Origin of the sequence: Luteibacter sp. UNCMF366Tsu5.1 (assembly GCF_900119235.1) — a bacterium.
GTDB classification, from domain to species: Bacteria; Pseudomonadota; Gammaproteobacteria; order Xanthomonadales; family Rhodanobacteraceae; genus Luteibacter; species Luteibacter flocculans.
Genome location: NZ_FPIS01000004.1, coordinates 284,053 through 341,723 on the forward strand (window position 1 = coordinate 284,053; position 57,671 = coordinate 341,723).

45 protein-coding genes, 1 tRNA gene, 2 pseudogenes and 1 riboswitch (2 of these 49 only partly in view) are annotated in these 57,671 nt (G+C 64.9%); of the genes and pseudogenes, 30 read left to right on the plus strand and 18 right to left on the minus strand.

What is annotated here, in order from left to right; all coding sequences use genetic code 11:
- The 3 genes from BT115_RS17575 to BT115_RS17585 form a co-directional block, all read right to left on the minus strand.
- Nucleotides 1–1,395: the 5' portion of a glucose/quinate/shikimate family membrane-bound PQQ-dependent dehydrogenase gene (locus BT115_RS17575; RefSeq protein WP_218184780.1), read on the minus strand. The gene continues 1,056 nt to the left of window position 1, outside the view; only the first 1,395 of its 2,451 coding nucleotides appear in the window; the start codon lies at nt 1,393–1,395; the stop codon falls past the left edge of the window.
- A 145-nt stretch (nt 1,396–1,540) separates the two neighbouring features.
- Nucleotides 1,541–3,226 (minus strand): methyl-accepting chemotaxis protein, encoded by a 1,686-nt coding sequence (locus tag BT115_RS17580; protein WP_072323935.1) that lies wholly within the window; start codon nt 3,224–3,226, stop codon nt 1,541–1,543.
- Between the two features lie 97 nt (nt 3,227–3,323).
- Nucleotides 3,324–5,930: an alpha-L-rhamnosidase gene (locus tag BT115_RS17585; protein WP_177257444.1), complete on the minus strand. Its 2,607-nt coding sequence runs from the start codon at nt 5,928–5,930 to the stop codon at nt 3,324–3,326.
- Nucleotides 5,931–6,042: 112 nt separating this feature from the next.
- On the opposite strand from BT115_RS17585, the gene BT115_RS17590 reads away from it, so the two are divergent.
- Entirely contained in the window at nt 6,043–6,951 is a 909-nt protein-coding gene (locus tag BT115_RS17590) for an SDR family oxidoreductase (protein WP_072323937.1), read from the plus strand.
- Nucleotides 6,952–6,969: 18 nt separating this feature from the next.
- Here the strand turns inward: BT115_RS17590 and BT115_RS17595 are convergent, their stop codons facing one another.
- Nucleotides 6,970–8,898, minus strand: coding sequence for a response regulator (locus BT115_RS17595; RefSeq protein ID WP_072323938.1), 1,929 nt, complete (start codon nt 8,896–8,898; stop codon nt 6,970–6,972).
- Nucleotides 8,899–9,059: 161 nt separating this feature from the next.
- Nucleotides 9,060–9,271: riboswitch (cobalamin riboswitch) on the plus strand.
- A gap of 158 nt (nt 9,272–9,429) precedes the next feature.
- Here BT115_RS17595 and BT115_RS17600 point away from each other — a divergent pair.
- From BT115_RS17600 to BT115_RS17630, 7 genes are all read left to right on the plus strand, one after another.
- Nucleotides 9,430–11,937: a ribonucleoside-diphosphate reductase subunit alpha gene (locus tag BT115_RS17600; RefSeq protein ID WP_083527556.1), complete on the plus strand. Its 2,508-nt coding sequence runs from the start codon at nt 9,430–9,432 to the stop codon at nt 11,935–11,937.
- An 88-nt stretch (nt 11,938–12,025) separates the two neighbouring features.
- Nucleotides 12,026–13,054, plus strand: coding sequence for a ribonucleotide-diphosphate reductase subunit beta (locus BT115_RS17605; RefSeq protein ID WP_072323939.1), 1,029 nt, complete (start codon nt 12,026–12,028; stop codon nt 13,052–13,054).
- A 74-nt stretch (nt 13,055–13,128) separates the two neighbouring features.
- Nucleotides 13,129–13,533 carry an acyl-CoA thioesterase gene (locus BT115_RS17610; protein ID WP_072323940.1) on the plus strand — a complete coding sequence of 135 codons (405 nt, stop codon included), beginning with the start codon at nt 13,129–13,131 and terminating at the stop codon, nt 13,531–13,533.
- 71 nt (nt 13,534–13,604) lie between these two features.
- On the plus strand, nt 13,605–14,048 hold the full coding sequence (locus BT115_RS17615) for a MerR family transcriptional regulator (protein ID WP_072323941.1): 444 nt from the start codon (nt 13,605–13,607) through the stop codon (nt 14,046–14,048).
- Complete coding sequence (locus BT115_RS17620) at nt 14,045–15,037, plus strand: aldo/keto reductase (RefSeq protein WP_072323942.1); 993 nt, start codon at nt 14,045–14,047, stop codon at nt 15,035–15,037. Before BT115_RS17615 ends, BT115_RS17620 begins: the two co-directional genes overlap by 4 nt.
- Before the next feature lie 75 nt (nt 15,038–15,112).
- Complete coding sequence (gene queF / locus BT115_RS17625; protein WP_072323943.1) at nt 15,113–15,940, plus strand: NADPH-dependent 7-cyano-7-deazaguanine reductase QueF; 828 nt, start codon at nt 15,113–15,115, stop codon at nt 15,938–15,940.
- A 129-nt stretch (nt 15,941–16,069) separates the two neighbouring features.
- Nucleotides 16,070–16,660 (plus strand): hypothetical protein, encoded by a 591-nt coding sequence (locus tag BT115_RS17630; RefSeq protein WP_072323944.1) that lies wholly within the window; start codon nt 16,070–16,072, stop codon nt 16,658–16,660.
- A 91-nt stretch (nt 16,661–16,751) separates the two neighbouring features.
- Here the strand turns inward: BT115_RS17630 and BT115_RS19080 are convergent.
- The 3 genes and pseudogenes from BT115_RS19080 to BT115_RS17645 all read right to left on the minus strand — a co-directional run.
- Nucleotides 16,752–16,889, minus strand: a pseudogene (locus tag BT115_RS19080) (relaxation protein); the annotation flags it as partial.
- A 328-nt stretch (nt 16,890–17,217) separates the two neighbouring features.
- Nucleotides 17,218–19,503, minus strand: a complete 2,286-nt coding sequence (locus BT115_RS17640) for an XVIPCD domain-containing protein (protein ID WP_072323945.1) — start codon at nt 19,501–19,503, stop codon at nt 17,218–17,220.
- A complete protein-coding gene (locus BT115_RS17645) occupies nt 19,503–19,934 on the minus strand; it encodes a hypothetical protein (RefSeq protein WP_072323946.1) in 432 nt (143 codons plus the stop codon). Before BT115_RS17645 ends, BT115_RS17640 begins: the two co-directional genes overlap by 1 nt.
- 470 nt (nt 19,935–20,404) lie before the next feature.
- On the opposite strand from BT115_RS17645, the gene BT115_RS17650 reads away from it, so the two are divergent.
- Nucleotides 20,405–20,614, plus strand: a complete 210-nt coding sequence (locus BT115_RS17650; RefSeq protein WP_072323947.1) for a CsbD family protein — start codon at nt 20,405–20,407, stop codon at nt 20,612–20,614.
- A gap of 32 nt (nt 20,615–20,646) precedes the next feature.
- The gene (locus tag BT115_RS17655) at nt 20,647–20,820 is read left to right on the plus strand and encodes a DUF1328 domain-containing protein (RefSeq protein WP_072323948.1); all 174 of its coding nucleotides are present in this window, start codon (nt 20,647–20,649) and stop codon (nt 20,818–20,820) included.
- Nucleotides 20,821–20,894: 74 nt separating this feature from the next.
- Here the strand turns inward: BT115_RS17655 and BT115_RS17660 are convergent, their stop codons facing one another.
- From BT115_RS17660 to BT115_RS18715, 3 genes are all read right to left on the minus strand, one after another.
- Entirely contained in the window at nt 20,895–22,214 is a 1,320-nt protein-coding gene (locus BT115_RS17660) for a sensor histidine kinase (protein WP_255369467.1), read from the minus strand.
- Entirely contained in the window at nt 22,211–22,951 is a 741-nt protein-coding gene (locus BT115_RS17665; RefSeq protein ID WP_072323949.1) for a response regulator, read from the minus strand. The genes BT115_RS17660 and BT115_RS17665 overlap by 4 nt, the downstream gene beginning before the upstream one ends.
- A 65-nt stretch (nt 22,952–23,016) precedes the next feature.
- Nucleotides 23,017–23,187 (minus strand): hypothetical protein, encoded by a 171-nt coding sequence (locus BT115_RS18715; protein WP_177257445.1) that lies wholly within the window; start codon nt 23,185–23,187, stop codon nt 23,017–23,019.
- 287 nt (nt 23,188–23,474) lie between these two features.
- Here BT115_RS18715 and BT115_RS17670 point away from each other — a divergent pair, with 287 nt between their 5' ends.
- From BT115_RS17670 to BT115_RS17695, 6 genes are read left to right on the plus strand one after another with little or no spacing between them, the layout of a single operon-like run.
- Nucleotides 23,475–23,750 carry a BufA1 family periplasmic bufferin-type metallophore gene (locus BT115_RS17670; protein WP_072323950.1) on the plus strand — a complete coding sequence of 92 codons (276 nt, stop codon included), beginning with the start codon at nt 23,475–23,477 and terminating at the stop codon, nt 23,748–23,750.
- On the plus strand, nt 23,747–24,196 hold the full coding sequence (locus tag BT115_RS17675; protein WP_083527557.1) for a DoxX family protein: 450 nt from the start codon (nt 23,747–23,749) through the stop codon (nt 24,194–24,196). The genes BT115_RS17670 and BT115_RS17675 overlap by 4 nt, the downstream gene beginning before the upstream one ends.
- Before the next feature lie 32 nt (nt 24,197–24,228).
- Nucleotides 24,229–24,987, plus strand: a complete 759-nt coding sequence (locus tag BT115_RS17680) for an alpha/beta fold hydrolase (RefSeq protein WP_072323951.1) — start codon at nt 24,229–24,231, stop codon at nt 24,985–24,987.
- A gap of 50 nt (nt 24,988–25,037) precedes the next feature.
- Complete coding sequence (locus BT115_RS17685) at nt 25,038–25,322, plus strand: BufA2 family periplasmic bufferin-type metallophore (protein WP_072323952.1); 285 nt, start codon at nt 25,038–25,040, stop codon at nt 25,320–25,322.
- 52 nt (nt 25,323–25,374) lie between these two features.
- The gene (locus BT115_RS17690) at nt 25,375–26,220 is read left to right on the plus strand and encodes an MNIO family bufferin maturase (protein WP_072323953.1); all 846 of its coding nucleotides are present in this window, start codon (nt 25,375–25,377) and stop codon (nt 26,218–26,220) included.
- Nucleotides 26,217–26,987 carry an HvfC/BufC N-terminal domain-containing protein gene (locus tag BT115_RS17695; protein WP_072323954.1) on the plus strand — a complete coding sequence of 257 codons (771 nt, stop codon included), beginning with the start codon at nt 26,217–26,219 and terminating at the stop codon, nt 26,985–26,987. Before BT115_RS17690 ends, BT115_RS17695 begins: the two co-directional genes overlap by 4 nt.
- Nucleotides 26,988–27,087: 100 nt before the next feature.
- Here BT115_RS17695 and BT115_RS17700 read toward each other — a convergent pair whose 3' ends face one another.
- The 3 genes from BT115_RS17700 to BT115_RS17710 form a co-directional block, all read right to left on the minus strand.
- Nucleotides 27,088–28,662 carry a hypothetical protein gene (locus tag BT115_RS17700; RefSeq protein WP_143144622.1) on the minus strand — a complete coding sequence of 525 codons (1,575 nt, stop codon included), beginning with the start codon at nt 28,660–28,662 and terminating at the stop codon, nt 27,088–27,090.
- Nucleotides 28,663–29,801: 1,139 nt separating this feature from the next.
- Nucleotides 29,802–29,878: transfer RNA gene (locus tag BT115_RS17705), tRNA-Arg, on the minus strand.
- A gap of 165 nt (nt 29,879–30,043) precedes the next feature.
- Nucleotides 30,044–31,912 carry a M61 family metallopeptidase gene (locus tag BT115_RS17710; protein ID WP_255369474.1) on the minus strand — a complete coding sequence of 623 codons (1,869 nt, stop codon included), beginning with the start codon at nt 31,910–31,912 and terminating at the stop codon, nt 30,044–30,046.
- A 350-nt stretch (nt 31,913–32,262) separates the two neighbouring features.
- On the opposite strand from BT115_RS17710, the gene BT115_RS17715 reads away from it, so the two are divergent.
- A complete protein-coding gene (locus tag BT115_RS17715) occupies nt 32,263–32,937 on the plus strand; it encodes an outer membrane beta-barrel protein (RefSeq protein ID WP_072323957.1) in 675 nt (224 codons plus the stop codon).
- A 42-nt stretch (nt 32,938–32,979) separates the two neighbouring features.
- On the opposite strand, the gene BT115_RS17720 is transcribed toward BT115_RS17715, so the two are convergent.
- From BT115_RS17720 to BT115_RS17740, 5 genes are all read right to left on the minus strand, one after another.
- Nucleotides 32,980–33,684, minus strand: a complete 705-nt coding sequence (locus BT115_RS17720; protein ID WP_072323958.1) for a glutathione S-transferase N-terminal domain-containing protein — start codon at nt 33,682–33,684, stop codon at nt 32,980–32,982.
- A 115-nt stretch (nt 33,685–33,799) separates the two neighbouring features.
- The gene (locus BT115_RS17725) at nt 33,800–34,306 is read right to left on the minus strand and encodes a hypothetical protein (protein WP_143144623.1); all 507 of its coding nucleotides are present in this window, start codon (nt 34,304–34,306) and stop codon (nt 33,800–33,802) included.
- Between the two features lie 91 nt (nt 34,307–34,397).
- Nucleotides 34,398–35,912 (minus strand): amino acid permease, encoded by a 1,515-nt coding sequence (locus BT115_RS17730; protein WP_072323960.1) that lies wholly within the window; start codon nt 35,910–35,912, stop codon nt 34,398–34,400.
- A 92-nt stretch (nt 35,913–36,004) separates the two neighbouring features.
- The gene (locus tag BT115_RS17735; RefSeq protein WP_072323961.1) at nt 36,005–37,057 is read right to left on the minus strand and encodes a glycerophosphodiester phosphodiesterase; all 1,053 of its coding nucleotides are present in this window, start codon (nt 37,055–37,057) and stop codon (nt 36,005–36,007) included.
- A gap of 56 nt (nt 37,058–37,113) precedes the next feature.
- On the minus strand, nt 37,114–39,405 hold the full coding sequence (locus BT115_RS17740) for a TonB-dependent receptor (protein WP_072324044.1): 2,292 nt from the start codon (nt 39,403–39,405) through the stop codon (nt 37,114–37,116).
- 169 nt (nt 39,406–39,574) lie between these two features.
- Here BT115_RS17740 and BT115_RS17745 point away from each other — a divergent pair, with 169 nt between their 5' ends.
- The 13 genes and pseudogenes from BT115_RS17745 to ilvC all read left to right on the plus strand — a co-directional run.
- Nucleotides 39,575–41,494, plus strand: a complete 1,920-nt coding sequence (locus BT115_RS17745; protein ID WP_177257446.1) for an alkaline phosphatase family protein — start codon at nt 39,575–39,577, stop codon at nt 41,492–41,494.
- 64 nt (nt 41,495–41,558) lie between these two features.
- A complete protein-coding gene (locus tag BT115_RS17750) occupies nt 41,559–43,550 on the plus strand; it encodes a bifunctional 2',3'-cyclic-nucleotide 2'-phosphodiesterase/3'-nucleotidase (RefSeq protein ID WP_072323962.1) in 1,992 nt (663 codons plus the stop codon).
- Between the two features lie 391 nt (nt 43,551–43,941).
- Nucleotides 43,942–45,033: a homoserine dehydrogenase gene (locus BT115_RS17755; protein ID WP_255369475.1), complete on the plus strand. Its 1,092-nt coding sequence runs from the start codon at nt 43,942–43,944 to the stop codon at nt 45,031–45,033.
- Nucleotides 45,027–45,977, plus strand: a complete 951-nt coding sequence (locus tag BT115_RS17760) for a homoserine kinase (protein WP_072324048.1) — start codon at nt 45,027–45,029, stop codon at nt 45,975–45,977. Before BT115_RS17755 ends, BT115_RS17760 begins: the two co-directional genes overlap by 7 nt.
- Before the next feature lies 1 nt (nt 45,978).
- On the plus strand, nt 45,979–47,256 hold the full coding sequence (gene thrC / locus BT115_RS17765; RefSeq protein ID WP_072323963.1) for a threonine synthase: 1,278 nt from the start codon (nt 45,979–45,981) through the stop codon (nt 47,254–47,256).
- A 402-nt stretch (nt 47,257–47,658) separates the two neighbouring features.
- Complete coding sequence (locus BT115_RS17770; RefSeq protein WP_143144625.1) at nt 47,659–48,717, plus strand: hypothetical protein; 1,059 nt, start codon at nt 47,659–47,661, stop codon at nt 48,715–48,717.
- Between the two features lie 984 nt (nt 48,718–49,701).
- Nucleotides 49,702–50,877 (plus strand): annotated as a pseudogene (locus tag BT115_RS17780) (2-isopropylmalate synthase); the annotation flags it as partial.
- Nucleotides 50,878–50,941: 64 nt separating this feature from the next.
- Nucleotides 50,942–51,889: a branched-chain amino acid transaminase gene (locus tag BT115_RS17785; protein WP_072323966.1), complete on the plus strand. Its 948-nt coding sequence runs from the start codon at nt 50,942–50,944 to the stop codon at nt 51,887–51,889.
- Entirely contained in the window at nt 51,886–53,301 is a 1,416-nt protein-coding gene (leuC, locus tag BT115_RS17790; protein WP_072323967.1) for a 3-isopropylmalate dehydratase large subunit, read from the plus strand. The genes BT115_RS17785 and leuC overlap by 4 nt, the downstream gene beginning before the upstream one ends.
- The gene (gene leuD / locus BT115_RS17795) at nt 53,298–53,894 is read left to right on the plus strand and encodes a 3-isopropylmalate dehydratase small subunit (protein WP_072323968.1); all 597 of its coding nucleotides are present in this window, start codon (nt 53,298–53,300) and stop codon (nt 53,892–53,894) included. Before leuC ends, leuD begins: the two co-directional genes overlap by 4 nt.
- Nucleotides 53,891–54,955, plus strand: coding sequence for a 3-isopropylmalate dehydrogenase (gene leuB / locus BT115_RS17800; protein ID WP_072323969.1), 1,065 nt, complete (start codon nt 53,891–53,893; stop codon nt 54,953–54,955). Before leuD ends, leuB begins: the two co-directional genes overlap by 4 nt.
- Before the next feature lie 26 nt (nt 54,956–54,981).
- Entirely contained in the window at nt 54,982–56,712 is a 1,731-nt protein-coding gene (ilvD, locus tag BT115_RS17805) for a dihydroxy-acid dehydratase (protein WP_072324050.1), read from the plus strand.
- A gap of 59 nt (nt 56,713–56,771) precedes the next feature.
- Nucleotides 56,772–57,671, plus strand: partial view of a ketol-acid reductoisomerase gene (gene ilvC, locus BT115_RS17810; protein ID WP_083527561.1) — the 5' portion only. Its footprint extends 120 nt past the window's final position; the window shows 900 of its 1,020 coding nt (coding positions 1–900); the start codon lies at nt 56,772–56,774; the stop codon falls past the right edge of the window.

The following is a 57,671-nucleotide window of genomic DNA, read 5'->3' on the forward strand; positions in this document are numbered from 1 at the left end:
GGGTGTGCGTCCGCCACCGAACTGATCGGGCGTCTGGTTGCCCATCGGCAGGTAGAGGATGCCGAGGTTCTCGTCCACGCTGAAGACCGACCACACGTTCGGCGAGTTGCGCGTGTATACGCCGTCCGGCCCGATCGGTGCGGTGTCATCCGGCTTGCCGGGATCCCAGTTCCACACGAGGTGACCATCGTGCACGTCATAGGCGCGGATGACGCCCGACGGCTCGTTCGTCGATTCGTTGTCGGTCACGTGACCGCCGATGATGACGAGATCCTTCGTCACCGCCGGAGGCGAGGTGGAGTAGTAGCCACCCGGCGTGAACGGACCGATGTTCGTCCGCAGATTGACCGTGCCGTGATCGCCGAAGTCATCGCATGGCTTGCCCGTATCGGCGTCGAGGGCGATCAGGCGCGCATCTGCCGTGGGCAGGAACAGGCGCCGCGGGCACGTCGAGGCGGCGATCGCGGTGGGCGCCGACGCTACGGTGGCCGATGTCGCGGGCAAGGCGGTCGTCGAGGCAGGCGCAGGCACCGCGGCAGCGTATTTCGCGTCGTCGTGATACGACACGCCGCGGCAGGTCATGTGTTCCCAATGCTTGAAGCCGACCGGGCTCTGCAGCTTCGGATCGAACTCCCAGCGCTTCTGCCCGGTCGCCGCATCCACGGCGATCACACGGCTGTGCGGCGTGCACAGATACACGGTGTCGCCGATCTTGATCGGCGTGTTCTCGTCGGTCGTCTCGGTCGGATCGTCCGGTCCGGGCAGGTCGCCTGTCTGAATCTTCCACGCGACCTTCAACTGGCCCACGTTGTCGGGCGTGATCTGCTTGAGCGGCGAGTACCGCTGCCCGTAGGGCGAACTGCCGTAGCCCGTCCAGTCGGCATCGGGGCGAAGCGCGCGATCGCCCTGCGGGCCCGCCACTTCGTCCATCGGCAGATCGCCTCGGACGTCATGGTCCTTGTGCAAGGCGCCGGCGACACCGACCGCAGCGACGATCAACAACGCCACGAACAGGAAGCCGCCGCCCGTACCGCGCGCGGTCTCGTGGAGGTAACGGCGGTTCAAGCCGCGACGCGGCCACGGCAGCAACAGCCAAAGACCGAGGGCGAACCAGATGTCGAGGCGTGGTAGCAGTTGCCACCAGTCGAGATGCACTTCCCACACCGACCACGCCGCCGTGCCGATCAGCAGCAAGGCGTAGAGCGGTACCGCGGCGCGCGAATGGAACAGCAGCAAAAACGCCACCAGCAGCGTGATCACACCAGCGGAGAGGTAATAGGGAGAGCCGCCCAAATGGACCAGCCATATGCCTCCCAGCAAGGTAGCGCCGCCGAACAGCGCGAAGACGATCGCTGTTATCAGCGTCGCTGGGTGGAATCTCCTGACTCGTTTCACTGCGGCCACTCTCCTGACATGAGGCCTCCCCCGTACCTCCTAGGGTGACCGTTCCGGCGTGAATCGCAGGTGGAGGGGCGCCACTCAGGCGACGTGCGCGGCGCAAGAAAATGCGCCTCGCACGTTTTGAGCCGGGGACGACGCCTTAGGCGAACTCGGCCCAGGCGTCGGCATCCGCGGTGCTACCGGTGCGCTGGCCAAAGCGAAGATCATGCGCGGCACGGTCCGGCGACGGCGCGCGTTCGGGCGCGTGACGCTTACCACTGTCAACGGTGAAGAACGCCACCTGCTCGTGCAACGCCTTCGCCTGGTCCTGCATGGACTTGGCGGCCGCGGCGGCCTCTTCCACCAGCGCGGCGTTTTCCTGGGTCACCTGGTCGATCTGCGCAATCGCGAGGTTCACCTGATCCACGCCCGAGGACTGTTCGGCGCTCGCCGCAGCGATCTCGGCGACGATGTCCGTCACCTTCTTTACGCTGTCGACGATACCGCGCAGGGCGGCCGACGACTGTTCGACCAGTGTCGTACCGGCGTCCACCCGCTCGCTGCTTTCCGCGATGAGGTGCTTGATGTCGCGCGACGCAGCCGCGCTGGACTGCGCCAGGCGACGCACTTCCGCTGCCACGACCGCGAAGCCACGGCCCTGTTCGCCGGCCCGCGCCGCTTCCACCGCGGCGTTGAGTGCGAGAAGGTTGGTCTGGAAGGCTATGTCGTCGATCAGGCCGACGATGTCGCCAATGCGACGGCTGGAATCGCCGATCTGTTGCATGGCGCTCATGGCCTCGTTCACCACGGCGCCTCCCTTCTCCGCTTCGCCACGCGCATGTCGCGAGAGACGATCGGCGGCTACGGCGTTCTCCGCGTTCTGTTTGACCGTGGCGGTCATTTCTTCCATCGACGCCGCGGTTTCTTCGAGGCTCGATGCCTGCTCCTGCGTGCGCTGCGACAGGTCGTCGTTGCCACGCGCGATCTGTCCCGATGTGGTGGACACGACGTGCGCGCTGTCCTGCACCTGCGTGACGATGGACGCGAGCGTGCCGCGCATGCGCTCCAATGCACCCAGCAGGCTGGCCGGTGCATAGTCCGCGGCCGAGGACGTGCGCAAATCGCCGCCTGCGATGCGGCCAGCGATGTCTACCGCGTCACGCGGTTCGCCGCCCACGCTGGCGCGGATGCTGCTCATCGAAAACCACACGATCGTCAGCGCCAGCAACGCGATCAGGCCCGACTTGATGAGGCCGCTCGTGAGCTGCGCCGTAAAGGCGGCATCGATGTCGTTGAAATAGGCACCCGTGATGAAATGCAGATCCCAGGGCTTGTACCAGGACGAATAGCTGATCTTGTCCCGCAGCTCCTTCGTCTTGGGCATGACCTGCGTGTAACGCGTCAGGCCGTGGCCATCCTTCGTATCCGCATTGAGCATCGCTTCGTAGTGCCGGAAGCCCTTGCCATCGGTATCGTCGCGAATGACCTTGCCGATCTCGCCATGACGCAGCGGATGCATGCGCATCGTCAGCGACGAATCGAAGGCGAAGATATAGCCGGAGTTATCCGACCAGCGCATGGCGTCGATCATCTTCAGCGCTTCGAGCCGCGCTTCCAGATCGCTCATTTCGCCCTTCTCTGCCCGAACTCGATAGGCATCGGCGATCGAGATGGCGCTCGTCACGTGCTGTTCGAGCGTGTCCTGCAGTTCGCGCATCTGCACCTTACGGCTGTCGACGGCCGACATGATCGTCTGCGACAGAAGCCCCAGCACGACGACCGCCATGACCATCCACACCCGCGTATTCAGCCGCGTGCGCCCGAACCAGTTTTCTATCGCCGACATTGCCGCTACCCCGTGAGTACCCCGTAGGCGTTGTAACGGCCGTGACACGCAGGACTTTACGAAAGCCTTGTGAACCGCGGACTTACCTTGATCTTTCTTAGTGAAGGCTTAGGTGATGGCGACCGGAGCCCATCACGGTGTCCGGACCGCCAGGCAGCCCGACCACCGCTTCCGCACCCACCGGCACGACGACGTCCGCCTCGATCCTGCCGGCCACTTTGCGCCAGGCCACGGATGCCTCGCCGTAGGGCGTCATGACCGACGCCGACGCGCGCCCCAGAAAGGCAGTGAGCTTCGGCCGCACTTCGAAGCGCTGCCAGCCCGGTGCCAGCGGGCGCAATCCGGCCACGTCGGCATAAAGCCAGTCGTCGATCGTGCCGAGGAAGTAGTGCCCTCGCGAGCGCGAGGCAAGCTTCCAGTGCTCCCAAAGGCTGGTGGCGCCGTTCGCACGCCAGAATCCCCAACTGGGAAACGTAGTCTGCGTGGCGATGGCCCAGGCTTCGTCGGCGTGGCCTGTCGCCGTGAGGATGGGCAGGATCACCTTGGTCGCCAGCGCGCCGGTGTCCAGGTGATTGCCGCGCCCCCTCGCATCTGCCGCAACGCCTGCCGCTACACGCGTGATGAGATCATCCGGCACCAGACCGAATGACAGCGCCAGCAGGTTGTGCGCCTGGCGATACCCTCGGTCGTCTTCGCCCCGGTAGGCGGCCTGGCTTCGATCGAGAAAGCGTGCATTGAAAGCCTTCTTGACGACCTCCGCGCGTGCATCGAACGTCTTCGCCCTGGCGTCGTCGCCGAGCACGCGCAGCATGTCCGCGGTGCGCCGCTGCATGCCATAGAGATACGTGGTCGCCGCCACGCGCTTGTCCTCGGGCGCGTTCTCGCCAGCCGGGTCGGCGTCCGGGCTCACCCAATCGCCAAGCTCGGTGTCTGCGATACCGGCGGGCGAACGCGCGTCTTCCATCGCGACGTAACGAGCGATCCCTTCGATATGTTCTTCCATGGGACGTCGATCGCCCTCATACAACCACAACCACCATGGAATGAAGACGTAAGCGGCATGCCAGGTGGGTGCGCGTACACGACCCCAGCCAGGATTCGGCGCAATGAGTAGCGGTGCACCGTCGGGGCCACGCGTATCGGCGATGTCGCGCAGCCATTCCGCGAGCAGGCGATCCGCGTCCAGATTGCGCAGGAACATTTCCGTGCCCAGCATGCCATCGCCCGTCCAACCGTTCTTCTCGTACATCGGTGTATCGGTGGGAATGCTGTGCAGATTGTTGAGGATGGTGTCGACCGTGGCGTGGTGAATCCAGTTGAGCAAGGGCTGGTCGCTGTCGAACTGGCCGGTGATGGCGATGTCCGTATGCACCACTTGCGCGGTCACTGCATCGAGGCGGGGCTTGCCTCCCGGCCACCCATCCACCTGCACGTAGCGAAAGCCCTTGTACGAGAAGCGCGGATGCCAGCGAATGCGCTCCCCCGCGAGGGTCATTCGATCGGTTTGGAAGCCGTTCTTGAAGTAATGGTGTTCATCGCGCGCATCGACCGTACCGTCGGCAAGCAGCTTTTCGCCATAGCGTGCAACGACGGTCGCTCCCGACGGCCCACTCACGTCGAACGTGGCCCAGCCGGCGATCACGCGTGGGAAGGCGAACACATAGGTGCCCGGTACGGGCTCGGTCACTTCCGTGGCCGCGAGCGTATCGATAACGCGGATTGGCTGTTCCGTCTGCGCGACGAGTTTGCCGCGCGGCGCGGGCAGTTCACTGGCCGGTGCCCACGCATCCGGACGCACAAAGCGTGCGTCGTAGATTTCGCCACGATAGAGGTCATCGAGTCGCGTCGGCCCGTCGCCCACCTGCCAGCTCGCATCGCTGACCATGTCGGACACACGGCCATCGGCGTAGCGGATGCGCAGCAACGCACGCAGGCGCGGCTTGCCGTGCCACGGTGCACGTTCCCAATGCCAGACGTTCGGATTGGTCAGGCCGTAAAAGCCGCGCCCGAGTTCCGCGTCGAGCACGTGCGAGCCGGGAGACAACGCGATGTCCGTCGCCACGACCTCGACACGTTTGTCGTAGTCGGTGAAACCCGGCGAGAGCACGGCGTCGTTCACCGGGCGCCCATCGATCGCGATGTCCGCGTAGCCGCCCGCGGCGACGTAGAGCGTCGCGCGTTTCACGGGCCCGTCGACCCGGAACGTCTTGCGCAACAGCGGCGCAGGAAGCGTGTCGTCACGCTTGCCGATCCAGCGGGCGTCGTGCCACCCGGCCTCATCGAGCGCAGTATCGAAGTGCGAGGAGACCTCGGCGGTTCCGTCCGAGGTGCGAACGTCGACGCGCCAGTCGTAACGTTCGCCAGGCGACAGGGGTGCCCCGGCGTAGGCGATGTCGAATGGACGCGGGTCGTTCACCTCGCCACTATCCCACACCGTGCTTCCGTTGCGTGACACGACCAGGCGGTAACCGATCTGCACGGTACCCGGCGCATCGCTCCGAACCACCCAGGAAAATCTCGGCTGTTTAACGTCCACATACGTGGGCGATTCGGTGCGCTCCACCCGTGGCGTGGCGAGCGTTATCGCGGCGTTCGCAACAGGGACGAAGGCGAGCCACGCGCAGGCGGCAAAGAAACGCAGGAGCAACGTGACGACCTCGGTGCGAGCCAGATAGCCGAGCATAGCGCGCAAGAACGCCGGCATGACACGCATGAAATCTGACTGTCATGCGTACGGGGCATGACATCGCGTGGACGGGACATGGACGTTTCGCTGCGTAAACAGGAGAGACCCTTCCCCACGAGAGACCGCCCCCATGGATCACGCCGCCAACCACGATCCGTACGCCATGCAAGATCCCCGCACGCAGTATCCGCAACCGGACTTCTCCAAGCAGCCGCAGCCGGCACCCGGCCTGGCGAAGGAGATGGTGCCAAGGCCAGATCACGGCGAGACCAGCTATCACGGCAACGGCCGCCTGCATGGCCGCAAGGCGCTGGTCACCGGCGGGGACTCCGGCATCGGACGTGCTGCCGCGATCGCGTTCGCGCGCGAAGGTGCCGACGTGGTCATCAACTATCTGCCCTCGGAGCAGAAGGACGCCGACGAAGTCATCGCGCTCCTCCGCGCCGAAGGCAGCAAGATCGTCGGCATACCGGGCGATCTCCAGGACGAGGCGTTCTGCAACGAGCTGGTCGCCAAGACCGTGAAGGAATTGGGCGGCCTCGACATCCTCGCCAATGTCGCGGGACGCCAGCAGTACTCGAAGTCGATCGACGAACTGGACAGCGAATCGTTCCAGGCCACGTTCCGTACCAACGTCTTCGCGTTGTTCTGGCTGACCAAGGCCGCCATGCCGCACATGCCGCCGGGCGCCGCCATCGTCAACACGGCGTCGATCCAGGCCTATCAGCCGTCGGACATCCTGCTCGACTATGCGCCGACCAAGGCGGCTATCGTCGCCTTCACCAAGGCGTTGGCGAAGCAGGCCGCCGACAAGGGCATTCGTGTGAACGCCGTGGCACCGGGTCCGGTATGGACACCACTGCAGCCGAGCGGCGGCCAGCCGCAGGAGAAGGTGGTGGAGTTCGGCAAGAACGTACCGCTCGGCCGGCCGGGCCAGCCGGTGGAGTGCGCACCGCTATACGTGCTGCTGGCGAGCCAGGAAGCGAGCTTCATCACCGGTGAAACCTACGGCGTCACCGGCGGCAACATGCTTCCCTGACCCGCACCAGACGAAGGGCTAGGTGACCCGCGTAATCCGCCCGATCGCATCCATCAGGTCGGCGACACCGTAGGGCTTCACCAGGATCGCGGTGCGTTCGTCGCGCTGTATGCCATTGGCGGTGTGATCGCCGGTGGCATACAGCACGGGAAGCTCGGGCTGTTGCTCCCGCAACCGCTCCGCGACTTCCACGCCGTTCATGCCTGGCAAGCCGACGTCGGCCAGTAGCACGTCGATCGGCTGCGCGTTGTACACACGCAGCGCTTCATGGCCGTCGCCAGCTTCGAAGGCCATGTGTCCGCGGCTTTCCAGCATTTCGCAGATCGACATGCGGATCAGCGCATCGTCTTCGACCACCAGCACTCGCATCGGCGGCGGCACCGGCGTCGCGGTAGCCGACGCCATCGGCAGCGCATCCTGCGTACGCCGCAGGCGCGTCGCCAGCACGTTGCGCACGCGTCGCGCGAGTTGGTCGCGGGTGTAAGGCTTGCTCAGCAGCTCCACGCCCTCATCGAGGCGGCCGCCATGCACGATGGCGTTTTCCGTGTAGCCCGAGGTAAACAGCACGCCGATGCCCGGCTGCCGTTCGGCGGCCTTGCGCGCCAGCTCGGGGCTGCGCAGTGAGCCGGGCATCACCACGTCGGTGAACAGCAGGTCGATCGCGATGCCGCTCTCGATGATCGACAATGCACTTTCCGCATCACGTGCCTTGAGCACGCGGTAGCCGAGGTCGCCCAGCATGGCGACGACGGTCTCGCGCACGGCGTCGTCGTCCTCCACCACCAGGATGGTCTCGTCGCCACCGCGCACGCCTTCCTCCTCAATGTCGACCACCCGGTCCTCGCTCTGCGTCGAGCGCGGCAGGTAGATCTTCACCGTCGTGCCATGACCCGGCTCGCTGTAGATCTTCACGTGGCCACCGGACTGCTTCACGAAACCATAGACCATCGACAGGCCAAGGCCCGTGCCACGGCCTTCCGGCTTGGTCGTGAAGAACGGCTCAAATACCTGGTCGATGATCTCGGCGGGAATGCCGGTGCCGGTATCGGTGACCGCGATCATGACGTACTGGCCCGGACGCAGGTCGCCGTGTGCCGCGGCGTAGGTAGCGTCGAGCAACGCATTGCCGGCCTCGATGGTCAGCTTGCCGCGCCCTTCCATCGCGTCGCGTGCATTGAGCGCGAGATTGAGCAGCGCGTTCTCGACGTTGCCCGGATCGACCAGCGTGTTCCACAGGCCGCCGGCCACCACGGTCTCCACCTCGATCGCCTCGCCCAGCGCGCGGCGGAGGAGTTCGTCCATGTCGCGGACGAAGCGGCCGATGTTCACCACCTTCGGAGCCAGCGGCTGGCGCCGGCCGAAAGCAAGCAACTGAGCGGCGAGCTTGGTGCCACGGGTGACGCCGGCCATGGCGTTCGCCACGCGGCGTTCCGCGCGAGCGTTGCCAGCTACGTCGGCGCTCAGCAGCTGCAGGTTGCCGCTGATCACCTGGAGCAGGTTATTGAAATCGTGCGCCACGCCACCGGTCAGCTTGCCGATCGCGTCCATCTTCTGCGCCTGGCGCAGCTGGTCCTGGGTCAGACCGAGCGCAAAGTCCACGGGCTCGCCGTCGCTCCGGGTCGGCAGCAGCGACACCATCAGCACCGGCTCGGCGTCCGCACCGCCGCGCCACGGCTCCACGGACAGGCGCCAGGGCGTGCCATCGGCCGAGGCGACCTCCAACGTGGCGAGGCCCTCATCTACGGACCGCGAAAAGGCATCGACGATCCGTTTCCGGGTCTCGTCACCCCATACGGCGAGGAAATCGTCCGAGGGCAACCGAGCGGCCGCCCACGCATTCGCGTACAGGAGCTCCCCGGCGGTGGAAAGGGCGACGATGCCGTAGGGAACGGCATCGAACGACCGGGAGATCAGTGCATGATCCTGCAGCGCAAAGGAAGATGGCATCGAGCCTGGCGGGTGCGTGAGGGAGGAAAGACGGGAGTTTATCGTTGCTCGCAAGATCCGATTGTGTAGACGATCTTCACATCCTCTTCGCGCTCGATTACGAATCCGATCAGATACCTGCGCCAGACCCAACATCTTGTGTTGACCCTTCGACCGGCCGGCTATATCGTGTGCTTGCTGGTGTCCGGAGAGGCGCGACTGCCCGTCGGACTTAATAGGGAATCCGGTGCGAATCCGGAACTGCCCCGCAGCGGTAAGTGGAAACGACCCCGTCTGAATGCACTGGTCCTCAGCGACTGGGAAGCGATGGGTAGGCGGGCCTCAGTGCCCTCGTCCACGAGTCCGAAGACCTGCCAGCGGTCGGTGCCTCATCGGTGCCGATTGTGGTGACGGCTTCCGCGGGGAAGCGCGTCGCGGACCGGAGCCGCCCTGGGCGGGCTCCGTCCCGGCTTTTTTTCCCGTTGGCCTGAACCGCTTCGAGCCCCGTCCGAGGGAACGGGAGTTTGAACCTGGCCCTGGGGCACGCCACACATGACCACGATGGATTCCGCCGCGCACGAGCGCACCGAGACGGCCGACGCCGTCACCACCACCCCGCCCGCGACCGGCAACGCGCCCGCCGCTGGCTATCGCAACGAGCCGCCACCGGCCTTTGCCCTGACCCCGCCGCACAACCCCGGCCAGATGCGCGTGACGAAGCGCAACGGCGGCCAGGAAGTCGTCGACGTGAACAAGATCGTGCGCGCGGTCACCCGCAGCGCCGACGGCCTTTACGCCGTGGACCCGATGCGCGTCGCGCTGAAGACGATCGGCGGCCTCTATGACGGCGCCACCACGCAGGAACTCGACCAGTTGTCGATCCGCACGGCCGCCGCGCTGACTGCCGAGGAGCCGGAATACGGCCAGCTCGCCGCGCGCCTGCTCGCCGCCTTCATCGACAAGGAAGTGTCCGGGCAGGACATCCAGTCGTTCTCGCAGTCGATCTCCACCGGCTTCGAGCTGGGCATTCTCAACGAGCGCCTCCGTGACTTCGTGCAAGTGAACGCGCGCAAGCTCAACGATGCCGTGGACACCAGCGCCTCGCGACGCTTCGAATACTTCGGCCTGCGCACGGTTTACGACCGCTACCTGCTGCGTCATCCGACGAAGCGCTTCGTCATCGAGACGCCGCAATATTTCTTCATGCGCATCGCCTGCGCGCTCGGCGGCAACGACGTGGCCGAGACGCTGGAGCTGTACCGCATGCTCTCGTCGCTGGAGTACCTCGCCAGCTCGCCGACCCTGTTCAACGCCGGCACCGCGCACGAGCAGCTATCGTCGTGCTTTCTGCTGGATTCGCCGCAGGACGCGCTCGAGTCGATCTACGCCAAGTACGGTGACGTGGCTCAGTTGTCGAAGTTCGCCGGCGGCATCGGCCTGGCCTATTCGCGCATCCGCTCGCGCGGTTCGCTGATCCGCGGTACCAACGGCCACTCGAACGGCCTTGTGCCGTGGCTGAAGACGCTGGACGCCTCCGTTGCCGCCGTGAACCAGGGCGGCAAGCGCAAGGGCGCGGCCTGCGTGTATCTGGAATCGTGGCACGCGGACATCGAGGAATTCCTCGAATTGCGCGAGAACACCGGCGACGACGCACGCCGCACACACAACCTCAACCTCGCCAACTGGGTGCCCGATCTGTTCATGCGCCGGGTCGAAGCCGACGGCGACTGGTCGTTGTTCGACCCGAAGATCGTGCCGCACTTCGTCGACACATGGGGCGCCGCGTTCGACGCCGCCTATGAAAAAGCCGAGGCCGACGGCCTGGCCGCGAAGACGATCAAGGCCCGCGAGCTGTACGCACGCATGCTGCGTTCGCTGGCACAGACCGGCAACGGCTGGATGACCTTCAAGGACCGCTCGAACGCCACCAGCAACCAGACGGCGCGCCCCGAGAACGTCATCCACCTGTCGAACCTGTGCACGGAAATCCTCGAGGTCACCAACGCGAACGAGACGGCCGTCTGCAATCTCGGCTCGATCAACCTCGCACGTCATGTCGTCGATGGTGCGTTCGATTTCGACAAGCTGGCCACCACGGTACGCACGGCCGTGCGCCAGTTGAACCGCGTCATCGATCTCAACTTCTATCCGATCGCCACGGCCCGTACGGCCAACATGAAATGGCGCCCGGTGGGCCTCGGCGTGATGGGCTTGCAGGACGTCTTCTTCAAGCTGCGTCTCCCGTTCGACTCCGACGCAGCACGCGAGATATCCACGCGCATCGCAGAAGAGATCTATTTCCACGCCCTGTCGATGTCCAACGAGATCGCCGAGCGCGACGGCGCGCATCCGGGCTTTGCGGAAACGCGTGCCGCCAATGGCGAGCTGCAGTTCGACTACTGGCCCGCGGCCACGCCGACCGGGCGCGATGCACGCTGGGCCGCGTTGCGCGAGAAGATCAAGGCCACCGGCCTGCGCAACTCCCTGCTGATCGCGATCGCACCGACGGCAACCATCGCCTCCATCGCCGGTTGCTACGAGTGCATCGAGCCGCAAGTGTCGAACCTCTTCAAACGCGAGACGCTGTCCGGCGATTTCCTCGTCGTGAATCGCTACCTCGTCGAGGAGCTGAAGACCCTCGGACTGTGGACCGCCGAAGTGCGCGATCAGATCAAGCTCGCCGAGGGTTCGGTGCAGGGCATCGCCGCCATTCCGGCCGAACTGCGTGCGATCTACCGCACCACCTGGGAGCTGCCGCAGAAGGCGCTGATCGATCTCGCCGCTGCGCGCGGTGCCTACATCGACCAGAGCCAGTCGTTGAACCTGTTCATGGAGAACCCGAACATCGGACAGCTTTCGTCGATGTACATGTACGCCTGGAAGGCCGGCATCAAGACGACTTATTACCTGCGCTCGCGCCCGGCCACCCGCATTGCGAAGACCACGGTCAGCGCGGCTGCGGCCGCACCGGCCACCCCTGTCGTGGACGCGCAGGAACAGGCGACGGCTGCCGTGTTCTGCTCGCTCGAAAACCCCGAATACTGCGAAGCCTGCCAGTAACCGGCCCGCGGAGCGGCACCTGCCGCTCCGCACCCCTTCTCGACGCTGGCGCGCCACGGCGCGCCGCTCGTTCCCATTGAGGCACCCGATGTCCGCCACCCCGATCACTCGCGACTCCCACATCCTCGACCCCGGCTTCGAACTCACCCTGCGGCCGATGAAGTACCCGCAGTTCTATGAGATGTACCGCGCCGCCATCCGCAATACGTGGACCGTGGAGGAAGTGGATTTCTCGCTCGACGTCACCGACCTCAAGTCGAAGATGTCCGATGCCGACCGGCACCTCATCCATCGCCTGGTCGCCTTCTTCGCCACGGGCGACACGATCGTGTCGAACAACCTCGTGCTGAACCTCTACCAGCACGTGAACTCGCCCGAAGCGCGCATGTTCCTGTCGCGCCAGTTGTACGAGGAAGCGCTGCATGTGCAGTTCTATCTCACGTTGCTGGACACCTATATCCCCGAACCTGCGGAGCGGAACAAGGCGTTCGCCGCGATCGAGAGCATCCCGTCGATCCGGCAGAAGGGCGAGTTCTGCTTCAAGTGGATCGAGTCGATCCAGGACCTGAATCGCCTGGAGACGCGCGAGCACCGCCGGCAGTTCCTGCTCAACCTGATCTGCTTCGCCGCCTGCATCGAAGGACTGTTCTTCTTTGCCGCTTTTGCCTACGTCTACTACCTGCGTTCGCGCGGTCTTCTGCACGGCCTGGCGTCGGGCACCAACTGGGTCTTCCGGGACGAGTCGGGCCACATGGCTTTCGCCTTCGAAGTGGTGCGCACCGTACGCGAGCAGGAACCGGACCTTTTCGACGACGAGATGCGCGAGCAGGTGGAAACGATGCTGGAAGACGCCATCGCCTGCGAGACGCAGTTCGCCCAGGACGTGCTCTCCGGCGGCGTGGCCGGGCTGTCGGTAAACGACATGCGTCAGTACCTCGAGTACTGCGCCGACCAGCGCCTGGCCCAGCTCGACATGCCGAAGAAGTATGGCGCTAAGAACCCGTTCGACTTCATGGACCTGCAGGACGTGCAGGAGCTGACCAACTTCTTCGAGCGCCGCGTGTCGTCGTACCAGGTCGGCGTGCAGGGCGAAGTGGCCTTCGATCAGTCGTTCTAAGCGCCGGAGATTGGCGACTCAGTCGCGTAGCGTGCCACGCGAATAGCGTAAACAGGCCCTACAATGGCGGCACCATGAATGACGGTGCCGCCATGATTCCCATCGCCCGACCCACGGAGGCTCGCCTCCTGGAGATCGTCTTCCCGGATCACACCAACCACCTGGGCACGCTGTTCGGCGGCCAGGCGCTGGCCTGGATGGACAAGGCAGCGTTCATCGCCGCCTCGCGTTACGCCCGCAAGGTGGTGGTCACGGCACGATCGGAGCAGGTGGACTTCCACGTGCCCGTGCGCAAGGGCCAGATGGTGGAACTGATCGCCACCATCGTCTCGGTCGGCCGCACCTCGATGAAGGTGGACGTGGCCATGTACACCGAAGACCTGATCACCGGCGAACGCGAGCTGTGCACGCGCGGCACCTTCACGATGATCGCGCTCGACAGCGACCTGAAGCCCACGCCGGTCGATAGCCCGGCATAACCCGATCGGCCGCCGAAGGGCGGCCCGTCAGGGCTTGACCTAGAGCGCACTCGAAGGCGTAGGCTTCTCGAATGCCTCAATCCCTGACCATCGCCGAGGCCGCCCAGGCCACCGGTCTCACCGTCCACACGCTGCGCTACTACGAGCAGATCGGTCTCATCGATCCAGTGCCGCGGCGCAACGGGCAGCGCGTCTACGGCGAGCCCGAGATGCGCTTCATCCAGTTCGTACTCAAACTCCGCTCTACCGGCATGTCCATGCGGGACATCCAGGAATACGTGCGGCTGCGCCGCCTCGGCGAAACCGAGGAAAGCATCCGCGAGCGCGGCGACCTCCTCGCGCGGCATGCCACAAAGCTGCGCAGCGAACTGGTCGAATTGACCGAGACCATTGCGCGCCTCGACGAGAAGATCGCGCTCTATCGCTCGCTTTATCCCCAGGAAGCCCTCCCCACGGAGCCGCCGCTCGACGCGGCGACGCCGGGCATCCCCTCGCATCGAAGGAGACACGCATGATCACCCGCAAGCTCGGCAAGCACGGCCCCGACGTCTCGACCCTCGGCCTCGGCTGCATGGGCATGAGCGAATTCTACGGCGCTGGCGACGAAAAGGAATCGATCGCCACCCTGGAACGCGCCCTGGACCTCGGCATCACCTTCTGGGACACCTCCGACGCCTACGGCCCGCACACCAACGAGGAACTGATCGGTCGCACGCTTGCCGGACGTCGCGACAAGGTATTTCTCGCCACCAAGTTCGGCATCGTCCGCGACCCGAACGACCCGAACAAGCGCGGCATCGACGGCCGGCCCGAGTACGTGCGGCTGTCGGTGGAAGGTAGCCTGCGCCGCCTGAAGACGGATCACATCGACCTCTATTACCAGCACCGCGTCGATCGCAACGTACCGATCGAAGAAACCGTCGGCGCCATGGCGCGGCTGGTGGAGGAAGGCAAGGTGCGTTACCTGGGCCTGTCGGAAGCCTCGGCCGCATCGATCCGCAAGGCAGCAGCGGTCCATCCCATCGCGGCGCTTCAGAGCGAATACTCGCTATGGACGCGCGATCCGGAGACCACCGGTACGCTGGCTGCCTGTCGCGAGCACGGGATCGCGCTGGTGGCGTATAGCCCGCTCGGCCGTGGCTTCCTCACCGGGGCGATCACCAAGCCGGAGGATTTCGCCGAGGACGACTACCGCCGCATCAATCCGCGCTTCACGGGGGACAACTTCGCCAAGAACCTGGCAATCGTGGAAAAGGTGCGCAAGTTCGCCGCGACCAAGGGCTGCACGCCGGGCCAGCTTGCCCTGGCGTGGGTGCTCGCCAAGGGCGACGACATCGTGCCGATCCCGGGCACCAAGCGCGTGAAGTACCTGGAAGAGAACGCCGGAGCGGTACAGGTGACGCTGAGTACTGCCGAGGTGGCCGAGATCGATGCGGTGTTCCCGCCGGACACGGCAGCCGGCGATCGCTACGCGTCCAACATGATGGGCTCCATCAACGCCTGAACGCTGGGCCGAGCGGTAACGGTGGGGCTCGGCCCGAGCCCCTATAATGGCGGTTTGTTTCCGCAGCAAACCGCCATGTCGTCCCCCGAACACTCGCCGCTGGGCAAGGCCACCGTCTACGCCGACCGCTACGACGCCAGCCTGCTCTTTCCCATCCCGCGCCAGGGCAAGCGCGACGAGATCGGCGTCTCCGGCGCCGATCTGCCGTTCCATGGCGTGGACCTCTGGAACGGGTACGAGCTGTCGTGGCTGGATGCGCGCGGCAAGCCGATGGTGGCGGTGGCGGAGTTCCGTTTCCCGGCTACCACGCCGAATATCGTCGAATCGAAGTCCTTCAAGCTGTACCTCAACAGCTTCGCCCAAGAGCGGCTCCCGGACGCGGCCGAGGTGCGCGAGCGCCTGGTACGCGATCTGTCGGCGGCCTCGGGCGGCCCGGTGAGCGTGGTGCTGCATGCGCCGAACGAACTCGACGGTACGCCGCTGGGCGAACCGGAGGGCACGCTGCTCGACGATCAGGCGCTGGATTTCGACTGCTATGGTCCGCCGCGCCCCGACTACCTCACCGCCACCGCGGGCGACGTCCGCGAGACGCTCGTCTCGCACTTGCTGCGCTCGAACTGCCCGGTGACCGGCCAGCCAGACTGGGGCAGCGTCCAGATCGCCTATGCAGGTGCGCCCATCGATCACGCCGGGCTGCTGCGCTACCTCGTCTCGTTCCGCAGCCACACCGAGTTTCACGAGCAGTGCGTGGAGCGGATTTTTACGGACATCCAGGCGCATTGCGCGCCGCGCGAGCTGTCGGTTTACGCGCGTTACACGCGCCGTGGCGGGCTCGACATCAATCCGTTCCGCAGCACCGACCCGACCGCCGCGCCGGGAAATCCGCGCGGTGCCCGCCAATGATGAACGCATCATTCATGCGCTCTTCATTGGACTTGCCTTTAGTTGTGTAGCCTGTACCCTGCGGCGGCTACGGCTCTGCCCTGACGCCCATTCGTTTTCGAACCTGATAGCCATTCTCGGAATCCAGACATGAAGCTTTCGTTCCGCTCGTCCGTTCTCGGCACGGCCACCGTTGCCGGCCTGCTGGTCCTCACCGCTTGCGGCAAGAAGGAAGAGCAGCAGAACGCGCCAGCTCCGGCCGCTACCGCCCCGGCTGCGCCTGCGCCGACCCCGGCCCCGTCGGCAAGCGCTCCGGCCGCTGCCACCACCGCCGCGCAGGCGCCCGCCCCGGCAGCCCAGCCGGCTCCCGCCCCGGCTGCGCCCGCCGCCGCTGAATCGCTGAAGGTCAGCTCGGTCACCCTCGGCAATGCCGTGGGCAGCGACAAGAAGGTTGCCAAGGCCAAGAACACGTTCGCACCGAACGACAAGACCATCTACGCGTCGGTCGCAACGGACGGCACCACGGCAGGCGCCACGCTCAACGCCAAGTGGACCTACCAGGACGGTGAAACCACGACGACGGTCAGCGACATCAGCCAGTCGATCAGCACCGAAGGTCCGGCGGTCACCACGTTCAAGATCCAGAATCCGAACGAATGGCCGGAAGGCAAGTACAAGGTCACCGTCTCGCTCAACGGCCAGGCCGTGGGCAACGAAGCCTTCGAGATCAAGAAGAAGTAAGCACCTGTCCAAGGGTGCCCCAAAGAGCGCGACGAGAGTCGCGCTCTTTTTTTATCTGTCGAAAGCACCCGTGCCTTTGCGCGGGCGTGCGTCAGCGCGGTTGCACCGGCATGTATTCGCCTTTCTCTCCCCAGCGCTTGCCCTTGGTGTCGACACGGGCGCACAGCCTTCCGTCGCAGAGCGTGACGTCGGCGCGGTTATAGGCCTTGAGCAAGTCAGCCGATAGCTGGTTCTGCTCGATCACACGCATGTAGTGAGCGGAAAGCCACACCGCGGCGCCCAGCAGCACGATGCCGAGCACGCTTACGATCATCACGAATTGCCAGGCCCGTACGACGCGTGGCCGCAATGCGTCGTCGATGCGCGTGTCATGGTGCTCCAGGATCGACGCCATCTGCTCGCGGAACGTCGCCACCTCGCGCTCGCGCGTGGCGCGCAGGATGCGCTCGCTTTCCTTCGTCTCCTTCCTGATATCGACCAGCAGGTCTTCCACCTGCGCCGTGAGCATCAGCAGATGCTCGCTCGCGTTCCTTACGTCGTTCATGTCCTGACTCCTGTCAGCGCGCCATGCCATGGCTTTGGCTCTGCGCGCGCTCCTGTTGCAATGCCTGTTCCTGGACCTGCGCCTGGGTTTCGTGGGCCAGTTGCTGGAAGCTTCGGTCCAGTGGCTGCACCGCGGCAAGCGTGGGATCGACCGTGGCCGCCGGGGAAAACGGATCAGCGCCTCGATTCGCACAGGTCGCGACCAGTTCGCCGTTGGCATCCGGCGCGATGGCGTCGATGCTGCGCATGCGACGGCAGGTCGCCTCGAAGGCGATGGCACCCGCGATACGCTCCTTACCGGCTTCGTCGCGATATCTCGCCACGTCCGGGTCCAGGGTATCCAGATGATGCAGCGCCTGCTGGAACAGCGGATGCTCCCGGCCGGGCAACGCTTGCTGTCGATCCAGCATGTTTTGAGAAGCCTCGGCGCGCACTTCCTTGCCGACGTCCGACGCGGCGAACGTCTTGGCGATCGACCGCATCGCATCGCGATCGCCCGCTTTGGACGCTTCGCAGAACTGCTCGATCATCGCATCGCTGTAGATTTCGCGTTGCGTGCGCGGTGTGGCCGACAAGGGCTCGACAGCCGCCGTCACCGCCTCCGCGTGACGTCGATAGGCCGCTTCCAGTTCCACGTGACGATTGCCCTCGGCAACACGGTGACCATGCAGCAGATCCGGTGTGGTCCAGCGCGCGTCGTCGCCGCGCGTGTAGACGTGGCCGTCCGATGCCACCATGCGCTCGGGGTGCGCCAGTGCGTCGTCCACCGCCGCCGGCATCTCGCCATGGCGCGACCAGCCGAACTGGTCGTACGCCGCCTTGTAGTGGGCGGCCGTGCTCGCAGGCATCGCCTGGAGATTGGCCTCCACGATGGTCTGCGCCCGCATGTCCAACACGGCGGCTTGCTCGGGTGTCGCGGTTTCCACGTTGAAGCGCTGCATGCTGAGACCGACGCGGCTGTCCGTGACCTGTCGTGACCATTGCCCACTCACGGGCTCGCGCTGCCAGTCGCCTTCATAGACGTTATCGGGCCGATGGGTTTCGGGCGTGGATGGCACCACGAACGGATCACGCACCGGGGACGGTGTCGCCAGAGCCAGTTCCACCGCGCGGCTGGAGGCGAGGTAATTGAGCCGATCGGCCACTTCCGGTGACGCGACTACCGTGCGCTTGGCATAGACGGGGATGCCGCGATCGACCGTGGCCTGTCGATCCAGATCGCCGGTCACCGTGCGCGTCCAACCCTGTGTCGGTTGCGTGGGGTCGAACTGCCAGCGCCGACCGTCGCTGTCGGTCTGCTGGTGGATACGGCGGTGGTCGATCCAGGCAGCCAACCGGTCGCCTGCGACAGCGCCCGCGATGCCACCGAGCGCCGCGCCAACGAGCGCGCCGGGTCCGCTCTCCGCTGTGACGGCGGCACCCATCTTGGCGCCCAAGGCCACGCCGCCCCAGCCGCCGACGTTGCGCGACACGGCACCAACGATGCGCGACTGCGCGCCGGCGTCGTTGCCCTGGTCGTGAAGCTGCGCGGCGTGACGGACCGTGGTCACGCCGTCATGCAGCGATATGGCGGCACTCGCCACACCAAGCCCCTTGGCGGTGGCCTGGCCGATGTTGAAGCGCATGCTCGGCGCACGACGCACGGCTGCCGTGGGATCGGCCACGGGGGCAGGCAGCACACCGGCGCGAATCGCTTCCTCCGCATAGGCCGCCTGCACGCGCGCCAGCACCCCGTCCACGCCACGCTCCGCATACGTGGCGCGCAAGCTTTCCACCGGCACGCCGCCCAGGCTACGCACGTTCGGGTTATGCAACGCCGTGGGAATCTCCACCTGCGCAAACACGCGATACGGATTCGCACTCACGGAAATCACCTTCACGTCGCCGCTTAGCGACGAGGCGAAGTCGTGCGACGCCTCGCACCAAAGGCAATTGAAGATGCTGGTGTGGCTGTCGCGAGGTGCTTTGGCGTCGCCGTAGAGGAAGTCGTCGCGGAGCTTTTCGGCTAGGTCGCTGCCTGCGCCTTGAGACTCGAAGATTCTTTTCGCCGAAGTCTTTATAGCCAAAGCGATCTTTTCGTGCACAAGGAACAGGCCGCGTGGCGTGGTATCGATGATCGAAGAACGCGTAAGCCTGGCGTATTCAGCCGCATGTCTGTTGGCCGACGTTTTACCTACTGCCCCGCTGTAGAGCGTGGCACCGTTTCCGTACGCGTTGGCTGGATATTCGCGCACCACGGCCCGAATATCGTCCAACGTCCTCGCGTTATTGAGGCGATCGAGGTCGCGCTCGATCGCCATCAAACATCTTCCTCATCGTCCTTGAGCAAGGCCCAGCCGTCTCGAAAAGCGACCTCTCCCATGAAACGCGACTGGAACGACTCATATAAGAACGAAGGTCTATCTTCGAGCTTGAGCCAAGCCTTGATGGCCCCGCAGACCATCGCTTGGACTTCGGAGAGCTCGTCGAAACTGAACGCAGCACAGGAGCAGGGATCAGGCTCCGTGCCAACCCAGTCGTGAATCACCCATCCAAATGAGACGACTTCAAGGTTGTACCTGTTTCCGTCCGCCAAATATCGTTCGTCGATTTCGCCGTAGTAAACGCCACCTCGATATTCAACGGTGAACGTCTCGATCGGCGGCTCCTCCCTGCCTCGCTTACTCCCCGCGTATCTGACGCGCCCCTGCGGAAAATCGATCCATTCAAACGTCTTGCTGTAGTTACCCACGAGCCTGTTCCTTAGTTCTCATCCAACGCATATGCCTCGTCCATGGTCAGCCCCATCCGGCGGCGCGGCGATCATGCCAGAGCGCAAGCGCTACGTAGACCGTCCAGCTGCGCGCTCGCCGCAGAACCGCTACGCAGCTCACTCTTGCCATGTGGACCACTTATCGATTGCGGTTTTGGCGGCGGACGGCGTGTGAGATTTCCCGCATCAACATCCCGCCTACGCCGCCATGCTCGTCCCCGGCTAGAGCCTTAGGGGTAATGGGCCGTATAGCCGTCCCGGGCCATGCCCTGGCCGGCGCCTTAGGGAGCGGGCCGGGGCGATCCCGACCGTGTAGGACATGCATACGTGGGGTGAGTCGCGGCCTCACCGGTCACAGACATGGCATTCAACCTTCCGATGGTCGAATAGCGTCCGACCCTGGGGGCGATGGCCGTCCCCAGGCATCACACACCGATCGAGGTACCGCCATGAACGAAGACACCCTCAAGGGAAAATGGAAACAGCTCGAGGGCAAGATCAAGGAACAGTGGGGCAAGCTGACTGACGACGATTTCAAGGTCGCCGAAGGCAACAGCGAATACCTCGCAGGCAAAGTCCAGGAGCGCTATGGCGTGGCGAGGGACGAAGCGGAACGTCAGGTCAAGGATTTCCGCGACCGCATCGATCGGAACTATTAATCCAACTCATCGACTCGCCAGAGGAGAACATCATGCTGCATTGGGCTGTGATCTTTTTCGTGATCGCGCTTATCGCTGCGGTCTTCGGCTTCACCGGCATTGCTGCCGGCGCCGCCAGCATCGCCAAGATCCTTTTCGTGGTCTTCCTGATCCTGTTCATTCTTTCGCTGCTGTTCGGCGGTCTGCGTCGCGGTCCCCGGATATAAGTTCCTCGCAGTCTGAGCGTCACCAAAGCCCCGGCCCCAGACCGGGGCTTTTTTTTGCTTCGGCTAAGGAGACATCAGGGCAGAACAACGGTCGCGACCAACCCACCTCCATCGCGATGGGCGAGCGTGAGATTGCCGCCGATCGAAAGCATCAGCTGCGTGGCGATCGCAAGGCCCAGGCCCGCGCCTCCGGTATCGCGGCTGCGGGAGGCTTCCATCCGATAGAACGGTTGCAGCACCTCTTCAAGCTCGGTTTCCGGAATACCCGGACCGCGATCGGATACCGTGATGCACAGGCCACCACCCTCGGTACGGCATGCCGCTACCTCGGCCGCGCCACCGTATTTCACGGCGTTGTCGATGAGGTTCACCAGAACGCGGCGAAGCGCACGCGGCCGTACCGTTGCCACGCCCTCCACGGTGCCCGTCAGGCTCACCGGCTCGCCCACGTCCTGGTAATCGAAGACAAGGCTTTCGACGAAGGCCGTCGGGTCGATACGTACGGGCGCCTCGTCGCCACCGTGAGCACTGCGCGCGTATGCAACGCCTTCGCGGACGAGATGCTCCATTTCCCCGAGATCCGCCAGCAACCGATCGCGCTCGATGCCATCGTCCAACGACTCAGCCCGAAGCCGCATGCGCGTGATGGGCGTCTGCAGATCATGCGAGATCGAAGCCAGAATATGCAGGCGTTCCTTGAGGTACCGCGCGATACGCTCCTGCATGGCATTGAAGGCCAAGGCCGCGTTAGCCACCTCGATGGGGCCATCCTGAGGCAGACGCAGCGCCTCCCCGGCAGGATTCACCGCTTCGACCGCCTGGGCCAATGTCTTCAACGGTCGCGTGGCCAGGCGCACAGCGATCCATCCGCAGGCAAGCAGCAAGGCCACCTGGAGCACGAGAACGAGCGGAAGCCAATCCGCGACAGGTATGCCCTGCGGCGTCACCTCCATCGTGATGGGACTGCCATCGTGCAATGTCAGATGGATCTGGTAGCGCTCGGGAGTCACCGACACGGTATCGCCATGAACGCGGTACGCCTCACCGACTTCCGTCGCGATCATCGCCGTAAGCTCACGCGACCGGCTCGAGACGAGCGGGACGCCCTGCTCTCCCGGGCCAATGATGAAACGATAGTTGTCGCGTTGCAGGCGCTCCAGCCATGCCGGCCGCTCCGTGGCGGGCAGGCGATCGAGAATCGCCACCGACGTGCCGACCTCGCGCTCGATGGTGTCCAGCATGACCGAGACGGCCGTCGTGTAGCGCTCGTAATACATCAGCCCAACGGACAAGGCTTGGGCAAGCAACAGTCCGGCGAAGATGATGAGGTAGAGCCGCGCGGCCATGCTGCGCGGCCACAGGCGCCAGGCACGGACGCGCGGCGGCTCGGTCACGACACGTCTCCATGGACCGTTACCGACATGGCGAAGACATAGCCTTCGCTGCGCACCGTCTTGATGTATGCCGGCTCTTTCGCGTCGTCGCGCAGCCGTTGGCGCAACCGGCTCACCATCAGGTCGATGGATCGATCGAAGAGCTCGGCATCGCGACCTTGGGTGAGGTTGAGCAACTGATCGCGCGACAGCACGCGCTGCGGATGATCGAGAAAGACACGCAGCAAGCGGAACTCGGCACCGCTGAGCGCAACGACGGTGCCCTTGGCATCCAGCAGATGGCGCGCCGTCGTGTCGAGCTTCCATTGACCGAACGAGATCGTGTCGCCGGTTTCCGTGATGCGCAAGTTCGGTGGCAGCATCCGCGTGCGCCGGATCACTGCCTTGATCCGTGCAAGCAACTCGCGCGGCGAGAAAGGCTTGGTGACGTAGTCGTCTGCGCCCATCTCCAGGCCGACGATGCGGTCGGTCTCGTCGTCGCGCGCCGTCAATAAAAGCACGGGCAACGCGCGATGCTTGCCGCTGCGCAGGTTGCGGCAGAGCGCGAGGCCATCTTCTCCCGGCATCATGATATCCAGCACCACGAGATCGAACGCCGACGCGTCGAGCTGCGCCAGCATGTCCCGACCATCGGCGGCTGCCGTGGCACGCAGACCATTCTTGCGCAGGTAGTCGACGACGCCCGTGCGGATCCCGTGATCGTCGTCGACGACGAGAATGTGATCGATGTGGTCCATGTGTGTCGCCTCCCCGCTGGCCGTGTCGCCAGCGCGCTCACTTTGATTATCGCTTCCGGCCCACATCATGCCTTCCCCCGCCCGATGCGGTCGATAAGGTAGAGCGCGGGCCGGAAGCGATTGCCATAAGCGCCCCACGTCTGCAGCCCGTTGTCCGTCGCGATGGGCCAGGTGAAGCCGTAGCGATGGATGGCGGCCCGCACAGAGGCGTCGGCGACAAGACAAAAGGATTTCATAGGGCACCTCGGGAAGCAGGGAGGCGCGATGGTGGCTACCGCGCAGGATGCCTATGAAAAGCCTGCCGCTTGTCCCGCTCGTGTCCGCCGAGCCGGCTTTTTGTATCGCTTTGTACAAACCGGAAACAGCTCGTCCAAGGGCACACCGGTCCGCTTTGTATCGAAATGTATCGAGCGCCGCATCCGACACATTGCGATGCGTTTTGACGCTTGCCTCGACACAGGCGGGATACGCCGCTGCGGTCTCCTTTGCACACCCACCACTTACCACACCAAGGACTCATCTCATGATCCGCAAGCACACCGCATTCGCCGCCACCCTCGCCCTGAGCCTCGTCTCGCTCGCCTCCGTGGCGCACGCGGACGATGCCAAGAAGCCGATGGAGAAGTGCTACGGCGTGGCAAAGGCTGGGCAGAACGACTGCGCTGCTGGCCCGGGCACGAGTTGTGCCGCCACGGCGAAGAAAGACTACCAGGGCAACGCCTGGGTACTGGTGGAGAAAGGCACCTGCACCCGCATCAAGACGCCCAAGGGCCATGGCACGCCGGAGCCCCAGGCGTGAACGTCGGCGCCACGTCGCGGGTGCGACGCACGCTGCCGCCGATCGCGGCGTGGTGTTCGCGGCTGCCAGACGATCTGCTCCTGCTCGTCGCCCGACTGGGCATCGCCGCCGTGTTCTTTCTTTCGGGACGGACGAAGGTGGAAGGCTTCCTGAGCATCAAGCCATCCACCTATGACCTCTTCGCCTCGGAATACGCGTTGCCACTGCTCTCGCCACACGTGGCCGCGCATCTGGCGACCTACGCGGAGCACCTGTTCCCCGTGCTCCTGGTGCTCGGCCTGTTCACGCGCAGCGCGGCCTTCGCGTTGCTGGCGATGACTACGGTGATCGAGGTGTTCGTCTACCCCGATGCCTGGCCCACGCACCTCACCTGGGCGGGTCTGCTGCTTCCGCTGATCGCTCGCGGTGCCGGCAAGTGGTCGATCGACCGTCTTGTTCACCGCTGATGTCTCCATTCACGCACAACGCAGGGAATCCCATGCGCAAACTATTGACTCTCGCCATCACCACGATGGTTCTCGGCACAGCCATGGCCGGATTCGCCGCGGATGCGCCGCCTGGTGTAAAGAACATCGTCATCGTGCCCGGCGCGTTCGTCGATGGCTCGGGCTGGCGCGTCGTACACGACATCCTTGTCCACAAGGGCTACACCGTTAGCGTCGTGCAACCGAAGATCGAAACGCTCGCCAACGACATCGAGCAGACCCGCGAACAGATCCGCAAGCAGGACGGCCCCGTCGTACTCGTCGGACACAGCTATGGCGGCGCCGTGATCACTCAGGCCGGCAACCGCGACAAGGTGAAAGCCCTGGTCTACGTGGCCGCACTTGTCCCGGACGTGGGCGAGAGCGTCTCGCAACTCGTCGGCTCGATGCCTGCGCCAAGCAACGACGTCGTCCCCACGCGTGACGGCCATCTGTTCTTCGCGCAGGACAAGTTCGGTACCGACTTCGCAGGCGATCTGACCACGAATCGCACGGCCTTCATGGCGGTGTCGCAAGTGCCCGCGACTGCCGCGGCGTTCGGCGCCACGATGCAGGTCGCCGCATGGCACGACAAGCCCACGTGGGCCGTCGTCGCTACGCAGGATCGCGCCTTGAGCCCGGACCTGGAACGTTGGATGTACAAGCGCGCCAACGCCAAGGTCACCGAAATCAAAGCCAGCCATGTCGTCTACATCTCGCAGCCGGAAGCGGTGGCGAACGTGATCGAGGACGCCGCGCGCAACGCGCACTGACAACCGGTTGCAACCCACGGTCCCGACGGACCTCTTCCCAGGAGAACCCCATGAGCACACTCGCCACCTCGTCCCGCCCCCATTTCGCTGCTGCCGCAGCACTCGTCGCCCTCGCCGTCGCCTCGCTCGGCTCGCCTGTGCGCGCTGCCGACGGTACCGCACCGAAGGAAGAACCCGGTCGCTGCTACGGCATCAACACCTGCAAGGGCACCAGCCTCTGCGCCACGGCCAAGAACGATTGCAAGGGCCTCAATACCTGCAAGGGCCAGGGCGTGCTGGTGAAGACGCCGAGCGAATGCAAGGCTGCCGGCGGCACGCTGACCGAGCCGAAGTGATTCATCAAGGGCCGTCGACATCGACGGCCCTTTTCCCAGTGGAGACCCCACCATGCGCACGCCACCCCCGTCGTTCTCCGGCTATGGCCTCGGCCTGCGCAAGGAGCATTACCGCGACTTCCTCGACACCGACGTACCCGTCGATTTCGTCGAGGTCATCTCGGAGAACTTCATGGTCGATGGCGGCCAGCCACGCGACATCCTTCGCCGCGTTCGCGAGAAGCATCCTGTCGCACTGCATGGCGTGTCGCTGTCCATCGGCTCATCGGACGGACTGGACATGGCGTACCTGCGTCGGCTCAAGTCACTCGCCGACGACGTGCAACCGCTGTTCGTCTCCGACCACCTCAGCTGGTCGCGCATTGCCGGCTTCAATTCGCACGACCTTCTGCCCCTACCGTATACCGAGGAAGCGCTCGCGCTCGTCTGCCGCAACATCGAAACCGCACAGGACGTACTCGGGCGCGCCATGTTGTTCGAGAACCCGTCCAGCTACGTGGCCTTCGACGGCGCGACGATGAACGAGTGGGACTTTCTTGCCGAGATGTCGCGACGCACGGGCTGCGGTTTGCTGCTGGACGTGAATAACGTTTACGTGAGCGCAAACAACCACGGCTTCGACGCGCATGCTTTCCTTCGAGGCATTCCGGCCGATCGCGTGCGCCAGGTCCATCTTGCCGGTCACACGCAGGGTCCCGGCCTGCTCATCGACACGCACGATCACCCCGTATGCGACGACGTGTGGGCGCTGTATGCGACTGCGATGGCCGTCCTCGGGCCGGTCGCGACGATGATCGAGCGTGACGACGACATCCCTCCGCTACCCGAACTCCTGGCGGAACTGGATACGGCGAGATCGATCGGTACGCGCTCCGCGGATCATCGGGAGGTCGCATGAACCTCGCCGAGCTGCAACATCGCTTCGGCGACTGGCTGACGGATGCAACCGGAGAAGACGACAAGCCTTCCATCCCCAGCCAGGCGAATGCCGGCTTTGCCGTCTACTGCAACAACTACCGTGCGCAGTTGATCGGTTGCCTGGAGGCGAGCTATCCCCAGGTCGCTCGCTGGATCGGTGCCGATGCATTCCGCGAGGCCGCCATTCACCACATCGGAATCCATCCGCCACGCTCCTGGACACTCGACCAGTACGGCGTCGATTTTCCGGATACGGTGTTCGCCCTCTACCCGCGCAATCCTGATCTGTACGAACTTGCATGGATCGAATGGGCACTGGCCGAGGCGTTCGTTTCCGCCGATACGACACCACTGACGACCGAAGCGCTGGCGAACGTGGATTGGGATGCGGTGACGCTAACGCTCACGCCCAGCCTGCGCGTGCACGAGGCCACTACCACCGCCGACGACCTCTGGTTCGCACTCGACACCGAGGCTGAGGTACCCGAAGGCGAGATGCTCGATCAACCCGGAGGCTTCGTCATCTGGCGCAAGGGCTTCCGCTCCCAACTGAAACGCGTCGATGCTGCCGACTACGCTGCACTTCTCGCACTCCGGAGCGATGGTCGCTTCGCCGCGTGGTGCGACGTACTGGTCGAACGGCTGGGCGAGCACCACGGCATCGCCCGCGCCGGGACGCTGCTGGCGGAGTGGATCGGTGCCGGGATCGTGGTGGATGTGGAGATAGAAAACCAGGGCTCGTCCTGACCTATTTCAGCGCAGGCATCGAAAACACGCCGTGCCGCTCCATGCTGGGCACGAATCGTAGGGGACCCGCTGCGCGGCTTACGCAGCGGGTCGTCTGTCATTACTGCCCGCTCTTGCCGCTAGAGGCCTGAAGGCCCTTTACCGTCTTCACGAGTTCCGCCGCTGCTTTGACGTCATCAGCGATCTCGCTACTGCCCTGCGTGCCCTTTGCGGTGCCACCACATTGACCGAAGGTGATCGTGCGCGTCCCCTTGGTCACGCGCATGAGCTGGTTCCATCGGGGATCGGCAATGACGATGTCGAAGTCCTTGAAGTTTTGGACGTCGTGGTGCTGACGGGCACGTTCTTGCGGCGCCGCTCCTGTTGAGCCGGGCGGTGAAATCCAACCTGACGCTGCGATGACCTCATTTGCATGAGTTACCTGTAGTCGGACAGCGTGGCAAGCGGACGCTGGAATCCACGCTTCGTCGGGCGAACTGTTCGCGATGGCATCGGCCTCTGCCTGGCTAATGAGACCAGAGGTTCTGTCCGATCTAACGATGCCTAGCTTGCTGGCACTGGCACCGGGCTTACGCTCATCGAGCACGGGTGGCACAAGCTGCACCGTTGGATCGTTTACGAAGGCGCCATCCCTATCCGTCCAGTCGAGGACGCGGTACAGCCAATTTTGGTTCGTATATAACGCGTCCCCCTTCGGAAACCGATGCCAACACCCCGCATATTTTGGAAGATTGCCGGATGCATCGGAGGTGTCGTCCGAGGGAAGACTATTGTCTAGATCCATAGCGACGGGGAGCAGTAGCGCATTCTCCATTGGCTTCGGCTCTGTGGGGTCCTCGCCCTGGCAGACGTAGCCCTCGTTCACGGCGTCTTTCCACGTATGGCCACGGGACGCCAGATACATGCGTTCTTTGATACCACCTTTCGGCGCCGCGAGCCCACCCACTTCGCCGCCTATCACCACCACCGCCGCGCCAATGGGTCCAGCCGCGGCGTAGCCAAGAGCCGCTTCCGATCCGATCCTGGCAAGCATCGCCGCCGTCGTATTCGTCCATTTGGAGGTGACTGCCGTGACTTGGAGCGGATGCGTGCCCGTGGTCACATCCAGGTTTGTACCGCGAGCTTGCCGAACGGCGAAAACATAACTCATGTCGACGTGCGGCGCGGTCGCTGTTTGAACTCCTTCGAAGCAGGGCATCCAGCCCGCCTTGCTCTTATCCTCGCCCTTGTTCTTAGCATCACCACAAGGTACCAAGGGTGCGTTATTGCGCGACGTTACCTCCGTGAGCTTCATTGGTTCCGCTGGCGGAACAACCTGCGGCGCAGGCTCCTGCTTCTTGCCCTTGTCCTTACCGACTGCCTTGGTGTTCTCACCGTCGCCATTGGGACCGTGCGCCCCCTGCGCCGCCTGATTCATTCTGGCTTTCGCCACGGACTCTGGAAGCGACAAGACGACTGTCGACACCTGTTTCGCCATGGCGAACTCACCGTCCGCCGGGTCCGTAGGCTGTGTCGTGGCTGGGTCATCCACATGACCGGTGCCAGCCCTGACGATGCTGCTCTTCGTCGTCCCATCTGCCGGAAATGTCTTGTAGACCAGCGAGGGTGACGACGCGCAACCAGCCATGAAACACACGCAAACTCCGGCGATAGGCAAAGCGTATCCGTAACGCATACCGTCCTCCGACACTCATAGGTGACCCCCTGCGCGCCCAGGTTTACTGAAGCGCTCAATGAACTCACCACAGGTCGCGGCGCGGGTCTATCAGGCGAAAGGAAGAGTGCTTGCAAGGCCCGCTTGGCATCTGGATTGCAGCGGTTCGGATCGTCCCGAACTCAAGAGAACCTGACCCCATCGACCCACAGTCGCGTAGCGGAAACACCTGACGGAGAACCAGCGTGACTCGTAGATATGGCGATGAGTTTCCATTCCGAGTCGGCGCAACGCTTGACTGTCATGAGCGGCTAACGATGGAGTTAAGCGGTGCGCCTTACGCGCGTCCGCTTGGGCGACTGGTAAGGGCCTACTGCAACTCGCCAAACCATCCAAAACATGATCGCTGACGCCGCACCCATAAGTCCTGTAGCACCAAAACCTAGGGCGTACTGGACCCACCCGGCGTGTGTTGGCACACCGTTGACCACGTAGTCGACCATTTTGTGTCCGTCCCAGGCACTGTAGCCGGAACCAGAGCCAGGCCGATAAGGCCAAGAGAGGACGGCCATGGGCAATGCACCCAGAAAGAACCCGGAGATGGTCGCGGACCACCAGCGAACCAATCCACGACGCTCAAGGAAAAGAAAGGTTGGAAGGCCGAGTAGAACAATCCAGAGGGAGGCGAGGACGAAAGCGAGCAAGCCAACACGGAAATACCACCCGGGCATGCCAAAGTAGATCGCTGGCACAAGCGCAGCGATAAGAACCGCTCCAACCATTCCAAGGATTTGTCGCATAGGCCCCAACGCTGGAATTAAGCGGCGCACGGCGCGCGTGTCCGCTTGGACAAGATGTCAGTCGACCGCACTGATGCTTTCGGCAGGCATACCTGTCTGCGCCCTTGGACATTACCACCAACACCACCAAGACCCGGGCGCCGTTGTCCGTTGGGAGCGCACTAGCGTATTGCTGATGCGCCTGCGCGTCCCGCTTTAGCAGCGCCTGTTGCGCGTAGCGGGGATGCATAAGGACGACCTAGCTCGAGGCCACGATCCGCAACGAAGAGCGACAATTCGTGTCAGCCCGCAATACGGAATAGGCGTCAAAAGTGACACCTTATGGGGATTGTCCAATCCGCGCAGGCCTGGACGAAAAGATGGCGCGCCCGGAGGGATTCGAACCCCCGACCAATGGCTTCGGAAGCCACTACTCTATCCGGCTGAGCTACGGGCGCGTAACAGCGGATCGGCATTGTAGCGGGAATGCCCGGCGGGGCCTAGTCTCGGGGCCGGCGCCCCGGAACGGGTCGCGACGGGTGGTCGACGTCCCGCGCGCGGCGGCGTGATCCGGCCCCTGAGGGCCTCGTCTGCCACCGCCGCGCACGGGCGTTTACTGCGCCTTACTTGGCCTTGTACAGCTCGCCGATCCAGTCCGGCTTGCCGCTTACCCGCTCGAGGTGCGGGTACTTGAGACCTTCGTGGTAGTCGATCTTGATCGTCTTGTACTGGTCGAAGTTCTTCACCAACAATTCGATCGGGGCCTTGTCGGTCTTCGCGGCGGTCACGGCATCCTTCAGCGCATCGCCGTCGAATTCCTTGTTGTTGACCGCGACGATGTGCATGCCCGGCGAGAGGCCGGCATTGAACGCGGGACCGTCCCAGCGCACGTCGGCGATGTCGCCCTTCGACGATACGGCGAAACCTGCCGAGTAGGTCAGGTCGGTGTAGTGGCGACGGGACTCGATACCCTTCACCGCGTCCGACGGCTTGTCGTTGTAGACGAGCTTCCAGCCGCCGCGCTCGATGCCTTCGAGGTCGCCCTTGTGACCATCGACGCGTTCGCGCAGGTACTTCGCCCAGTCGTACGGCGCAATGCCGTTGAGCGTGGATGCCACGTCCTCGAACGTATACGGATTGACCTTCCAGTCGCCGTCCTTCATGCCGAAGAAGGCCTTGGCGAAATCGTCGAGCGAGCGCTTGTTCTTGGTCAGCTCACGCAGCTTGGTGTCCACGTCGAGCCAGATCATCTGGCCGCCCGAATAGTAGTCCTCGCTCATCTGGTAGTTGCGGTACGAGAGGGGGCGACGCTGCGCGATCGTCGGATCGTTGGTGGTGTCCTGGATGTTGCGCCAGGACAGGCCCGGACGACCCTTGTCGTAAGTGGCGGCAACCAGCGCGAGCATGTCGCGCGCCTGGTCCTGCGAGAGCAGCCCGGCGCGCGCGGCGACGACGTTGCCCCAGAACTGCGTCTGGCCTTCGTACACCCACAGCAGGCTGTCGCCCATCGGTACGTTGAAGTTCGGCGTGGCGAGGTCGGCGCCGCGACGGTACTTGCCGTCCCAGGAGTGGTTGTACTCGTGCGCGAGCAGATCGCGACCCAGCCAGCTCTTGTCCCACTCGGTGAAGTAGTTGGGCGACGCGCTGTTCTCGGACGAGCGATGATGCTCGAGGCCGATGCCGCCGAGCTTGTCGGTCAGCGCGAGCAGGAAGTCGTAGTGATTGTAGTGACGCGCACCGTAGAGCTTGTCCATCTGCTGGACGAGCTTGCGGTGAATGTCCAGCGCGTCCGGCTTGATTTCCAGCGCCTTCGCGTTGTCCGCCACGATGTTGAGATGCACCGGCGAGCGACCGTTCGGGTCGAGGTCTACGCGCTTGAAATAACGGCCGGCGAAGATCGGCGAGTCCACGAGGTCGTCGTAGTCGATCGCCTTGAAGCTCACCGTGTCGCCGTCCTTGCCCGCCTGCTCGAGCGCAGTGCCGAACTGGAAGCCCGTGGGCAGCTTCACCGACGCTTCGACCTGGATGCGGTCGGCGCGATAGCCGGCCGGGTACAACGACACCTGGTTCCACTGCACGTTGACGATGTCGGGCGTCATCACGATGCGGCCCTGGCGCGAGTCCTGCGGCGTCAGCGTCTGGAACTCCACGTCCACCGACGAGGCGCCAGCCGGCACGTTCACGTGGAACGCGTAGACGTTGTACTCGTCGCGTGTCCACTCGACGCGCTGGCCGCCGGCCTTGACCACGAGGCCCGCGAACTGGTCGATCGGACCGCTCGGCGAATGGTGGCCCGGGATCCATTCGGGGAACAGCAGGGTCAGCGGACCCGGCTGTGCGGGAATGGTTTCCTTGACGCGGAAGATGCGGTGATCGAGATCGGTGGCGTCGACGGCGATCTTCAACGTGCCGTTATAGGCGACGTCCTGCGGTGCGGGCACGCTCGGGGTGTCGTCCGCGCGAACGGCAGCGGAAGCGCCGACGCCGGCCAGGGCGGCCAACAGCGCGGAGGCAAGAAGGGTGGATTTCACTGATGGGTCTCCGAGAAGCGGTAAGGCGCCCGGCCATCCCTGCGAGCGGTTCGGCACGGTCCCCTTTGGTCCGCGCAAGCTCTCGATCCTAAACGCCGGGGTCCGGGGTGCCCTATGCCAGAGGTCACGGATGACGGGCCCCGCCCTCGCCACACCACGCAAGACTTTTCGGAAGGCGAGCCTTCAAAGCGTGATGCCGTACGTCTTTGCGTTAGGGTGGAGACGAGCGCCGCCCCTATAATCGCGCCCGGCCTTGATCGCCGTCATTAGCGTACGCCACTCCAGGAACAAAGGGATACAGGGATTCTTCAATGAAACTACTCGTACTCACCGCAGCCACAGCCGCTGCGCTCCTTACGCCGCTCGCCGCTTCCGCCGACTCTGCGTCCGTGACGCAGACCAGCCCTTTCATTTCGATCACGGGCGGGAAGTCGCATTTCAATGTGGATCGGGACGCCAGCGGCGGTGCGCGTTACCAAAGCGAAGATGGCAACGGCACGGGCTTCAGTGTGCTGGGCGGCTACCGCTGGGTCGTGGCCCGTCCGTTCGCGCTCGGCGTGGAAGCCGGCTACGCGCACCTCGGCAGCACGACATGGAAGGCCCACTACGGCGGGCTGAGCATGCAGTACGACGACAGCGACAAGAACAAGGTCGACGCCTTTCTCGCCGGCATCAATGGCAAATGGGACCTGCCCTACGACCTCACAGTCACGGTACACGGCGGATTGGCCCATATGCGCAGCAAGGGCGATTTCACGGAGACCGGCGGGTGGATCATTCTTCCCCCGTCAACGACGCGAGTTCACCATGACTGGAGCGGCAATCGCTTCTATGGCGGGGTCGGCTTCGGCTACGACTACGACGAAAACATGGGTCTGACGCTGAGCTACGACCGCTACAGCTTCAAGGCCGACGGCCCTCGCGATACGGGGCACAACGCTCACATAGGCGTTCTCGGCCTCACCGCGGAATACCGCTTCTATTGAGCGATACGGGGAGCCGCGATGGCTCCCCGTCCGCTGTGCGTGTCAGGAGCGCGCTGGAATCTTGAGCCCGCGCTCCACACCGGGCCGCGACATGCCGCGCTCCAGCCAGGCGATGACATTCGAGAAGTCGTCGAAGCCAACGAGTTCACGCGCGCCGTAGAAGGTCACGAGGTTGTTGACCCAGCCGAGCGTGGCGATGTCGGCGATGGTGTACTCGTCGCCAATGATCCAGTCACGGCCATCGAGCTGGCGATCCAGCACGCCGAGCAGGCGCTTCGATTCGGCGACGTAACGTTCCAGCGGACGCTTGTCTTCGTATTCCTTGCCAGCGAATTTGTGGAAGAACCCCACCTGGCCGAACATCGGGCCGATGCCGCCCATCTGGAAGAACAGCCACTGGATCGCCGCCCAGCGCTTCGCCGGATCGGCGGGCAGGAAACGGCCCGTTTTCTCGGCAAGATAGAGAAGGATCGCGCCGGACTCGAACAAGCCGATCGGCTTCCCGTCGGGGCCATTCGGGTCGATCATCGCGGGAATCTTGCCGTTCGGATTGAGCGATTCGAACTCGGGCAGCTTGCTCTCGTTCTTGGTGATGTCGACGAGATGCGGCTCATAGGGCAAGCCCAGTTCTTCCAGCATGATCGAGACCTTCACCCCATTGGGCGTTGGCAGCGAATAAAGCTGAATGCGATCCGGGTGGGCTGCCGGCCAACGCCGGGTGATCGGAAACGCGGAGAGATCGGACATGACGCACCTTGTTCGGATCGGAAAGGATCGAAAGTAAGGCGCGCAGGGCGAGGATTCAATGCGCTGGCCGTGGACCGCGGGCCCGGCGGCCCGCGGTCCACGAATCGAAGACACGCTACTCGAGGTCGCCCAGCTTCGCGTCCACTTTTGGCGCGGTCAGCCACTGACCGATGTCTTCGCCAATGGCCTTGGCCGTGCGCACCAGCACGGCGCAGTTGCCCTTGAATCCGCCGAAGGCGCCGCCCATGGACGTGCGGCGATCCTTGAAGCTGCCGATCACGGCGCCGTTCTCGTAGAGCTTGCCCCTGACGGTCATCGCCTTGTGATGACCCATGAAGGCGTTGCCGTCGGCGACGACGTCGCTGATCTGCATCTGCAACGTCTTACCCGCTTCGCTTCCGCTCACCTTGTCGGCGAAGGTAATAGCGATACCGGATTCCTTTGCCTTGGCGGCTACCGCGTCGGGCAGCTCGTTTTCCAGCTTGCATTCGTCGAGCACGGCCTTAGGAATATCCGCGTCTTCGTTGAAGGTGGCCGGCTTCTGCACCGTCACCGCGTCGGCTGCGAATGCTGCCGGCGCGGCGGCCAGCATGATTGCCCCCAGATAGATCCACTTCCCCACTGCCGTCTCCTTGACGTGTTCCTGCCGACCGAGCGTCGGCAATCGCATTATTCCCAGGGGAGGCGCTAAAACGGAAGCGAACGGCGTCTCGTCAGCGCCGGTTGTCGCCGTTGAGCTTGCTGTGCCGCACGCCGTAGGCGAAGTAGACGATGAGGCCGATGCCCATCCAGATCGCGAAGCGCTCGAAGGTGATCCACGGCAGGCCCCAGATCAGCGCCAGCGAGAACAGGATGCCCAGCGGCGCCACGAACCACACGGCGGGCGTGCGGAACTTCCGTTCCAGTGCCGGCTTGCGCACGCGCAGCACGAGCACGGAAGCGCAGATCAGGATGAAGGCGCTGAGCGTGCCGATGTTCACCAGCTCCGCCACTTCACCGATCGGCAGCAGGCCCGCGACGACCGCGGTAAAGATGCCGAGAATCATGGTGGGGCGGGCCGGCGTGCCGAAGCGCGGATGCACGCGGGAGAACCACGCCGGCAGCAACCCGTCGCGCGAGAGCGCGAACCAGATGCGCGCGGCGCCGAGCATAAAGGCGAACAAGACGCTGATCACACCGATCACGGCGGCGACGGCAATCACGTTGCTGAGCCACGGCAGGCCGATGGCGTTGAAAGCGTCCGACACGGAAGCTTCGCCGCTCAGGCTCGCGTACGGCACGATGCCTGTCAGCACGAGCGACACGGCGATGTAGAGCACCATCGCGACAGCCAACGAGAGCAGCACGGCGCGCGGCAGGTCGCGCTGCGGATCGCGCGCCTCCTCGGCCGCAGTGGTAAGCGTGTCGTAGCCGAACACCGCGAAGAAGACGACGCTCGCGCCGGTCAGCACACCCTGCCAGCCGAAGTGGCCCACGCCCTTGTCATCGAAGACGCGTGCGGGAATGAACGGCTGCCAGTGCGTCGTGTCGATGAAAAACGCGCCCACACCGATCACCAGTGCCACGCCGATCACCTTGATCGCGACGATGATCGTGTTGAGGCGTGCACCCCACTCGGTCTTCACCGAGAGAAGGACGGCGACCAGCAACGACACGGCGGCAGCGATGACGTTGAAGCGATGCGCATCCGTCGGCGCAGGTACCGGGTTGGCGAAGCCGATGCCCAGCGACCCCAGCGCATGCTGCCAGTAGTACTTCATGGTGTCGGCGCTCATGCTCTTTTGCGCCCACTCCGGCAGGTGGACGCCAGCACTAGCGAGCAGTACCTGCACGTATCCCGACCAACCGATCGCGACCACCGCCACGACCAGTGCGTATTCCAGCAGCAGATCCCAGCCGATGATCCACGCCGCGCCCTCGCCGAGCACGGCATAGCCATAGGTGTAGGCGCTGCCGGTCACTGGAATCAGTCCCGCGAATTCCGCGTAGCAAAGCGCGGCGCAGGCGCTGCCGAAGCCGGCGATGATGAAGCTGAGCGCCACGGCAGGGCCGGCATTGAGTGCCGCCTGCTGGCCCGCGAGCACGAAGATGCCCACCCCGATGATGCCGCCGATACCGATGGCCGTGAGCTGCCAGAGGCCCAGGACCCGCCGGAAGTCCTTGCGCTGGCCGACCTCGGCCTGCAACTGCTCCACGGACTTGTGGCGGAGGAACTTGGCTAACGACATGGGCGATCCCTGGGGCTGGCTGAGCCGGGATCATAGCGGGGAGGACTGGCGGTGTCGTCCGTCGCCGGCCGACACCGCGGACCCGTCACGCCCTAGCGAGCGTGTAGGCCACCGTCCAGCGCCTGGCGTCCGAGCGCCGGATCGTCGGTAAAGAACGCATCGATACCCGTGGCGAGATACGCACGGATTTCAGCCACGGAACCGGCCTCGTTCCGCGCGTCGTCGCCGCTCGCGTTACGAAAGTCCGCAGCGAGGAAGCGGTTTTCGGGGCGGAAGGTATACGGATGAACCTCCAGCCCGACTGCGTGCGCGTCATGGACCAGGGGCGTCACGGGCGCCAGCCGGCCGTCCTTGCTCAACGGAATGATGCTGCGCGTGGAGGGCCCGATCGCATCGGCATAGGCGGCGATAGCCTTGAGACCTGCCGGCGTCATCATCTGGCGATACGTGACGGACGAGTCGTCCGCCGGGTGCTGCTCCGGATCGTCCATCAACTGAAGCAGCCGCACGTTCGGATGGTTCTTGCCCAGCTTGTCGTGCAGGTATTTCAGATTCCTCACTTCGAAGGACTGGATCTCCACCGGCGCTGTGCGCGTATACGCGTGCGCCGCGAGCGTCGCCAGCACGGAGTCTTCCATCGGCAGGCCGATGCCGCGGAAATACGTACCGTGCTTGATCTCGGGAATGATGCCGATCACCCGATGCCGCGCCGATGCCTCGGCGGCGACGAACTCGATCATCTCGTCGAAGGTGGGCACGCTGAACTGGCCGTCGTACGCCGTGTTCGCCTTGCGCACGTCGGCCAGACGCTCGCGTGCGCGCAGCGTCTTCAGCTCGGCGAGTGTGAAGTCTTCCGTAAACCACCCGGTGAGGGTGACGCCATCCACCGTCTTCGTGGTACGACGCGCAGCGAATTCAGGATGGGCGGCAACGTCGGTGGTACCGCTGATCTCGTTCTCGTGTCGAATGACCAGCACGCCATCTTTCGTGGACACCAGGTCAGGTTCCACGAAGTCCGCGCCATCGGCGATCGCCACCGCATACGAGGCCAGCGTGTGTTCCGGGCGCAGCGCGCTGGCGCCACGATGGCCGATCACCAGGACTTTGGCAGCGATCGGCTTGGTGGGCGAGGCGGGCGTGGACATGGGCAGCGCTCCCAGAATCAGGGCCAGGGCGCATGAGGATAGGGCATGTCGCATGCTCAGAAGTCCGCCGTCAGGGTCACGAAGGTCTGCCGCGGCGCGCTGGCGTGGAAGGCCAGGGCACGACCCTGCGGGTCGGTGGCCGCGAACGCGGTGAGGTTGGTGGCGTAGCGATGATCGGTGAGGTTGGTGACGTTGAGGGCGAGCACGAGACCCTTCAAGCCACCCAGCGCACCAAAGTCATAGCTCGCGCCCGCGTCAAACGACGTTGCCCCAGCCACCGACTGGTCGTTGGTATAGGTGTAGTAACGACGCCCCGTGTACTTGCCGCGCAGGCTGGCCGACCACGGACCCGAGGTCCAACTGATTTCGCTGGCGAACATGCGCTTCGGCGTGTCCACGGTGGTCTTGCCCTTCACCGGCACGACCTTGCCGCTGGCGATGTAGTTGTCGTCGTAGGTCGAACGGTTGAACGACGCCGAGTTGTACCACTGGAACCCGCGCACGGGCTTCCAGATGAAGGTAAGTTCCGCACCGTGGCTGCTCACCGAACCCACGTTGACGAAGGCGGTATTGCATTCCGGACGCGTGCCGACCTCGATGCTCGGGCAGGGATTGAGCGAGAGCAGGCGGTTGTTGAAGGTCACGTCGTAGACCGCAACGGATGCCTCGTACGCTTCGCCGACACTGCGAAAGCCACCGTCGATGCTGCGTGACTCCTCGGGTTTCAGACGCGATCGGGTGCCGTCGAACGCGCTCTGCGAAACCGACAGCGGGCCGCCTGCACCGCCGCCCTGGAACGCGGCGATGTTCTTCGCATAGGACAGGAACAGTTCCTGGCCCGGTGCGAGCTGGTAAGCGAGGCCCGCCTGCGGCAGCAACGACTTCTCCGCCTTGAGCGTGCCATTCGCATAGGGGCTCTCCATGCCCGGCAATTCGCGCGCGGTCATGGTGGTGTGCGGGCTCTTCACGCCGATGTCCACGCTGAGGCGATCGTCCAGCGCCTTGAAGCTGTCCTGCAGATAGGCCTGCTTGGTAGTGATCGTATAGTTCTGCGAGAACAAGCGGCGGTCCGGATCGGAAAGATAACGGTCGTCGCTGACCGGACCGTCGATGTAATAGAAATTGCGTTCCACGTGGTGGTCGTTCTTTTCGTACCACACGCCGCCTTCGATGCGGTGGCCGCTCCACTCCCACGACAGCGACGCGATCGCGCCGTTGCGGTTGATCGTGTAGTTGGTGCTGCGGATCGATATCGGCAGCTCCTCGGGCGTGCCCGGATAGGACTTCTGCCCCGGCGACCACCAGTGCCCCTGTCCTGCGTTCTCGTGGTGATAGACCTGCGTGTGCAGCGTGGTCGCGTCGGCCACGGTGAAATCGCCGGCCAGGTAGTACAGGTCATCGCGGCGCAGGGCGCGGCTCTGGTAGTACGCGTCGTCGATGTTGTCCACGCCGCCGGAGAAGCCGCAGCGCGGATCGCTGACACCGCCCTTGGTATACGCGGGCGCGCAATAGGCAGCCGCCAGAGCGCGGTTCCAATCCGGCGCGTAGAGATTCCAGTCCCAGCCAAGGCCACGCTTCAAGCCGCTCTTGGACAGATAGGCGTAATCGGCCTGGCTGGTGCGCGAGGTATCGGCGAAGCCGGTGATCCGATTGCCGTCGCCGAACTCGTAGACCGCCTTACCGTTGAATTGCTTGGTGTTGGTGGGCGAGTTGGGACGTGCCCACATGTCGGCATCCGCATGCGCCCCGGACAGGTACATGGAAAAACCCTTGTAATCGCCCGTATCGATGCGCGCATAGGTGCGCCGGTTGTGATCGCTGCCGAAGGTCTGCGCGACCTTGCCGCCAAAGGTGGCGGCGGGATCGGCCGAAAAATACTGGATGGCGCCGCCGAGATTGCTGGTGGATGCCGTGCCGAGGGCGCCGATGCCCTCGGACAGTTCCACGGTCGCCATGTTCTCCGCGATCAGGGCGCGCGAGATGTTGAGCCCGTTGTAATTGCCGTAGGCATTGTCGCCCAAGGGCAGGCCGTCCAGCGTGTAGCCAAGGCGCGTGGTATTGAAGCCGCGCAGCGTGATCGACTGAGATTCCTCGTTCGCGCCAAAAGCGTCGTTCGACTGCACCGACACGCCGGGCAGTCGGTTGAGGATTTTCTGCGGACTCGTGCCGGGCGGCAGCACCTTTTGGTCTTCGGGCACGATACGCTGCACCTGGCGCGTTTCGCCCTGGCCGATCACGGAAACCGCTTCCAGATCCTGGGCCTTCGGCGGGGGCGCGTCCTCGGCATGGGCAGGGAGGCAAAGCGCGGCGGCAAGGGCGAGGAACAGGCGGCGGCGTGCATGGATCATGGGCAGGAAGCTCATCGAAAGAAACGACGAGGGTGACGTCCGCATGTTTAGGTTTTCTTACGATCAGGGGACGATCTCCGCAGCCCGTGATCCGCGGCACGCTTCGTCCCCGAACTGAAACATCCTCCGCCCACCATGCCTTCCCTTTGATCGTTTCATGGAGCACTCGATGCGTCGCATAGCCTGCCTGGCCGTCCTGCTGATGCTGACCGTCGCCACGGGCGCGCATGCCCGTCGCGTCATCGTCTTCGTATGGGATGGCATGCGGCCCGACGCCATCAGTGAGGACGACACGCCGAATCTTGCGGCGCTGGCGAAGCGCGGCACGTTCTTCGCCGATCATCATGCGACCTACCCGACCTTCACCATGGTCAACGCGTCCAGTTTCGCCACGGGCTCGTTCCCGGGCACGATCGGGTTCTTCGGCAATCGATTCTGGGCGCCGGGCGCCAAGGGCTTCGATGCCAAGGGTGTGCCTAGCGACTTCGCCGCACCGATCTACACGGAAGACTACGCGGTACTGCGCGCGCTGGATGACCACTGGAACCATGATCTTCTCCAGGCCCCGACGCTGCTTCAACGCGCGCGGAAGGCCGGGCTCAAGACGGCGGTCGTCGGCAAGTCCGGCCCGGCATTCCTGCAGGATCTCCGCGAGGGCGGCACCATCCTCGATGAAAACGTAGCTTTGCCACTCACGTTCGCCAAGAAGCTGATCGGCGCGGGATTTCCGCTTCCGGCCAATACCGTTCATGCGTACGACGCCGACCGTTTCCACCTGGAGCCCGACAACGGCACCCCCACGGCGGCGCTGCCGCCGGCGACGTTGAAGGACGGCAACACCTCGGACGCGTCCGACGCCAGCGGCACAGCGTCCACCGCGGCCAACGCGTATCTCATGCGCGTGTTCCTGGATTACGTCTTGGCAGTGGAGAAGCCGGACATCAGCTTCGTCTGGCTACGCAATCCCGACTCCACGGAACACGCCTACGGCGTCGGATCGCCCAACTTCCATCTGGCGCTGCGCGCGCAGGACGAACTGCTCGGCAAACTGCAGGCGAAGCTATCGGCCCTGGGCATGGACGGCGATACCGATCTCATCATCGTCTCCGATCACGCACACAGCACCGTGTCCGGCCCCGCCGATCTGTTTCCGTTACGGACGATTGCCGACGGTCGTGTGGGACGAGTCGATGCGGAATGGGGTTTCGCCACATCCGGCGCCATTCGCCTGGCGGATGAGATGACCCGCGCAGGCTTCACCGCTTACGACGGCTTCGGCTGCATCTACGCGCCGGTGATGTCCGGCATACGCAGCGATGGCACACAGGTGCGACCCACCCGTTACGACGATGACGGAAAGCTGTGCGGCAAGCCGGGCCCGTATACGACGCCCGCGTACAAGGTGCCGGAGACGTTGCCAAAGGACGCCTTCGTCATCGCCCCGAACGGCGGCAGCGAATATCTGTATCTGCCGTCGCACGACAAGGCCGCGCTGCTGAACGCCGTGCGCTTTCTACAGTCGCAGGAGGCATTCGGTGCGATCTTCGTCGATGCGCGCTATGGCAAGGTGCCCGGCACGTTGCCGCTGGCGGCGGTGCGTCTTGCGAACAAACGTGCGCCGGATATCGTCGCCAGCTACGATTTCGACGCGAACGCGGTGGTGCAGGGCTTCAAGGGCACGGTGTATACCAGCATGTCGAACGAGCGCGGCATGCACGGAAGCTTCAGTCCCATCGACGTGCATAACACCTTGATTGCGAGCGGCCCCGACTTCCGCCAGGCGTGGCGCAACGAGCTGCCGAGCGGCAACGTCGACCTGGCGCCAACACTGGCGGCGATACTGAAACTCGACCTGCACGAGGCCGATGGGCGTGTGTTGCGCGAGGCGCTTTCCGGGGGCGACGATCATGGCCTCACCGTTCAACCCGTCAACGTGACCACCGACGCCGCCACCGACCTGACGCTGCGCCGCGTGGACGGTTCACCGATGGCCGGCAGCACTTACCGTTTCGTGCTCAAGACCAAGCGCCTTGAGGACGGAAGCCGGAGCTACACCTATTTCGACGAAGCCAAGGCAGAGCGGGAGTAATTCCCGCCGCCGCGCGCATTTCTGCTAGTTTTCCGCCCCGAACCCGCGTCCAACGGATCCCACGATGCTCAAGCACCTCGCCCTGGCCACCTTATCGGCCGCCCTGCTCGCCGCCTGCGCGAGCGCCCCTGCCGGCAAGACGGCTGCGCCCGCCACCGTGCGGGACGGCGCGACGTTGGATCTTGCGATCCTCGAAACCACCGATGTTCATTCGAACATCCTTTCGTACGACTACTACAAGCAGAAGGACGACCCGACGCTCGGCTACGAGCGCGTCGCCACGCTGATTCGGCAAGCGCGCCACGAGTTTCCGAACACGGTGCTGTTCGACAGCGGCGACACCATCCAGGGCACCGTACTCGCCGACTACCAGGCACTGGTCAAGCCGCTGGGCTGCGACAGCGAACTCGCCATCTACAAGGCGATGGATGCCGTCGGCTACGACGGCGGCACCGCGGGCAACCATGAATTCAACTATGGCCTGCCTTTCCTCGCCCAGGTGACCAACACGGCGATGAACGTCGATGGCGTCGAGGCGCGCCAGTGCGCTGGCCCAGCCTTCCCGCTCGTACTCTCCAACGTCTACAGCGCGCGCGACGGCAAGCCGATCTTCAAGCCGTGGACCATCGTCACCAAGACCGTGCAGGCCACCGGCACCGACGGTAAGCCGGTCACCACCACGCTGCGCATCGGCATCATCGGTTTCACGCCGCCGCCGATTCTCGATTGGGACAAGCGCAATCTCGCTGGCAAGGTCACGGTGGACGGCGTGGTCGAAGCTGCCAACCGCTACATGCCCGAGGTGCTGGCGCAGAAGCCGGATCTCGTTGTCGCGATTCTGCATGGCGGCCTCAACACCGCGCCCTATACGCCGCAGATGGAAAACGGCGGCTGGTATCTCGCTGGGGTGCCGGGCATCGACGCCCTGCTCCTTGGTCATTCGCACACCGAGTTCCCCGGCCCTCGCTACGCCGGCATGAAGGACGTCGATGCGAAGCGCGGCATCGTGCGTGGCGTCCCGGCGGTCATGGGCGGCTTCTTCGGCAAGGATCTCGGCGTCATCCGCATGGCGCTCAAGCGCGACGGTGGCCGCTGGGTCGTGCAGAAGGACGAGAGCCGCAGCGAAGTGCGCCCCATCTGCCCGAAGAAGAACGAATGCGTGGCGCCGGACCCGAGCATCGCGCCGATCGTTCGCGAGGCGCACGAGGCCGCCATGGCTTATGTAAACACGCCGATCGGTGCCACCGATCATGCGCTCACCAGCTACTTCGCCGACGAAGGCAACATGTCGGCGATCGCGGTCGTCAACGCCGCGCAGCGTGACTACGCACGCGAGGAGCTGGCGCGCACGCATCCGGAATGGCGCGACGTGCCGGTGCTCTCGGCCGCGTCGGCATTCCGCACCGGCTTCGGCGGACCGGAAGACTTCACCGATGTGCCCAAAGGCCCGATGACCATCCGCAACGCTGCGGACTTGTACTTCTATCCGAACACGCTCGCGGCCGTGAAGATCGATGGTGCGGGCGTCAAGGCCTGGCTGGAAAAGACGGCCACTCGCTTCAATCGCATCGATCCTTCGAAGGACGGCGAGCAGCCACTGATCGGCAAGCTCACGGGCTACAACTTCGACCAGATGCAGGGCGGCATCAGCTACGTCATCGACCTGTCGAAGCCCGAGGGCGAGCGGATCACCAACCTCCGCTACAAGGGCAAGCCGATCAAGCCCTCGCAGCCGTTCATCGTGGTCACCAACAATTACCGTGCCAGCGGCGGCGGCGAGTTCCCCGGCCTGACCGGCGACAACATCGTGCTGAGCGCGCCGGACGGCAACCGCGAAGTCGTGATCCACTGGTTGGAGGCGAAAAAGACGCTGACGCGGAACGACGTGGAAAAGCGCTCGTGGTCGTTCGCACCCCTGAAGACCCGCGGCGCGATCACCTTCACCTCGGCCAGCGGCAAGGAAGACGTGGCGAAAGACCTCAACCTGCCCATCCGCCAGGTGCGCGACAACGGCGACGGCACGGCCGTGTATGCCATCGATCTTTCGGCGCGCTGAACCAGCGTCATAACGGGGGTCATGCGTGCCTCGGCCGAACGGCCGAGGCACGCACCCATTGACAAGCCCGTTTCGGCCGGCATAACGTCGCCCCATGCATCCTCATTCGCCAGCGCTGCGTTCCACCCCGACCCCTGCGGTCGGCGCGCTTGCGTTCCTCACTGTCGCCACGACTACCACCACGACCACTACCCCGGTCGGAGGATCGGAGTCCGTGCGCGCCTAGTTCCTTGTCGCTACCGGCCCCGACCTCCCGCAGAACGGGACGGTGCCGAACGACAGCCCCACTCCCACCTGACGTGACTTGAAGGGCCTCTCATTGGAGGCTTTCCTCGTGTCCATCGCCATCGTTCCCCCTCTCTCACCGCGGCCGGCGGCACCCGTACGCGCGGTGTCGGGGCCTCTGGTCGTCAACGTCGGCGTGGTCGGGCCCGGCAAGGTCGGCAGCGCCCTGCTCAACCAGCTTCGTCTCGCCGCACCGCGCCTGCTACGCGATTGCCGGCTCGAACTTCGCGTCCGCGGGGTGAGCGACAGCCGGCACATGTGGCTCGACTGCGACGACGAAGCGCTGAACGGGCGCACCCACGGCGCGCAGACCTGGCGGCCGGCGGCTCTGGACGCGTTCGCTGCCCACGTGGCGGGACATCACGGTGAAATGGCGGTACTCGCCGATTGCAGCGCCAGTGACGTGGTCGCCGACTGCTACGACGCATGGCTGTCCGCCGGCATCCACGTCGTCACGCCCAACAAGCGCGCGGCCAGCGGCCCGCTCGAGCGTTGGCGGCGCATCGGGGCCGCCGCCCAGTCCAGCGGGGCCCATCTTGGCTATGAGGGCACGGTCGGCGCCGGGCTGCCCGTGGTGCAGACGCTACGCGATCTCGTGGACACGGGCGACGAACTCGCCTCCGTGGAGGGCATGCTGTCCGGCACGCTGGCGTGGCTGTTCAACCGCTTCGACGGGTCGGTGCCGTTCTCGGCGCTGGTGCGCGAGGCGCACGCGATGGGCTATACGGAGCCGGACCCGCGCGACGATCTGTCCGGCATGGACGTGGCCCGCAAGCTGGTGATCCTCGCCCGCGAGGCCGGCCTGGCGCTGTCGCTGGACGACGTCTCCGTCGCCAGCCTGATTCCGCCCGAGCTTGCCGACTGCTCGCGCGACGACTTCATGGAACGTCTGGGGGAAATGGACGCCCCGATGGCGAGCCGACTTGCGGAAGCGCAGCAGGCGGGCGGCGTGCTCCGCCACGTGGCGCGGCTCGACGGCACGCGCGCCTCCGTGGGTGTCCAGGTCGTCGAATCCGGCCACGCGTTTGCGCACGCGCGCCTTACCGACAACGTGGTCCGCTTCGCGACGCGCCGTTACTGCGACAATGCGCTGGTCGTCCAAGGGCCGGGTGCCGGCCCCGAGGTCACGGCAGCAGCGGTGTTCGCCGATCTGCTGCGCGTGGCGGGCGCGATGGGAGTAAAACGATGCGCATGCTGAAAGACCCCTCCTCGCCACAGGCCCGCGCGGATATCGCCGAGGCCGAGGCCTACGCCAGTGTCGGCAATGTCGGCATCGGCTTCGACATCCTCGGCCACACCGTGGTGGGCGCGGGAGACCGCGCGCAGGTACGCCGTATTCCGGAGCGCGAAGTACGCATCGCGTCCATCGACGGCGTGGTGACCGACCTGCCGCTGGATGCGCCGTCCAACACGGCCGGCGCGGCATTGCTGTCGATGCAGCGCGGGCTGGACCTGCCCTATGGATTCGAACTCGTCCTGCACAAGGGCATCGCGCTCGGCTCGGGCATGGGCGGTTCGGCGGCATCCTGTGTGGCAGCCATCGTCGCCGCCAATGCGCTGCTCGACGAGCCGCTGCCGCGCGAGGCACTCTACGATTTCGCGCTCGACGGCGAGTTGGTCGCCAGCGGCAGCCGACACGGGGACAACCTGGGTCCGATGCTCATCGGCGGCCTGGTGCTCGCGACGGATACGCGCCTCGTGCGCATCCCCGTCCCCGGTGAATGGCATTGCGCACTGGTGCATCCGCACGTGGTGCTCGAGACCCGCCGCGCGCGCGCCGCGCTGGCCGGCGCCTATGCCCTCGGCGAATTCGTCGCGCAAAGCGCCAACCTCGCCCTGGTGATGGCAGGCTGCTACCGCGGCGAAGCCGCTCTGGTACGGGAAGGACTGGCCGACGTACTGGTGGAGCCACGCCGTGCGCCGCTGATTCCCGGCTTTGCGCAGGTCAAGCAGGCCGCGCTCGATCACGGCGCCATGGGCGCCAGCATTTCCGGTGCCGGCCCCAGTGTGTTCGGCTGGTTCGAGGATCGTGCCTCGGCCGAGGCCGCCTCGCGCGACATGCGTGCCGCCTTTGCCGCGGCAGGCCACGACAGCGACGTACTGGTCGCGCCGATCGACGGCCCCGCGGCACGGGTGCTCTGACATGCGCTATGTGAGTACGCGCGGCATCGCGCCGCCGGTCGGCCTGTCGGATGCCATCGCCGCGGGCCTGGCCCCCGACGGGGGGCTGTACGTTCCCGAACGCATGCCCCACGTGGACAGCCCGTCGGCTACAGGCACCCTCGCCAACACAGCAACGCACCTGCTCGCGCCGTTCTTCGAGGGCGATGCGCTCGCGGACGATCTGCCCGCCATCTGTGCCGACGCCTTCGCCTTTCCCGCCCCGCGCGTTGCGCTGCCGATCGAAGGCGCGCACCTGCTGGAGCTGTTCCACGGGCCCACGGCTGCCTTCAAGGACTTCGGTGCGCGATTTCTTGCAGCCTGCCTGAGCCGGCTCGCTCGACGCGACGACCGTCCGCTGACGATCCTGGTTGCCACCTCCGGCGACACCGGCGCCGCCGTGGGCGCGGCCTTTCATGGCCTGCCCGGCGTCCGCGTGGCGATCCTCTATCCGGATCGTCGCGTGTCCCCGCGCCAGGCGCATCAGCTCGGAAGTTTTGGCGACAACGTGCGCGCGCTGCGTATCGAGGGCAGCTTCGACGACTGCCAACGGCTGGTCAAAGGCGCGCTCGCCGACGCCGCCCTTCAGGCCGATGTGCCGATGTCGTCGGCGAACAGCATCAGCCTTGGACGCCTGCTGCCGCAGATGGCCTATTTCGCTCACGCCTCGCTTCAGGCAGACGAGCCGATGCACACCATCGTACCCACCGGCAACCTGGGCAACGCCGTGGCGTGCCTCTGGGCTCGCGCGGTGGGCATGCCGATCGGCGAGGTGGTCTTCGCCTGCAACGCCAATGCGACGCTTCCGGAATTCTTCGCCGGTCGGCCGTATCACGCGCGCGATGCCGTACCGACCATCGCCAACGCCATGGACGTGGGCGCGCCGAGCAACTTCGAACGTCTGCGTCACCTCTTCGGCGGTGACGAGGAAACACGCAGAAACGGCCAGGCCGAGAGCGTGGACGATGCGGAGATCCGCGACACCATTCGCCGCCACGCCGCCAGCGATGGCACGATCCTCTGCCCGCACACGGCCACTGCCGTACGCGTCTTCGAGCGCAGGCGCCTCGTGGACGACCCGCGCCCCTGGACCCTCGCCGCGACCGCGCACCCCGCGAAATTCGATACCGTCGTGGAGCCGTTGATTGGCGGCACGGTACCGGTGCCCGAGGCGCTGGAGGCCATGCTTTCGCGGAACGCTTCAGCAGAGCCGATGGCGGCGGATGCACGTCTTTTCTCATCGTGGCTGCGCGCTTGGTGAGTTGGGTGCATGGTTGTGCTCCCGTGAACATGCTATCGCAGCAACGGGTAGCCAGCTCGCCGCTTCCATGCTCCGTGGGCTTCTCGCCGCTATAGCGACTCCCACAATTCAGCTCCTGGGCTTCCCTTCGTTTCGTGGGCCTCTCGCCGCTGTCGCGGCTCCTACAATCTCGATGTGACCGCCATCTCAGAAAGCGCTGGCCGGAAAGGCGCCTTTCGCAAGGTTTCTTGTAGGCGCATTCCTACGGGACGCGCTGGACGTCGGCGATTTCCAGGCACTTGCCTGGCAAACAAATCCAGAGCACCACACGTTCTCGCGAATTCGCATTTTCGTGCCAGCTTGGCTCGCAAGTAGGCTCGGCCTACGGTTGTCGCTGCAGGGGAATTTCAAGGAAGTGAATTCATGAAGAGTCATATTGCTCTCACCATCGCTATCGCTCTCGCCACGAGCGCGGTGAGCATCCCAGCACTCGCCGAATCAACCGCGCCAGCCACCGTAAGACCCGACTTAATGCCGACGTGCGGTGGTGACGACGGCGGCGGCGACCCGTGGCAGGACCTTCGCACGACCCGGAACTCGAAGCCGTTGAATCTCGCGGCGAACGCTCGGCAAGTCATAAAAACGCATGCGCCGACAGGCGCGTCGGTGAGGGTGATTGGAGCGGACGAGAGGGCCGTGGATGCCAACTTTGGCGACGTCATTGAGGCGAATTTCGCCGCAGCCTCCACCGAACAGCTGATCAGCCGACTCTCCGACAAAGAACTTGCGGCGATCGCGAAGCACTATCAGCGCACACGCGGCAACCAGGACACGCCACTGCTGGCGATCTTCGCGAAGCGGTTGAGTGACAAGGCTCTGTTGCGTGTCGCTGGCGCGTTCGACAAGACGGCCGTGAGTGCAGCCGTCACCAGGTACTCGGGCAGTGAAGTGCGTGCGTCGTTCGCAGCGCAGGTATCCACGGTGCGGCCTGCCCTGCTCCCTGGAGGCCCCGGCGAGGGCGGCGGCGGTGGCGGGTCAGGTGGCGGAAGCGCGGGCGGTGGCGCGGCTGCCGCGCCGACCACCGACATGACCCTGGAGGAAATCTACCTCGATTTCCGCACCGCGCCCGTGGGCAGTCTGAGCCCCGCAAGCGCATTGTCGGAGACGACGCTTTTTGCCTCCCAACGCGTGTTGCCCGCGGCCGCTGCAGGCACCGCGATCGGGACGGGCATCAATTACCTGATTGAAAACTACGACCCGAGCCTGGGTGACGCGATCGGCGGCACAATCGCCGGCAGCATCGAGGCCGCGCAGGCGGCGGTCACAGAAGTCGAACGTGGCCATTACCAATCCGCCTACGACGCCTTGTTCGGCTACCCTGTCACGAACACGGGAGGCGCAACGGTGCAGTTTGATGCGGACTGGAACGTCGCGGAGCCGATGCAGGATTACTACGATGCCGGCGGTGGTTGCGGTTGGTGACGGAAGAGGCGGCATGACAATGTCCGGATCACGAAGCACGGTTGTTTGGGCCCTTGTGTTTGCTGTGGGAGGTGTCGGTTATGCGTTGTGGCGTCCAGCACCTGCCAACTTCCTGCTTATGGCGTCAATGCTGCTACTAGCGTGGAATATGGCGTTTACGCCCGGGCCACCTGTGCGTAGCACCTTGCGCGGCATTTACGCCGGGGCCCGCGAGGGGAGCTATCGCACGTCAACGACGTCGAAACTCGTCACGACTGCCGCGATCTTGCTGTTCGTGGCCGGCATTTACATGAACGTCATGCAGTAAGAAATCGGCCGAGAATTCAGCCAATCGTTTCATGTGGACTTGGACTGGACTTCTCGGCCGAGGCTTCCCTCTCCTGGCTCGATGGCGGTAGGAGAACCATTCCAAGAGGTGTCGCTGCATCGCAGGTGAGGGCGCCGTGGACGTCCATCGGCTCGCTGTGGGGCCCCGAGAAGATGTTTACTCGAGGTGCCCTGTGGCGCCTCCCACAATTCGGCTCCTCGACCTCTCGTCTCGCGGGCCTCTCACCGATGTCACGGCTCCCACAATTCGCTTTGCCATGGCGCCATACCACTTGTGTGAAGCCCGCTTGCCACGGGCTCTGACGCGGCAAACCACGGGATCGGGCGTCTAGCCGTCCAAACGTCCTAGGAAAACAGTTTCGTTCGAAAGTGTTGACACGCGTCGGTGAACTGGCATACGGTCGATCACATGACGCAGCGCAACACCCATGGCCGCATTGCCCCGAACCGACTTACGTCGGTAACCGGCAAGCTGCGTCTCGGCAGCGGCCTCCTTCTTATTAGCCTTGTACTTATTACCTGCGGAGGTGCGGGCTGAGGGCAAGTGTCCAGGTGAAATAAGAAAACGACCTGAAGACTCCCAAAGAACCCCGCACCCGGTAACGGATGCGGGGTTTTTTAATGCCCGGCCCGCCTCATTCACGAGCGGAGCCACACATGAAACCGACACACCAGGACAGCACCGACACCGTCGAAAGCGACGTAGACGGCCGCGTGCGCATCTTCGACACCACGCTGCGCGATGGCGAGCAAGCGCCGGGTTTCTCGATGGACCGGCGAGCGAAGCTGCGCATGGCACATGCCCTGGAGGCGTTGGGGGTCGACATCATCGAAGCGGGCTTTCCGCAGGCCTCACCCGATGATTTCGCCGCCGTGGCCGAGATCGCGAGGACGCTGAAAACGCCCACGATCGCCGCGCTGGCCCGATGTCAGGAAGCCGATATCGACAGCGCTGGCAGAGCTCTGGAAGGCGCCAGACATTCCCGGATCCACCTGTTCCTGTCCACCTCTCCCCTGCATCGAGAACACAAGCTGGGGAAGAGCAAGCAACAAGTCATCGACATCGCCGCCAGCGCGATCCAAAGGGCCAAGGCCCTCTCCCACGAAGTCGAATTCTCCGCCGAAGACGCACTGCGCACCGAGCCGGAATTCCTCGCCGAGATCTTCTCGGTCGCCGTCGAAGCCGGCGCCAGCGTACTCAACGCTCCCGACACCGTCGGCTACGTCACCCCTACCGAAATCACCCGCATGTTCACCTACCTGCGCGAGCACGTCCGCGGTGCGGACAAGGTCGTGTTCTCCGCGCACTGCCACGACGACCTGGGCATGGCCGTCGCCAACAGCCTCGCCGCGATTGCCGCCGGCGCGCGCCAGGTGGAGTGCACGATCAACGGCATCGGCGAGCGCGCAGGCAATGCCGCGCTGGAAGAAGTAGTGATGGCGCTGCACACCCGGCGCCCCCTCTTCCGGGTCGATACCGGCATCGTCACCCAGCACCTGTATCCGACCTCGCGCCTGCTGGCGGAGGTCACCGGACAGCCGGTGCCACGCAACAAGGCCATCGTGGGCGACAACGCGTTCGCGCACGAGTCGGGCATCCATCAGCACGGGATGCTGAAGCACCGCGGCACCTACGAAATCATGCGGCCGCAGGACGTTGGAGCGAAGACCTCGCTGGTCCTTGGCAAGCACTCCGGACGCCACGCGCTGCGCCAGCGCCTGGAAGAACTGGAATACGACCTGGACGAAGCAACGCTCGACGCCGTCTTCGAGCGGTTCAAAAACCTTACAGACAAACAGCGTTCCATCACCAACGATGACCTCGTCGCGCTGATGGACAAGCACCGAAACAACCACCACACCGCCGCCGTCGCGGTCGAGTCCTGAAGGAGTAACCATGGAAGCCCCGACCCACCTCTGGCACAACGGTCGCATCAAGACCTGGGCCGATGCCACTGTCCACGTCGGCGCGCATGCGCTGCATTACGGATCGTCCGTGTTCGAAGGCATTCGCGTCTACGCAACGCCGGACGGTCCGCGCTATTTCCGGCTGGAAGAACACACCGAGCGCCTGTTTCACTCCGCGCGCGTGTATGACCTGACCATGCCCTACGACGCGGCGACGCTCAATCGCGCCTGCTGCGAGGTCATCGTCGCCAACGGTCTGACCTCGGCTTATGTCCGCCCCATCGTGTTCCGCAGCGGATTCACCTTCAGCCTCGCGCCGGCACTCGATACGGCGGTGGACGTCGCCATCATCGCGCTGCCTTGGGGGGCGTATCACGGCGCCGACGCCATCGAGCAAGGGGTGGACGTCTGCGTTTCTTCGTGGAATCGCGCGGCGCCGAACACCTATCCGAGCGGCGCGAAAGCCGGCGGCAATTACCTCAACAGTCAGCTCATCGCGCGCGAGGCGGTCAACGGCGGTTATGCCGAAGGCATCGCACTCGGCACCGATGGACTGCTGAGCGAGGGCGCGGGCGAAAATCTGTTCATCGTGCGCAAGGGTGTCATCTACACGCCGCCCGCCGCATCGTCGATTCTCTGCGGCATCACCCGCGACTCGGTACTGACTCTCGCGCGCGAACGCGGCTACGCCGTCGTCGAACAGGCACTGCCACGCGAAATGCTCTATTTCGCCGACGAGGTGTTCATGACCGGCACCGCGGCGGAAGTGACGGCAGTGCGCTCGGTCGATCGCAAGCCGGTGGGCACGGGTCGACCGGGTCCGATCACGCGGCAACTGCAGGCAGATTTCTTCGGGCTGTTCGACGGCCGAACCGAAGATCGCTGGGGTTGGCTCACACCCGTCGAGGATGCGACCGCCGGGAGGGCCGCGGCATGAGCGCACGCACCCTGTTCGACAAGCTGTGGGACACACACCAGGTGGTGGCCGAGACCGAGGCCACCCCGGGCGTGCTCTACATCGACCTGCACATGGTCCACGAGGTCACTTCGCCGCAGGCCTTCGACGAATTGCGCACCCGTGGACTGAAGGTTCGCCGTCCGGATCGCACACTGGCGACGCTGGATCATTCCACACCCACACTGCCGCCCGGCGCCAACGGCAAGCGACCGTATTACACGCCGGAAGCCGAAGCCCAGGTCGCAAAACTCGAATCCAACGTGCGCGAGTTCGGCATCGACCTGATGGGCTGGGACAGCCCGCAGCGCGGCATCGTCCACGTGGCCGGCCCGGAGGTGGGTGCGACGCAACCGGGCATGACCATTGTTTGCGGCGACAGCCATACCGCCACGCATGGCGCCTTCGGCGCACTGGCGTTCGGCATCGGCACGACCGAGGTCGGTCACGTGCTCGCCACGCAATGCCTGCTCCAGCGCAAGCCGAAGTCGTTCGCCATCCACGTGGATGGCTCACTGCAGGACGGTGTCACCGCCAAGGACCTCATCCTGCACATCATCGGCACCATCGGTATCGGCGGCGGCACCGGGCACGTCATCGAATACACCGGCGAGGCGATCCGTGCGCTGTCGATGGAAGAGCGCATGACGGTGTGCAACATGTCGATCGAAGCCGGCGCTCGCGCCGGGCTCATCGCACCGGACGACACCACCTTCGCCTGGCTCGAAGGCCGCGAGCGCGTGCCGAAGGGTGAAGCATGGGACCGCGCCGTCGCCTACTGGCGCACCTTGCCAACCGACGAAGGCGCGCGCTACGACCGCGAGGTACGCATCGACGCGTCGACCATCCAGCCCTCGGTCACCTATGGCACGCACCCGGGCATGGTCGTTTCGATTCATGCACCCGTGCCTGCTCCCACCGATGCGTTGGAACAGCGCGCACTGGATTACATGCAGGTCACCGCCGGCAAGTCCATCGCGGGCGAACCGGTGGACGTCGTCTTCATCGGTAGTTGCACGAACGGCCGACTGTCCGACCTGCGCGCTGCCGCGGCCATCCTGCGCGGCCGCCGCGTGGCGAGCCGTGTCCGCATGCTGGTGGTGCCGGGTTCGGAACAGGTGCGCCGCGATGCGGAGCGCGAAGGCCTGCACGAGGTCTTTCGCGCGGCTGGCGCCGAGTGGCGTGAGCCGGGTTGCTCCATGTGCATCGCCATGAACGGCGACCTCGCCCAGCCCGGGCAGCTCGTGGTCGCCACCAGCAACCGCAACTTCGAAGGTCGCCAAGGCAAGGGCGCACGCACCGTGCTGGCCAGCCCGCTGGTGGCCGCCGCGTCCGCCGTCGCCGGCCACGTCGCCGATCCCCGCGAGTACATGACCCAGGAAGTAGCCGCATGAGCCCGACCCTTCGCCCGCTGACCTACGTGCATTCCCGCACGGCGGTACTGCGCAACGAAAACATCGATACCGACCGGATCATCCCGGCACGGTTCCTCACCACCACCGAACGCACCGGCCTGGGCAAGCATTGCTTCGAGGACTGGCGCTACGCCGCCGACGGCACAGACGATCCTGCCTTTCCGCTCAACCGACCCGAGGCGCGCGGTTGTTCCATTCTCGTCGCGGGCCGCAACTTTGGCTGCGGCTCGTCGCGCGAGCACGCGCCTTGGGCATTGCTCGACTACGGCATTCGCGCGGTGATCTCCAACGAAATCGCCGACATCTTCCGTGGCAATTCGCTGAAGAACGGCCTGCTCGCCATCGTGGTGAGCGACGCCGAGCATCGCTGGCTGCTCGATAACCCGGGTGTGGAACTGCGCATCGACATCGCGGAAGGCACCATCCGCCTCCCCGACGGCGGCAACCTGCGTTTCGATCTCGATGCGTTCTCGCGTCACTGCCTGTTGAACGGCGTCGACCAGCTCGGCTTCCTGCTGCAGCAGGAGAGCGCCATCGCAGCCTACGAACAACGCATGGAGGCAGCGGCATGAAGGCATCCATCGTCGTGTTGCCGGGTGACGGCATCGGTCCCGAAGTGGCTTCGGCAGGTGTCGCGATACTGCGCCAGATCGCTACACGCTTCGGCCACGAATTCACCTTTGTGGAGCACGCCATCGGCGGCGACGCGATCGACCGCTTCGGCGATCCGCTGCCCCCGCAGACCCGCGAGGCCTTGCTCGCCGCGGACGCCGTACTGCTCGGCGCGGTCGGCGGCCCGAAATGGTCCGATCCGAATGCGCCGGTTCGCCCGGAACAAGGCCTGCTGGCGATGCGCAAGCTGCTCGGCGTGTTCGCCAATGTTCGGCCGTTGAAGCTGCATCCGCGCACCGCGGCACTCTCGCCGCTGAAACCCGAGCGTACCAAGGGCGTCGATCTCGTCTTCATCCGCGAGCTCACCGGCGGCATCTACTTCGGCGCGAAGACTCGCAGCGAGCACGACGCCACCGACGAGTGCCGCTATAGCGTCGAGGAGATCGAGCGCGTAGTACGTCACGCCTTCGCACTGGCCCGCACGCGCCGCCGCAAGGTCACCTCGGTGGACAAGGCCAACGTGCTCGAAACCTCGCGGCTGTGGCGTTCGGTTGCCACACGCGTCGCGGCGGACTTTCCGGACGTGGCACTGGAACACCAGTTGGTCGACTCCATGGCGATGCATCTGCTGACGCGCCCCGCCGACTACGACGTCATCGTGACCGAGAACATGTTCGGCGACATTCTGACCGACGAGGCGTCGGTGCTCGCGGGTTCGTTGGGACTGTCGCCGTCGGCGTCGATCGGCGGCCCCGGGGCGGGCGTGTACGAACCGATCCACGGTTCCGCACCTGACATCGCCGGGCAATCGCTGGCGAACCCGCTCGGCACCATCCTCTCCGCCGCGATGCTGTTGCGCCACTCGCTCGGGCTCACCGAGGAAGCCGCCGCGGTTGAAGCCGCCGTGGACCACGTCCTCGAACACGCCGATCTCACCCGCGATCTCGGCGGTACGGCCACCACGCATGCCGTGACCCGCGCCGTGATCGAAGCCTGCAACGCCAAGGCGGAGGCCGCATGACGACGAAGAAGATCCCCATCCGCACGCTGCGCAGCGATGCGATCAAGACGGGCCCGGATCGCGCACCGGCGCGGGCCATGCTCCGCGCCACCGGCCTCGACGACGATGCCATTGCCCGGCCGATGGTCGCCATCGTGCACAGCTGGTCCAACGTCTCGCCGTGCAACCTCAACCTGCGCGATCTCGCCGAAGCCGCCGCCGAAGGCGTGCGGGCGGCGGGCGGCACACCGGTGGAGTTCAACACCATCGCGGTCACCGACGGCATCGCCATGGGCACGTCGGGCATGCGTTCCTCGCTGGTCAGCCGCGAAGTGATCACCGACTCCATCGAACTGGCCGTGGACGGTCATTGCCTCGACGCGATGGTGGTCCTCTGCGGTTGCGACAAGACGATCCCCGCCGCGGCCATGGCGCTTGCGCGACTGAACATCCCCGGCGTTGCGTTGTACGGCGGCAGCATCGACCACGGCAGCCGCAACGGTTGCCCGATCACCGTGCAGGAGGTCTTCGAGGCCGTGGGTGCACATGGCGCCGGCAAGATCGACGACGCCGAACTGGACGACGTCGAGCGCCACGCCTGCCCGGGTGCGGGTGCGTGCGGCGGTCAGTTCACCGCAAACACGATGGCGATGGTGCTCACCACGCTGGGGCTGTCGCCGGTTGGTCTGAACGACATTCCCGCCACCGCGCCTGCCAAGCGCGACGCGGCCTTCCGTTGCGGTGAACTGGCGATGGCATGCCTGGAAGCCAATCGCCGCCCGCGCGACGTCATGACCCGAGCCGCATTCGACAATGCCGCCCGCATGGTGGCGGCCACCGCGGGCTCCACCAATGCGGTGCTGCATCTGCTGGCCATGGCCAACGAAGCGCGTGTGCCGCTGTCCATCGAGGACTTCGAACCGGCCTCGGCGCATACGCCCGTGATCGCCGACCTGAAGCCGGGTGGCCGGTACAGCGCCGTCGAACTGACCGCAGCGGGTGGTACGGCCATCGTCGCCCGTGCGCTGCGCGAAGCCGGACTCATCGCGGACACTCAGACAGTGACGGGTCGCACCCTCTTCGAGGAACTCGACGCGGCACCTGCCGCGACGGAAGGCCAGCAGGTCGTGCGCTCCGTCGAGAACGCCTTCAAGCCGCGCGGTGGCTACAGCATCCTGTACGGCAATCTCTCGCCCGAGGGTTGCATCCTCAAGCTGGCCGGCCATGGCCGTACCAGCCACGCTGGGCCCGCACGCGTGTTCGAGAGCGAGGAAGAGGCGTTCGCCGCCGTGCAGGCCGGGCGGATCCGTGCCGGCGACGTCATGGTGATCCGTAACGAAGGCCCCGCCGGCGGCCCCGGCATGCGCGAGATGCTCGCGGTCACGGCCGCACTGGTCGGACGCGGCCTGGGCAACGACGTCGCGCTCATCACCGACGGCCGTTTCAGCGGCGCCACGCACGGCTTCATGGTCGGTCACATCGCGCCTGAAGCGGCACGTGGCGGTCCGATCGGCCTGCTGCGCGAGGGCGACGCGATCTTCATCGATGCATCTACGCGCGAACTGCGCACCGATGCCGACCTGGCGTCGCGTCGCGCTGCCTGGCGTCCTACGCCTCCGAAGGTCACGCGCGGCGTCCTTGCGAAGTACGCGCGCCTGGTCGGCTCTGCCGCCGAAGGCGCCGTCACCCAGGCCTTCGACGACGCCCCTGTCGCATCACCTCGCGCACGCCGTGAGATCGAGGACGAGGACCTGAGCCAGGAACTGATCGGCAACTGATCCCTCCCGCACCGCTATTCGTTCCGCCTTCCGTTTCGAACACTCCAAGGAGACACCTCGTGACCGATATCCAAGCCACTACCGCTCCGCTGCAGAACGCCCGTATCGCCGTGCTCGGCTACGGCAGCCAGGGTCGCGCGCATGCGCTGAACCTCAAGGATTCCGGACTCGACGTCGTGGTCGGGCTGCGTCCGGGCGGCCCGTCGTGGAGCCGCGCCTATGTCGATGGCTTCGCCGTGGCGGAACCCGCCGACGCTGTGCGTGGTGCCGACCTCGTGGCCGTGCTCACCCCGGACATGACCCAGCCGGCCATCTACGAAAACGCCATCGCTCCGAACATCAAGCCCGGCGCCACGCTGCTCTTCGCCCATGGCTTCAATGTGCATTTCGGCCAGATCAAGCCGCGCGAGGACATCGATGTGGTGCTGGTGGCGCCGAAGGGACCGGGTGCACTGGTTCGTCGCGAGTACGAGATCGGCCGCGGCGTACCCTGCCTCTACGCGGTGCATCAGGACGCCACCGGCAAGGCCGCGGAGCGGGCCACCGCCTATGCGGCGGGCATCGGCGGCGCGCGCGCCATGCTGATCGAAACGGATTTCAAGGAAGAGACCGAAACCGATCTGTTCGGCGAACAGGCCGTGCTTTGCGGCGGCGCGTCCGAACTGGTCATCAAGGGTTTCGAGACGCTCGTCGAGGCGGGCTACCGGCCCGAGATCGCCTACTACGAAGTCATGCACGAGCTGAAGCTGATCGTGGACCTGTTCTACGAAGGCGGCCTCGCCCGCATGCTGGAATTCGTGTCGGAAACGGCGCAGTACGGCGACTACACCCGCGGCCCGCGCGTGGTGGACGAAGGCACGAAGGAACGCATGAAGGCCGTGCTCCAGGACATCCAGGACGGCACCTTCGCCCGCGAATGGACGGCCGAATACAAGGCCGGTCTGCCGAACTACAAGGCA

Excerpts from the sequence above, each read along its gene's own strand:
- BT115_RS17595 (WP_072323938.1), bottom strand. The coding sequence starts at position 8,898 with ATGCCATCTTCCTTTGCGCTGCAGGATCATGCACTGATCTCCCGGTCG.
- BT115_RS17615 (WP_072323941.1), top strand. The coding sequence starts at position 13,605 with ATGCCTCAATCCCTGACCATCGCCGAGGCCGCCCAGGCCACCGGTCTC.
- BT115_RS17730 (WP_072323960.1), bottom strand. The coding sequence starts at position 35,912 with ATGTCGTTAGCCAAGTTCCTCCGCCACAAGTCCGTGGAGCAGTTGCAG.
- BT115_RS17770 (WP_143144625.1), top strand. The coding sequence starts at position 47,659 with ATGAAGAGTCATATTGCTCTCACCATCGCTATCGCTCTCGCCACGAGC.
- BT115_RS17590 (WP_072323937.1), top strand. The coding sequence starts at position 6,043 with ATGGATCACGCCGCCAACCACGATCCGTACGCCATGCAAGATCCCCGC.
- BT115_RS17760 (WP_072324048.1), top strand. The coding sequence starts at position 45,027 with ATGCTGAAAGACCCCTCCTCGCCACAGGCCCGCGCGGATATCGCCGAG.
- BT115_RS18715 (WP_177257445.1), bottom strand. The coding sequence starts at position 23,187 with ATGAAATCCTTTTGTCTTGTCGCCGACGCCTCTGTGCGGGCCGCCATC.
- BT115_RS17740 (WP_072324044.1), bottom strand. The coding sequence starts at position 39,405 with ATGATCCATGCACGCCGCCGCCTGTTCCTCGCCCTTGCCGCCGCGCTT.
- BT115_RS17750 (WP_072323962.1), top strand. The coding sequence starts at position 41,559 with ATGCTCAAGCACCTCGCCCTGGCCACCTTATCGGCCGCCCTGCTCGCC.
- BT115_RS17735 (WP_072323961.1), bottom strand. The coding sequence starts at position 37,057 with ATGTCCACGCCCGCCTCGCCCACCAAGCCGATCGCTGCCAAAGTCCTG.
- BT115_RS17585 (WP_177257444.1), bottom strand. The coding sequence starts at position 5,930 with ATGCCGGCGTTCTTGCGCGCTATGCTCGGCTATCTGGCTCGCACCGAG.
- BT115_RS17685 (WP_072323952.1), top strand. The coding sequence starts at position 25,038 with ATGAGCACACTCGCCACCTCGTCCCGCCCCCATTTCGCTGCTGCCGCA.
- BT115_RS17715 (WP_072323957.1), top strand. The coding sequence starts at position 32,263 with ATGAAACTACTCGTACTCACCGCAGCCACAGCCGCTGCGCTCCTTACG.
- leuB (WP_072323969.1), top strand. The coding sequence starts at position 53,891 with ATGAAGGCATCCATCGTCGTGTTGCCGGGTGACGGCATCGGTCCCGAA.
- thrC (WP_072323963.1), top strand. The coding sequence starts at position 45,979 with ATGCGCTATGTGAGTACGCGCGGCATCGCGCCGCCGGTCGGCCTGTCG.
- BT115_RS17605 (WP_072323939.1), top strand. The coding sequence starts at position 12,026 with ATGTCCGCCACCCCGATCACTCGCGACTCCCACATCCTCGACCCCGGC.
- BT115_RS17655 (WP_072323948.1), top strand. The coding sequence starts at position 20,647 with ATGCTGCATTGGGCTGTGATCTTTTTCGTGATCGCGCTTATCGCTGCG.
- BT115_RS17745 (WP_177257446.1), top strand. The coding sequence starts at position 39,575 with ATGCGTCGCATAGCCTGCCTGGCCGTCCTGCTGATGCTGACCGTCGCC.
- leuC (WP_072323967.1), top strand. The coding sequence starts at position 51,886 with ATGAGCGCACGCACCCTGTTCGACAAGCTGTGGGACACACACCAGGTG.
- BT115_RS17610 (WP_072323940.1), top strand. The coding sequence starts at position 13,129 with ATGAATGACGGTGCCGCCATGATTCCCATCGCCCGACCCACGGAGGCT.
- BT115_RS17700 (WP_143144622.1), bottom strand. The coding sequence starts at position 28,662 with ATGCGTTACGGATACGCTTTGCCTATCGCCGGAGTTTGCGTGTGTTTC.
- BT115_RS17580 (WP_072323935.1), bottom strand. The coding sequence starts at position 3,226 with ATGTCGGCGATAGAAAACTGGTTCGGGCGCACGCGGCTGAATACGCGG.
- BT115_RS17785 (WP_072323966.1), top strand. The coding sequence starts at position 50,942 with ATGGAAGCCCCGACCCACCTCTGGCACAACGGTCGCATCAAGACCTGG.
- BT115_RS17650 (WP_072323947.1), top strand. The coding sequence starts at position 20,405 with ATGAACGAAGACACCCTCAAGGGAAAATGGAAACAGCTCGAGGGCAAG.
- BT115_RS17620 (WP_072323942.1), top strand. The coding sequence starts at position 14,045 with ATGATCACCCGCAAGCTCGGCAAGCACGGCCCCGACGTCTCGACCCTC.
- BT115_RS17695 (WP_072323954.1), top strand. The coding sequence starts at position 26,217 with ATGAACCTCGCCGAGCTGCAACATCGCTTCGGCGACTGGCTGACGGAT.
- BT115_RS17670 (WP_072323950.1), top strand. The coding sequence starts at position 23,475 with ATGATCCGCAAGCACACCGCATTCGCCGCCACCCTCGCCCTGAGCCTC.
- BT115_RS17680 (WP_072323951.1), top strand. The coding sequence starts at position 24,229 with ATGCGCAAACTATTGACTCTCGCCATCACCACGATGGTTCTCGGCACA.
- BT115_RS17630 (WP_072323944.1), top strand. The coding sequence starts at position 16,070 with ATGAAGCTTTCGTTCCGCTCGTCCGTTCTCGGCACGGCCACCGTTGCC.
- BT115_RS17690 (WP_072323953.1), top strand. The coding sequence starts at position 25,375 with ATGCGCACGCCACCCCCGTCGTTCTCCGGCTATGGCCTCGGCCTGCGC.
- BT115_RS17640 (WP_072323945.1), bottom strand. The coding sequence starts at position 19,503 with ATGGCGATCGAGCGCGACCTCGATCGCCTCAATAACGCGAGGACGTTG.
- BT115_RS17600 (WP_083527556.1), top strand. The coding sequence starts at position 9,430 with ATGACCACGATGGATTCCGCCGCGCACGAGCGCACCGAGACGGCCGAC.
- BT115_RS17720 (WP_072323958.1), bottom strand. The coding sequence starts at position 33,684 with ATGTCCGATCTCTCCGCGTTTCCGATCACCCGGCGTTGGCCGGCAGCC.
- BT115_RS17665 (WP_072323949.1), bottom strand. The coding sequence starts at position 22,951 with ATGGACCACATCGATCACATTCTCGTCGTCGACGACGATCACGGGATC.
- leuD (WP_072323968.1), top strand. The coding sequence starts at position 53,298 with ATGAGCCCGACCCTTCGCCCGCTGACCTACGTGCATTCCCGCACGGCG.
- queF (WP_072323943.1), top strand. The coding sequence starts at position 15,113 with ATGTCGTCCCCCGAACACTCGCCGCTGGGCAAGGCCACCGTCTACGCC.